Source organism: Plantibacter flavus (genome assembly GCF_900177615.1).
In the GTDB taxonomy this organism is placed as follows: Bacteria; Actinomycetota; Actinomycetes; order Actinomycetales; family Microbacteriaceae; genus Plantibacter; species Plantibacter flavus.
Window position 1 is genome coordinate 1 of the sequence record NZ_FXAP01000008.1, and the last position, 57,671, is coordinate 57,671.

The following is a 57,671-nucleotide window of genomic DNA, read 5'->3' on the forward strand; positions in this document are numbered from 1 at the left end:
ACCCGAACCCCAAGTCACGCGGGCCGTCTCGCGCACCCGCGACGTCCCGACACCGAAGGAAGCGATTCCGACGACACGGAGCGAAGCTGCCCACAACGAGGACCGTCGGCGTGCCACGGTCGCGCAGTCGGCTGAGCCGGGTGAGGTCGTCGCCGAGCGGGGTGATCAGGACGCCGGCGACCCGCTGCTCCTCGAAGAGGTCGAGGTAGGCGCGCTCGCGGTCGATGCTCTCGTCGCTGTTGCCGAGCAGGACCGACCACCCCTCCGCATCGGCTCGGTCCTCGGCGCCGCGGGCGACGTCGGTGAAGAACGGGTTGCCGACGTCGAGCACGACGAGGCCGACACTGCGGCTGCGGCCGGCCCGGAGCTGGCGGGCCGCGTCGTTCCGCACGAAGCCGAGCTCGTCGATCGCCGCGTGGACGCGGTCGACCGTGACGGGCGAGACCTTCTCGGGGCGGTTCAGCACGTTGGAGACGGTCCCGACCGAGACGCCGGCTCTCGCCGCGACGTCCTTCACGCTCGCGCTCACGGCTCCCCTTCGCCTGTCGGACCCGCCGGGCGACGCCGGACGGGCTGGCTCATTGTCGCACGCAGTGACTCGTGGCGCCCGCGCAGTCGGCTGCCCCCACCCATCGCCGTCCCCGACTCAGGAGCTCCTCGGCACGGCGCGCCCGTCCGCCCCCGGCACACCGGGCGACTCCTGAGAACGGGGCGACGGTCAGCCGGGATCAACCGACAGGGCCGACGCGGCGGGCAGGGTGACGACGACCTCGAGACCGTGGCCGGGACGGTTGTGCAGCACGATCGCGCCGCCCGCATTGCGCGCGATGGCGGCGACGATCGCGAGCCCGAGACCGGAACCGTGCCCGGAGGACCGCGTCGCGTCCGATCGGCTGAACCGCTCGAGCGCTCGCGGTTCGAAGGCCGGGTCGAGCCCTCCGGCGTTGTCCGACACCCGCAGCGTGAGCTGCCCGCCGTCGTCGTCGAGCATCACCGACACCCGCCGCGGAGCACCCCCGCGCTCGGTGAACGCCTGCAGCGCGTTCCCTGCGAGGTTGTCGACGACCCGACCGACATCGTCAGCGCGCACGGCGTACACCGCCGCGCCGTCCCCCGGCGCGCTCTCAGCGATCGCACTCACGTACTCGACCTCGATCCCGGCCAGCGCGTCGTCCGAGGCGACCCGGAACCGCGCGCGCTCGACCGCCTCGAGCACGTCGGCCTCCAACCTGGCCGCGCTCGTCCGCTCCTCCGGCGTCGCCGCCTCGATGCGGGACAGCTCGAGCAGCGAGGTGACGAGCGCCGACAGCCGCGTCGCACTGCGCTCCGCCCCCTCGATGTCGGCGAGCAGTTGCTCGCGCGACGAGTCCTCGAGGCGCGCGAGTTCGAGCTGGGTGCGGAGGATCGCGAGCGGCGTCCGGAGCTCGTGACTCGCGTCGGACACGAGTTGCCGTTCGCGGTCCGCCGAGGCCCGCAGCCGCTCGATCAGGTCGTTGAGGGTGATCGCGAGCTGCGCGATCTCGTCGTCCGCACGGCCGACCGGCAGTACCTCGTCCGTCGACCGTTCACTGAGGCTCTGCGCACTCACCCGGAGCCTGGTGACGGGTCGGAGCGACACCGTCGTCAGGATCCACCCGCCGGCCGCCACACCGAGGACGAGGAGCGCGAAGGACCCGACGAGCAGGAGCCGCATCTGGACGAGGACGGTCGTCTCCTCGGCCTCGTCGCGCCCCGCGATGACGTACCAGGTGTCGCCACCGACGGTCACGGGCTGTGACAACAGGATGTACGTGGCGGAACCGGCGTCGACGGTGGTGACCTCCCGCGTCGCGGCGAGCGCCGGGAGTTGCGCGGCGAGCGTCGTCGGCAGACTGAAGACCGGGATGGAGCCGTCGGGGGCGATGACCGCGATGCGGGTGCCGAGGCCGGGTCCCTGGAGCGGGTCGTCGGGTCTCGCCTGCAGCGCGAACACGTACTGCGCGCCGTCGCTGCGGAGCGCCTGGACGGTGCCGTCGCGGACGATGCGCTCCAGCTGGGCGTTGATCGCGAGCCCGGCGAAGAGCGACACGACGACGGCGATGAGCAGAAAGCCCCCGGCGATCCGCGTGCGGATGCCGTGGTGCCGCGTCGACCGGCGACGGTCCGACGACATGCCCTCAGCTCCCTGCGGCGACGAGCGAGAAGCCCACGCCGCGGCTCGTCACGATGCGGACGCCGGCCTCCGCCAGGTCGAGTTTGCGACGGAGGCGGCTGATGTACTGGTCGACGACGTTCGGGTCGATGTTGTCGAAGGTCTCCCAGACCTCCCGCAGCATGGCCGCCCGGGAGACGACGACTCCCGGCTCGGACGCGAGCACCCGGAGGACGTCGAACTCGGTCCCGCTCAGCGGCACGTCGTGGTCGCCGACGCGCGCCCGGTGCCGGTGCAGGTCGAGCGTCAGCCCGCCGACGTCCAAGCGGGGCTGCACGGTGAGCGCGTCCCGCCGCCGGACCGCGCGGATCCGGGCGGCGAGCTCGGCGAAGGCGAACGGCTTGATCATGTAGTCGTCGGCTCCGGCGTCGAGCCCGCGGACCCGGTCGTCCACGGCGTCGCGCGCCGTGAGCAGGATCACCGCGAGCGTCGGGTCGAGGCCTTTGAGCTCGCGGCAGACGGCGAATCCGGAGAGCCCCGGGAGCATGACATCGACGACCGCGACCTGGAAGCCCGCGTCGCCACCGGACGCCGGCGCGATCGCCTGCCGCGCGAGGTCCAGCGCGGTCGGGCCGTCGAACGCCGTCGTCACGTCGTGGCCGTCCGACCCGAGACCGCGGGAGAGGAGGCCAGCCATCTCGCGTTCGTCATCGACGACGAGGATCCGCACGGTCGTCCTCCTTCGCCATCGAGCATCCACAGCCTAGGCGAGCCGACCGGGGCGCCGTTTCTGAAGGTCCTGTCAGGAACGACCGCTTCGCCTTGCCGCCCGCGATCCGACGGCCATACAGTGCAGGTGCTCCCGACCCTGAATCGATTCACATCCCGCCGGGAGCGAGCCCCTCACCGTGGAGGAACGGACCCTCAATGACGATCGACCATCCAGCGCAGCCGACGCGCACCGAGCCCGCCGGGCGCAGCGCCCAGCCGGCGCTCTCCCTCATCGGAGCCGCCAAGACCTTCGGCCCCGTCGTCGCCCTGGCCGACGGCACCATCCAGATCGAGGCCGGCGAGATCCACGCGCTCGTCGGCGAGAACGGCGCCGGGAAGTCCACGCTCGTGAAGATCCTCGCCGGGCTCTACACCCCCGATGCCGGGGACTTCACCCTCGCGGGGAAGCCCGTCGCCTTCCGCGGGGTCGCCGACAGCAAGGCCGCGGGCATCTCCGTGATCTACCAGGAGCCGACCCTGTTCCCCGACCTCACCGTCGCCGAGAACATCTTCATCGGCCGCCAGCCGAAGAACGGCCTGGGACTCATCAGCACGGGCGCCATGCGGAAGGCCGCCCGCGCCCTGTTCGATCGCCTCGGCGTCCAGATCGACCCCGACCGCGTCGCCGAGGGGCTCTCGATCGCCGACCAGCAGATCATCGAGATCGCGAAGGCCATCTCACTCGACGCCAAGGTCCTCATCATGGACGAACCGACCGCCGCGCTCTCCGGCGTCGAGGTCGACCGCCTCTTCCAGGTCGCCCGCTCCCTGCGCGACGCGGGCGCCGGCATCATGTTCATCTCCCACCGCTTCGAGGAGGTCTTCGCGCTGTGCGACCGCATCACGGTCATGCGCGACGGCCGCTACATCGCCACGCACGTCACGAGCGAGACGACGGTCGACGCGATCGTCCGGCAGATGGTCGGTCGCGACATCGCCGCCCTCTTCCCCAAGCAGGACGCGGAGATCGGCGACGCCGTCCTCACCGTCGACGGGCTGTCGCGCGCCGGCGTCTTCTCCGACATCTCGTTCACGGTGCGCTCGGGTGAGATCGTCGCCCTCGCGGGACTCGTCGGCGCCGGGCGCACCGAGGTCGCCCGCGCCGTCTTCGGCATCGACCCCTACGACACCGGACGCGTCACGCTCGACGGCAAGCCGGTCAAGGCCGGCGACCCGCAGGCCGCGATCGACGCCGGCATGGGCTTCGTCCCCGAGGACCGTCGCAAGCAGGGGCTCGTGATGGACCTGTCGGTCGCCCGCAACGCGACCCTCACCCTCCGCCACCGGCTCGCGCGGTTCGGGATCATCTCCGGCCGCCGCGAACGCGAGGCGGCCGAGGAGTGGTCGGCCCGCCTCCAGGTGAAGACCGGCTCCCAGGAGTACGCGGTCTCCACCCTCTCCGGCGGCAACCAGCAGAAGGTCGTCCTCGCGAAGTGGCTCGCCACCGAGCCCACCTTCCTCATCGTCGACGAGCCCACCCGCGGCATCGACGTCGGCACGAAGAGCGAGGTCCACCGCCTCATCTCCGAGCTCGCCGGCCGCGGCATCGCGATCCTCATGATCTCCTCCGAACTGCCCGAGGTCCTCGGCATGGCCGACCGCGTCCTCGTCATGCACGAGGGCCGGATCACCGCCGAGCTCACCCGAGAAGAAGCGACCCCGGAGACCGTGATGCACGCGGCCACCGGTTCCCTGGAAGGCGCACGATGACCGGCACCACCACGAAGCCGGGAGGCGGCGGCCCCGTCACCGTCGCGACCGAGCGCACGACGAACCCGATCGCGTCGATCGTGCGACTCCGGGAGCTCCCGGTCACCGTCGCCCTCGTCGTCCTCGTGCTCGTGACCTACCTCGCGAACCCGCTGTTCCTGTCGGCACAGGGGGTGAAGGATCTCCTCCTCAACGCGACGATCATGATCATCCTCGCCGTCGGTCAGGCGCTCGTCATCATCACCCGCAACGTCGACCTGTCCGTCGGCTCGATCCTGGGGCTCGTCGCCTTCGCGACCGGCACGATGTTCGCGACGATGCCGCAGCTGCCGATCATCGCGGTGTTCGCCATCGCCATGCTGCTCGGTGCGGTGCTCGGCGCGATCAACGGTGCGCTCGTCACGATCGCGAAGGTCCCCGCCCTCGTCATCACCCTGGGCACGCTCTACATCTACCGAGGCCTGAACAACGCGTGGGCCGGTGGCACGCAGTACTTCGCGGACGACCGACCCGACGCGTTCGGGAACCTGTCCGTCGACACCGTCCTCGGCTTCCCGGTCATCACCCTCATCGCGATCCTCGTCGTGGTCGTCGTCGCCGTCTACATGGCCGGCGCCCGCTCCGGCCGCGACCTCTACGCGATCGGGTCGGACCCCGACGCCGCGAAGCTGTTCGGCATCCCGGTCGGCCGTCGCGTCTTCCTCGCCTTCCTGGCGAACGGCCTGCTCGCCGGACTCGCCGGCGTGCTCTACGCCTCGCGCTTCAACTCGGTCGGCGCGACCACCGGGTCGGGCATGGAGCTCGACGTCGTCGCGGCGGCCGTGGTCGGTGGTGTCGCGATCTTCGGCGGCAGCGGCTCGGTCGCCGGTGCCGCGATCGGTGCGATCCTCCTCACCACCATCACGAGCGCCCTCACCGCCCTGCGCGTCGACAAGTTCTGGCAGCAGGCGATCGTGGGCATCCTCATCCTGGCCGCGATCATCATCGACCGCGTCGCCAGCCTCCGTACGGCCAAGAAACTGCGAATGAGCGAGGCACGCGATGTCTGATCTGAAGACCCCGGCAGCCCCGAAGGCTCCGTTCATCAAGGGCTCCGGCCCGCTCGGCACCGACACCACCGGCGTGCTCGTGGCCGAACCGAAGGGCCGCACCGGCGCCTCGCGCATCCTCCTCGGTCGCGACGCGATCATGATCTACGCGCTGCTCGTCGTCGTCATCGGCGCCTGTCTGCTCATCCCGCGGTTCGCCTCCCCCGTCACCGTCGGCTTCCTCCTCCTCGACGTCATCCCGATCCTCCTCATCGCGATGCCGATGACGCTCGTCATCATCACGGGCGAGATCGACCTGTCCGTCGCGAGCACCGCGGGCCTCACGAGCGCCGTCATCGGCGTGTTGTGGGCCGGCGGCGGGATGGACATCGGGGTCGTCCTCCTCATCGGGATACTCGTCGGAGTCGTCGCCGGCGCGTTCAACGGCTTCCTCATCGCGGTGGTCGGACTCCCGTCGCTCGCGGTGACGATCGGCACGCTCGCGCTGTTCCGCGGCCTCGCACTCGTCGTCATCGGCGACAACGCGGTCGCGAACTTCCCGCCCGAGCTCACCGCGTTCTTCACGTCGAAGATCGGCTCGACCGGCATCCCCGTGGTCATGGTCGGGGTCCTCGTCGTCGTGCTCGCCTTCGGGGTCGTCCTGCACCTGACCCCCTTCGGCCGCGGGCTCTACGCGCTCGGGTACAGCACGGAGGCCGCGAGCTTCGTCGGCATCAAGGTCGCCCGCTCGAAGTTCTGGCTCTACGTCGCGACCGGCGGCGTCTCCGCCCTCGCGGGGGTGTTCTGGACGCTCCGCTACTCGAGCGCCCGCAGCGACAACGCCTCCGGGCTCGAGCTCGCCGTCATCGCGGCCGTGCTCCTCGGCGGCGTCTCGATCTTCGGCGGCAAGGGCTCCATCCCGGGCGTCGTCGCGGGTGTGCTGCTCATCGGCACCATCAACTACGCGCTCCGGCTCGGCCGCGTCTCCGACGTCGTCCTCATCATCGTGACCGGGACCCTGCTGATCGCCTCGGTGGTCGGCCCCAGTATCTTCGAATCCGTCAAGCAGTGGAACCACCACCGACGGATCCGACGCAGCCTGCCCCACCCGTGACATGCAGATCCGTCAAGCAGTGGAACCACCACCGACGGATCCGACGCAGCCTGCCCCAGCACTGATCTCCCGATCGGCGCAGCCCTCGGGGTACCCCACGCCACAGCACCAGGCGTATCCAGAAAGGAACAGACAATGCAGTCGATTCGAAACCGCGCAGCAGGCCGTTCGGCCCGTCGCGCAGCGGCCCTCATCGCCGCAGCAGCCTCCCTCGCACTCATCGCGACGGGGTGCGCCACCGGCGACTCCGCGGGGTCAGGTGGTGGCGGCGGCGCCGCGGAGAGCATCACCTTCATCCCCAAGCAGCTCAACAACCCGTACACGGACGTCGTGCTCGGCGGAGGCAAGGACGGCGCGAAGGCTGCCGGCTTCAGCGCCACCGAGGTCGTCGGCCCGCTCGAGGCGAGCGCGTCCAGCCAGGTGTCGTTCATCAACGCCGAGACCCAGGCCGGCACGAACGTCATCGTCATCGCGGCGAACGACCCCGACGCCGTCTGCCCCGCCCTCAAGGAGGCCCGTGACGGCGGCGCGAAGATCGTCGCGTTCGACTCCGACACCAGCAAGGACTGCCGCGACGTCTTCATCTCCCAGGTCGTCGCCAAGGACGTCGCCCTGATCCAGACGAAGCTCATCTCGGAGCAGATCGGTGGCTCGGGCGAGATCGCGATCCTCTCGGCCACGGCCAACGCGACGAACCAGAACGAGTGGATCAAGTACATGGAGGAGGAGCTCGCCTCCAACCCGGACTACAAGGACATCAAGCTCGTCGCCAAGGTCTACGGTGACGACGACGACACGAAGTCGTTCCAGGAGGCCCAGGGTCTGCTCCAGGCGCACCCCAACCTCAAGGGCATCATCTCGCCCACGACGGTCGGCATCGCCGCGACCGCCCGCTACCTCTCCACCTCGGAGTACAAGGGCAAGGTCGCGCTGACCGGCCTCGGCCTCCCGAACGAGATGCGTCCGTTCGTCAAGGACGGCACCGTCACCGCGTTCGCACTGTGGGACCCGGCTCAGCTCGGCTACGTCGCCGCGTTCGCCGGCAAGGCACTCGCCGAGGGCACGATCACCGGCAAGGAGGGCGACACCTTCGAGGCCGGCGACCTCGGTGAGCGCGAGGTCGGCGCCGACGGCACCGTCATCGTCGGCCCGCCGACCACCTTCGACGCGTCGAACATCGACAAGTACGACTTCTAGGAGGCACCCGCACCAACCGAACCACCACTGCCCTAACTCAGGAGCGGCTGGGCGCGTCGCCCCACCGGGGCCCGCGTCACCGCCGACACGCCGACGGCGTCCTGAGTTAGGGCAGTGGGTCGTGACGGGAGTCCATCGTCAGGAGCGTTCATCGTCGGCGTCGGGCTCGTTGCGCTTCATCTCCAACTCGAGCTTGCGGATACGCTCGGCGTCCTCGGCGGCCTGGATCTCGCGCTCGAGGGCGGCAAGCTGCTCCTCCGTGCTACTGACGGCGCGGTCGGGCTGCGACGGCGAGGGCGTCGCGGTCGACGAGGACCCGCGACCCGGGCCCCACGAGCCGGACGTCCGCGACTGCTTCCGGCCCCGGCGTTCGGGGAGCTTGATCCGGCTCGTCGACCAGTCCTTGCCGAGCAGGAACCACAGGGCGACGCCGATGAGCGGGATGAAGACGATGAGCAGCACCCACACGATCTTGGGCAGGTTGCGCACGACGGGCTCGGGCTGCCCCACCACGTCGATGAGCGCGATGATCGTGAGGACGATGAGCAGCAACGACAACACGAACATGTCGTCAATCCTAGGCAGACCACCGGTGGGTTCGGCCAGGATGGTCGGATGAAGACCATCCCCCTGCCCCAGACCGACCTGACCGCGTCCAGCATCGTCCTCGGCCTCATGCGGATCGAAGCCCTCGACGACGAGGCCATCCGCACCCTCTTCCGCACCGCACGGGACGCCGGCGTCACCGTGTTCGACCATGCCGACATCTACGGCTCGGAGCGTCACGGGTGCGAGCGTCGCTTCGGCGACGCCGTCACCCTCACCGCCGCCGAGCGCGAGCAGGTGCTCATCCAGTCGAAGGTCGGCATCCGCAAAGGCTTCTTCGACTTCTCGGAGGAGCACATCCTCCGCACCGTTGACGAGTCGCTCGCCGCCCTCAAGACGGACTACCTCGACCTCCTGCTCCTGCACCGCCCCGACAGCCTCGTCGAGCCGGAAGAGGTCGCGTCGGCGTTCGACGCCCTGCAGGCCGCGGGCAAGGTCCGGAACTTCGGCGTCTCGAACCACACGCCGGCGCAGGTCGAGCTGCTGAAGGGCTCCGTCGAGCAGCCGCTCATCGTCAACCAGGTGCAGCTGAGCATCACCCACGCCCCGATCATCGCGTCGGGCGTCGCCGCGAACATGGCCGGCCTCGACCAGTCGATCGACCGCGACAACGGGATGCTCGACTACAGCCGCCTGACCGGCATGACCCTGCAGGCGTGGTCGCCGTTCCAGGCCGGCTTCTTCACGGGCGTCTTCATCGGCGACCGCGAGCACTACGCGGAGCTGAACGACGTGCTCGACGAGCTCGCTGCCGCACACGGCGTGACGCCGTCCGGCATCGCGACCGCGTGGATCACCCGTCACCCCGCGAACATCCAGGTCGTGCTCGGCACCACCAAGCCGTCGCGCGTCCAGGAAGCTGCCGCAGGTTCCGACGTGACGCTGTCGCGCGAGGAGTGGTACCGCCTCTTCACCGCCGCGGGACACACACTCCCGTAGCGCGAGCGCACCGGGTACCCACCCCGCAGACGCCCTACCTCTCTTCCCCAACTCAGGACACGAGCCGCGTGTCGCGCCTGCTGACCGGCTGACGCGACCGACACGCCGCGGCCGTCCTGAGTTGGGGACGGGTACGCTCGGAGAGGAATCGGAGGGCAGCATGGCGAAGCACGACATCGGGTTCGCCGCCGTCGCCAGACTCGCCGGCGTCTCGAACGCGACCGTCTCCAACACGCTCAACCGCCCCGAGATCGTCGCCCCCGCCACCCGCGAACGCGTGCTCGCCGCGATCGAGGAACTCGACTTCGTCCCCAACCGTGCCGCCGCCACCCTGCGACAGGGCACGAACCGACTCATCGGCCTCGTCATCCCCGACATCGCGAACCCGTTCTACTCGGCGATCGCCCGCGGGGTCACCGAGGCCGCGGCCGAATACGGCTACACGGTCGCGCTCTGCGTGAGCCACGACGACCCGGACCTCGAACTCCGGCACTTCGAGATGCTCGCCGAGCACCGGGCTGCCGGCGCACTCGTCGCTCCGCTGACGGCCGACGCCTCCCGACTGGCCCAGCTGCGACGGGTGGGTAGCCGCCTCGTGCTCATGGACCGCACCGCCCCCGAGGGCACCGGCTGCTCCGTCGCGATCGACGACGTGCACGGCGGGGAGCTGGCGGTCGCCCACCTGCTCGCGACGCGGTACCGAGGAGGCGCCGGCACTCCTCAGGACTCTGGGCACGCCGTGCATGACGTGCCGCGAACGGAGCGGCGTGCCGCGACGCCCGGTCAGGCGATCGTGCTCGTGAACGGCTACCTGGCGATCCCGCAGTGCGCCGATCGACGCGAGGGTGCCCGGAACGCGTTCATCGCGGCCGGTCTCGACCCCGACGACCTCCGCGAGGTCACCGTGGACGAGATGACCGTCGACGCGGGGCGCATCGCAGGTCGTCGGATCGCGGCGCAGACACCGCGTCCGACCGGCGTGTTCTGCACGAACGACCAGCTCGCGCTCGGCGTCATCAGGGGGCTGAACGACGGTGGTCTGGCGGTGCCCGACGAGGTGTCCGTGGTCGGCTACGGCGACCTCGCGCTCGCGGCCGACGGGCGGGTGCCACTCACCACGGTCGAGCAGCCGAAGGACGAACTCGGGCGGGTGGCCGTCGAGATCCTCCTGGCCGAGCTGGGCGCCGATCGCGCAGCGCATGAGCATGTCACCCGGACGCTCGAGCCGCATCTCGTCGTCCGCGAGTCCGCACCGTAACGTACCGCCATCCGGGCATGTGCCCGCGCCCGCGGCACGTCGCGCACGGAGTGCCCCGAGCCCGAAGGCGTGCCCGTGACGCAGAACTCGACACGGAAGGACGGTTGACCTACGGTAGAAACAGTCGCAATTTAATCGATTAAATACTCCCGCACCCCGCACCCACCCAAGGATCGACGATGACCCACACCGCAGCAGCAGCCCACCCGCTCCTCACCCCGAAGGCACGGCGGAAGCCCCGCCTCGGCCTCGTCGCCGGCGGTCTCGGCACCTACTGGCCGCAGTTCCCGGAGCTGCTCCCGCAGCTCCAGGCGTCGGCCAGGTACGTCTCGGAACGCTTCCAGCAGATGGACGCCGAGGTCGTCGACGTGGGCTTCATCTCGGACGCGCAGGAGGGCGACGCCGCGGCGGAACAACTCCGACAGGGCGACTGCGACCTCATCGTCCTGTTCCTCACCACCTACCTCACGTCCTCGATGGTCCTGCCGATCGCCCAGCGCGCGAACACCCCGGTCCTCGTCATCGACCTGCAGCCGACCGAACGGATGGACCACGCGAGCTTCGACACCGGCGCCTGGCTCGCCTACTGCGGGCAGTGCCCGGTGCCCGAGGTCGGCAACGTCTTCCGTCGCGCGGGCATCCCGTTCCGCTCGGTGTCGGGGTGGCTGCGTCAGGAGTCGGCGTGGGACCGCATCTCGCAGTGGATCCGGGCGGCGCACGTCCGCGCAGCCCTCCGTCACGCCCGCCACGGCCTCATGGGCCACGTCTACCCCGGCATGCTCGACGTCTCCACCGACCTCACCCTGCTGCCGACCACCTTCGGTTCGCACGTCGAGGTCGTGGAGTTCGACGACCTCCGTATCCTCGTCGACGAGGTGACCGACGCCGAGGTCGCCGACCGCATGGCCCTCGCCCGGGAGATCTTCACCCTCGACGACACCGTGGTCGAGGACGACTTCGCGTGGGGCGCGAAGGTGTCGGTCGGCCTCGACCGGCTCGTCGACGAGTTCGCACTCGACAGCCTCGCCTACTACCACCGCGGTCGCGACGGTGAGCAGCACGAGCGACTCGGCGCCGGCATGATCCTCGGCGCGTCCCTCCTCACCGCTCGCGGCATCCCCACGACGGGCGAGTACGAGCTGCGGACCACGGTCGCGCAGCTCGCCACCCAGGTCGTCGGCGCCGGTGGGTCGTTCTGCGAGATCCAGGCGCTGGACTTCGAGGACGAGGTCGTCGAGATGGGGCACGACGGACCGGCGCACCTCGCCGTCAGCTCCCGCGACCCGCTGCTGCGCGGCCTCGGGGTCTACCACGGTAAGCGCGGATGGGGCGTGAGCGTCGAGTTCGACGTGCGGCACGGGCCGGTCACGCTGCTGGGGTTGGGGCAGGACCGCGACGGATCGCTCGCCTTCGTCGCGTCGGAGGGCGAGGTCGTCCCCGGCCCGCTGCTCGCGATCGGCAACACGACGAGCCGTGTCGACTTCGGGCGCGACCCGGGTGTCTGGGTGGACGAGTGGAGCGCGACCGGTATCGGGCACCACTGGTCGTTGTCGCTCGGACACCGGGCGGCGGACTACCGGGCTGCGGCGAGCCTGCTGGGGATCGACTTCCGCCAGGTGTGAGGCAGCACCCGTCGGTCCCTGCGCCGGCCTGCCCCTGAGCCGAACCCGTTCCCTGAGCCGGACCCGGTCCCTGCGCCGCACCCGGCCCCTCAGCCCAACCCGGTCCCTGAGCCTGTCGAAGGGCAGCCCCGCCGCGGGCACCCTCACAACAGGAAGCCCCTCGAGGGCACTTCGACAAGCTCAGTGACCGGACGAACCTTGCGTCCGGAACAACCCGGTCCCTGAGCCGCACCCGGTCCCTCAGCCGCACCCGGTCCCTGAGCCTGTCGAAGGGCGCGCACGACCGGACGGATCAGAGCGCGGCGCGAAGACGCTCCACCGCGGGCTCGACCACGGCGATCGGCGCCGACCGCTGCAACCCGTCCAGAGCGACAGCGAGCCGACGGGTGGCGCGATCGACGTCCCCACCGCCCGCACCGAGTTCGCGGATCGGGGCGAGCAGTGCCGCACGTCGCAACCAGGGCTCGTCCTGCATCCAGCGGTCGAGGACGGTCTCGGCTTTCATCCGGGCCGTCCCGTCGAGGCGTTCCAGGAGCGGTCCGATGACGTCGGCGGCCAGCGGGTCGGCGAGCTCGGGCACCCGACCGGCGCGGACGAAACCTTCGATCCTCGTCAGATCGGTGTGCTTGAGCACCGGGACGCTCGACTGCAGGAGGACGATCGCGGCGAGCCGGCGCTCGAAGACCGGCACGGCCCACAGCTCCGAGGCGAGGGCTGCCAGCTCGTCGCGATCCAGTCCGCGGAACTTCCGGAGGGCATCGCGCACCGTGCCGCGCACGGCACCGACCGAGGAGCCGTAGGACCGGAGCCCGTCGCCGAGCCGCTCGGCGACGTCCGCTGCGCGGTAGCCGTCGCCCTCGTATTGGAGCGCCGCGTCGATGAACTCCCCCGCAGCACTCATCCCACCATTGTCCCCTCCCCCGGCGGCACGTGCCCGCTCTCGCGGCACGTGATGCACGGCGTGCCGCGAGAGCGGGCACGTGCCCATGGATGGGTACGGTGGGTGGATGACCATCGTGATCGTGGGACTCGGACAGCTCGGCTCGGACGTCGCCGGGAGGCTCCTGGCCCGTGGTGAGGACGTCGTCGGCGTGAAGCGCACGGCGCCCGAGTCGAACCCCGCCCCCGAGCGAACCTCGGCCCCCGAGTCGGTCGAGGGGAGCTTCACCCTCCAGCTCCGCGACCTCACGACCTCCGCCCCCGATCTCCCTGCAGACACGACGGCGATCGTGGTGGCCCTTGCGCCGCGGGCACGCTCGGTCGAGGCCTACGACGCCCTCTACCGCGACGGTGTCGGGCATCTCTTGAGCGCGGTCGCCGCACTCCCCGACACCCCGCCTCGCATCCTGTTCGTCTCGTCGACCGCGGTGTGGGGCGAGGACGGCGGGGAGACGATCGACGACACCACGCCCGCCGTCCCGACCACCGGCACCGCGCGCGCCCTGCTCGCAGCCGAGGAGGGCGTCCTCGCCGCCGTGCCCGAGGCGAGCGCCATCCGCTTCGGCGGCCTCTACGGCCCGACGGCCACGATGTTCGTCGACCAGGTCCGCGACGGCCGTGTCACCCGGCCCTCCGGCTGGACCAACCGCATCCACCGTGACGACGCCGCTGCCGTGATCGTCCACCTGCTCGACCTGCCGGCGGCATCGCTCCCGCCGGTCGTGGCGGGCATCGACGAGGAACCGGTCCTGCTGTCGACGGTGGCCGACTTCCTCGCCGATCGACTCGGCGTCGCTCCCCCGACGCTCGACGACGCCGGTCGCACCCCGGAAGAACCGCACCGCGGCAAACGCATCACGGCAGCCGCCCTCCGCGACACCGGGTTCACCTACCGCTACCCCACCTACCGAGAGGGCTACTCGGCGCAGCTCCCCTGATCGGACGACCGGAGCGGGTCACGGCTGCTTCGTCACCTCGGCCATCGCCCGTCGACCGGACGGCACGAGCACGGCCACGGCGAGCACCACGAAGGTGAGTACGCCGGCGACGACGAGGAGCAGTTCGACGGACACGACGTCGGCGAGCGGTCCGAACACGATCATCCCGAGCGGCATCGACACCGCCATGACGATGCCGACGAACCCGAACACGCGACCCTGCCGCTCCGGTTGGACGCGCTCCTGCAGGAGGGTCATCGACGTCGTCGAGAAGAACGGCACCGCGACCCCGAGCAGGAACATGAAGCCGAAGAAGACCCAGAGGTTGGTCGAGAGTCCGAGCCCGATGGACAGCACCCCGAACACCACCGAGGATCCGACGATGAGGAGCACGCGGTTCTTGGTGCCGCCCCAGATCGCGATGATCGCTCCGCCGCCGACCATGCCGACGCTGAAGGCGAGTTCGTTCACGGTGAGCATCCAGACCTCGTCGCCGAAGGAGCGGGCGATCATGAGCGGCGTGAGGTAGGACGGCGCGACGATCAGCAGGAACACGATCGCGAAGAGGATGAGCAACCAGCGCACGAAACCGTGGTGCCAGACGTATCGCACGCCCTCGGTGAGGTCCGCGAAGTAGCCGGGGCGCTCGCCCGAGCGCACGAGCGTCCGCACCGGTACGAGCAGCAGCAGCCCGATCCCGATGGCGGCCGTGACGACGTCGACGAAGAAGATCGCGACGAGCGACGCACTCGCGTACAGCGCGCCGGCCGCAGCTGGAGCGACGAGCATCATGGCCGATTGGATGGATCCGTTGATGCCGTTGACCCGCATGAGCTTGTCGGTGGGCGTGATCTGCGGGATGAGCGCGGAGACGGCCGGCATCTGGATGCCCGCGCCGACCGAGCGGATCGCGAGCGTGAGGAAGATGAGCCAGAGGTCGGCGGCGCCGTTGATGAGGAAGATCGCGAGCGCGAGGGTCGTGATGGCGATCGACCCGTCGGCCGCGATGATGAGCAGTTTGCGGTTCATGCGGTCGGCCCACACCCCGCCGAAGATCGACACGATCGCCTGCGGCAGGAACCCCGCGACGGCGGCGAACGCGAGCACGACACCGGACTTCGTCTCGAGCGTGAGGTGCCACATGATCGCGTACTGCACGAGCATCGAGCCGAACAGCGAGACCGTCTGGCCGGACAGGAACACCGCGACGTCGCGACGCCAGCGCGGGCTCTCCGAGTCGACGGTCGTCTCCTCCGAACCGTCGGAACCGTCGATCGTGGGTGCATCGGGTGGCGCGTCATCGGCAGCCATGCAATCCACGCTAGGGACTTCACTCCGGGGTGTCCAGGGGCGATCGTCGCGGACGACTGGCGCGCCCTGAACACCGAACGGTCGATGCACCCTGTCCAGACCTTCAGACATCCGGGCATCCGGTCCGTTGACCCGCGGTCGATCGCCCGGATACGCTGCTTGCGATCCTCTGAATCGATTCAGAATGTCCGTGAACCGAACCGAAAGGTGCGCCTCGATGACGAGTGCCCGACCCCTGCACCGCGTGTGCTTCCAGCTTCAGGTCAAACCCGAGCGCCTCGCGGAGTACCGCGAACGCCATGCGGCAGTCTGGCCCGACATGCTCCGCGCGCTCGCCGACACCGGCTGGCACAACTACTCGCTCTTCGTCCGCGACGACGGCCTCCTCATCGGGTACTTCGAGACGGCGTCCCTCGAAGCCGCCCAGGCCGGCATGGCCGAGACCGAGGTCAACGCCCGCTGGCAGGCCGAGATGGGCGACTTCTTCGTCGACCTCGACCTCCCGCCGGACCAGGGCTTCCTCCAGCTCACCGAGGTGTTCCACCTCGAGGACCAGCTCGCCGCCCTCCCCACCGCCACCGCCGCCGCCGAGCCCGAACCTCTTCCCTAACTCAGGATGCGGTCGGCGCGTCGTCCCCAACGCGGGGAGCACGACGCCCGACACGCCGCACCCGTCCTGAGTTAGGGCAGAACACGCAGCACGAGTAGCGGCGTTGAAACGATTCACGTATGCTGCAACGAGCGCCGTGAACGCGCCTCAGACCACCGGAACACGCACAGAGAAGTGACCATGACCAGTTTCGACACCATCACCCCCCTGCTCGAGAAGCAGGCCATCGAACTCCCCTCCTGGGCGTTCGGCAACTCCGGCACCCGCTTCAAGGTGTTCACGACGCCCGGCACCCCGCGGACGCCGGAGGAGAAGATCGCCGACGCCGCCAAGGTGCACGAGTTCACCGCCCTCGCGCCGAAGGTCGCACTCCACATCCCGTGGGACCTCGTCGACGACTTCAGCGCCCTCCGCCGCTACGCCGAGGACCACGGCGTCGCGCTCGGCACGATCAACTCGAACACCTTCCAAGACGAGGACTACAAGTTCGGCAGCCTGACGCACAGCAACCCGGTGATCCGCCAGAAGGCGATCGACCACCACTTCGCCTGCATCGACGTCATGCACGCGACCGGCTCGCAGGACCTCAAGATCTGGCTCGCCGACGGTAGCAACTACCCGGGCCAGCAGGACATCCGCGGCCGGCAGGACCGCCTGGCCGACTCGCTCCAGCAGATCTACGCCCGCCTCGGCGAGGAGCAGCGACTCGTGCTCGAGTACAAGTTCTTCGAGCCGGCGTTCTATCACACCGACGTCCCCGACTGGGGAACGTCCTACGCCCAGGTCGCGCAGCTCGGCGACCAGGCCCTCGTCTGCCTCGACACCGGCCACCACGCGCCGGGCACCAACATCGAGTTCATCGTCGCCCAGCTCCTGCGCCTCGGGAAGCTCGGCTCGTTCGACTTCAACTCGCGCTTCTACGCCGACGACGACCTCATCGTCGGTGCAGCCGACCCGTTCCAGCTGTTCCGGATCCTCTACGAGGTCGTCCGCGGCGGCGGCCTCGACGACGACTCGCCGGTCGCGTTCATGCTCGACCAGTGCCACAACGTCGAGGACAAGATTCCCGGGCAGATCCGCTCGGTGCTGAACGTGCAGGAGATGACCGCCCGCGCACTGCTCGTCGACCGCGACGCACTGACCACGGCACAGGAGGCCGGTGACGTCCTCGGCGCCAACGGCATCCTCATGGACGCGTTCTACACCGACGTCCGCGGGCCGCTCGCCGCGTGGCGGGAGAGCCGTGGCCTGCCGGCCGACCCGTTCGGCGCCTACCTGGCCTCGGGCTACCAGCAGCGGATCGCCGAGGAGCGCGTCGGCGGGACCCAGGCGAGCTGGGGCGCGTAAGCGGGGAGGCCGAGCCCTTCGACAGTCTCAGGAAGCACCGGCGACCCAGTCACCGAGCCAACCCCGGTCACCGAGCCAGCCCCGGTCACTGAGCTTGTCGAAGTGCACACGAGCAAACCCGCCCTTCCACAGGCTCAGGGACCGGATACCAGTCACCGAACCAGCCCCGCCCACTGAGCCAGCCCCGGTCACTGAGCTTGTCGAAGTGCACACGAGCGAACCCGCCCTTCCACAGGCTCAGGGACCGGATACCAGTCACTGAACCACCCCGCCCACTGAGCCAGCCCCGGTCACCGAGCTTGTCGAAGTGCACACGAGCAAACCCGCCCTTCGACAGGCTCAGGGACCCGATACCAGTCAGTGAGCCCGTCGAAGTGCCGATTACTTCGCGAGGAAGGCGAGCAGCTGCTCGTTGACCTCGCGGTAGTGGGTCCAGAGCATGCCGTGCGGCGCGCCCTCGATCTCGACGTACTCGGCAGAGGGCAGCGCCTTGGCGAACACGCGACCGGTGGAGTCGATCGGCAGGACGCGGTCGCCGGTGCCGTGGACGATGAGCGACGGGACGTCGATCTTCGCGACATCGGCGCGGAAGTCGGTCAGCCAGGTCGGCTGCGCAGCGACCGACGCGTACGGCGACGCGTTGTAGGCGAGCTGCGTGTTCGCACGAAGTGCCTCCTCGCTCAGGCGTGAGCCGAGGTTCTCGTCCGTGTTGAAGAAGTTCTCGAAGAAGCTCGTGAAGAACGCGTAGCGGTCGTCGGTGACGGCGGCGAGGAGGCCGTCGAACACGTCCTGCGGGACGCCCGTGGGGTTGTCGTCGGTCTGGAGCAGGTAGGGCTCGAGCGATCCGAGGAAGACGGCCTTCGCGACGCGCTCCGAACCGTAGGTGCCGAGGTAGCGGCCGACCTCGCCGGTGCCCATCGAGAAGCCGACGAGGACCGCGTCGTGGAGGTCGAGCCCGTCGACGACGGCCTTGAGGTCGGCGGCGAAGGTGTCGTAGTCGTAGCCCTCGGTGGGCTTGGAGGACTTGCCGAAGCCACGGCGGTCGTAGGTGATGACGCGGTAGCCGGCGTCGAGGAGCGCCGCGGTCTGCTTCTCCCACGACGAGCCGTCGAGGGGGTAGCCGTGGATGAGGACGACGGGCTGGCCGCTGCCGTGATCCTCGACGTAGAGCTCCACGGAGGTGCTGTTCTCGGTTCCGACGGTGATGAACGACATGGTTCGATTCCTTTCGTCTTCGGCGTCCGGACTCGTCGCCCGGTTCCACGCCCCGAATCGAGAACGATCGTTCTCTTCGGTGTCCATCAGCATAGGGAACGATCGTTCTCAATGCAAGTACACTGATGGAATGAGCAGCGAACAGACGATGACGATCGCATCGCCGAGCCCGGCGGCCGCACCCGCGACACCGGCCTCAGTGCGCGACATCATCATCGACGCCGCCGACCGCCTGTACTACGCGAAGGGCATCCAGTCCGTCGGCATGGACGAACTGCGCTCGGCGGCCGGCGTGTCGTTGAAGCGCCTGTACTCGGAGTTCCCGAGCAAGGAGGACATCGCCCTCGCGGTCATGGAGCGCCGACACGAGCTCTGGACCACCGGCGTCAGCGCGCTCGTGGACGACGCCGAGACGCCCCGCGACCGGCTCCTCGCGATCTACGACTACCTGGCCGGCTGGTTCAGTGACGACTCGTTCCGCGGCTGCGGCTTCATCAACGCCTTCGGGGAGCTCGGGGGCGTCTCGCCGGCGGTCGCCACCATCACCCGCGAACACAAGGCGTCCTTCCAGGACTACGTCGCCGACCTCGTCGCTGACGCCGGCGCTCCGGCATCGCTCGCTCCCCAGCTCGCGATCCTGGCCGAGGGCGCCCAGACCACCGCCGCCATCACGGGCTCTCCCGAAGCGGCGCTGCACGCTCGTCGTGCCGCCGAGACGCTCATCGACGCCGCCTCCTAGGGATTCGTTCGCCCATCTCCGGGCGAACGGGACGTTATTCGCCCAGAAAGGGGCGACCGGGTGTGGTCAGGCCACACTCTGATATATTTTCTGCTCAGAACTCCCCCGGGTTCCACGCGCCGTCGACGCGTCCCACCTCAATGGAGAGAGAGCATGTCCTCACCAATCGGAACACCTGCACCCAGCGTCGGACCCCCCGGCACCCGACCACCGAAGGCCTTCCTCGGCCTCTCCGGCCCGCTGCTCTGGGGGTACGTCGCGATCGCCTTCTTCATGACCGGCGACGGACTCGAGCAGGCGTTCCTCTCGGACTTCCTCGTGACGAGCGAGGGCTTCAGCACCGACCAGGTGGGCTCGCTCTTCACCGTGTACGGCCTGATCGTCGCGATCGGGGCGTTCGCCTCCGGTGTGCTGGCCGAGTACTTCGGACCGCGGCGCATCATGATCGCCGCCGCCGCGGGGTGGATCGTCTTCCATGCCGGCTTCGTGTACTTCGGCATCATGCAGCACGACTTCGTGATGATGATGGTGATGTACGCCATCCGCGCCGTCGCCTACCCGCTGTTCGTCTTCGGGTTCGTCGTGTGGATCTCCTATGCCGCCCCGCAGGACAAGCTCTCGTCCGCGATGGGCTGGTTCTGGTGCTCATACTCGGTCGGCGTCGGCGTGTTCGGGTCGTATCTGCCGAGCTTCACCATCCCGGCGTTCGGAGCCGTTGAGACGATGTGGGGCGCGATCGCCTTCATCGCCGTGGGCGGCGTGCTCGCGGGTGTTCTCGTGCGCGGCAAGGGACCCGAGACCTCCGAGCCCCGCACCCTCCGGGGCCTCGGCGCGACGCTCGTGACCACGCTCAGACTCCCGTTCCGGAACGTCCAGCTCGCCTACGGCATGCTGCAGCGCGTCATCAACCAGATCTCGCTCTACGGGTTCATCGTCATGCTGCCGATCGTCTTCGTCCGCGACATCGGCTTCGAGCAGGGCACCTGGTTGCAGCTGTGGGGGCTCGTGTACATCGTGACGGTGTTCACGAACCTCCTCTGGGGCATCCTCGGCGACCGCATCGGCTGGATCCGCACCGTCCGATGGTTCGGGAGCCTCGGCACGTTCGCGTCCACGCTCCTGCTCTACTTCATCCCGCTCGTCGTCGGGCCGAACCCCTGGCTCACGGGGATCGCCGTCGTCATGTTCGGGTCGCGGTCGCGGCCTATGTCCCACTGTCGGCGCTCATGCCGGCGCTCGAGCCGAACCATCGCGGCGGCGCGGTCGCACTCCTCAACCTGTCGGCCGGACTCTCGCAGTTCGTCGGGTCGCTGCTCGTCACCCTGCTCTGGACATCCTTCGGCACGACGGCGACCGTCATCGCGCTCGCCTGCACGTACCTCGTCGGGTTCGCGGTGACGTTCCTGATGCGGGTCGACCAGGACGCCCTGGCGAAGGCGGAGACGACGCGGAGCATCCCGACGGTGCCCCAGCGCTGAGTCCGAACGGCCCAGCATGACAGCGGCCCGGAGCGCATCCCAGCGATGCGCTCCGGGCCGTCGTCGTCATCGCCCGTCAGATGAGCGTGTACCCGCCGTCGATCCGGAAGCTCTGCCCGACGACGTAGGAGGAGCGCTCTCCCGCGAGGTAGACGACGAGGTCGCCGAGCTCGTCCGGCTCACCCATCCGGCCGGCCGGGATCCGCGACACCCAGTCCTCGGCCATGTCCGGGTTGGCGGCGACGAAGTCACGCGTCATGTCGCTCGCGAAGTAGCCCGGCGCGATGGCGTTGACCCGGATCCCCAGCGGCAGCCACTCGATCGCGAGACTGCTCGTGAGCATGGAGACGGCGGCCTTCGAGGCGTTGTACGCGGCCTGCGTCTGCGGCACGTTCACGGCGAAGGCGGACATCGAGGACACGTTGACGATGCTCGCGAGGTGACCAGCGTCGCGACGGTCGGCGACGAAGCGTCGCGCGAACTGCCGGGAGACGAGGAAGGTCCCGGTGACGTTCACCCGGAAGAGCCGGTCCCAATCGGCCACCTCGGTGTCGATCGCGCGGGCGCCGTGCGTCATCCCTGCGCTGTTGACGAGGATGTCGGGCGTCCCGAGGACCTCCGCGGCGCGATCGAGCGCGGCATTCACTGACGCCTCGTCGGTGACGTCGAGCGGGAGCCCGATCACCGCGGGCGAGACCTGCGCATCAAGGGCCGACGCGGCGTCGGCCACCGTCTCCAAGCGGTCGAGGAGGGCGACCTTGGCGCCTGCTTCGGCGAGCGCCGTGGCCATCGCGAGCCCGAGCCCGCGGGCGCCTCCGGTGATGATCGCCGTGCGACCGGCGAGGACTGGATCGTGTGTGGTTTCCATGGCGCCAGTCTAGAAGTTCCAGATGCTCATATATCTTCTCTTATTCGTAACTCAGGACGCTCGCGGCGCGCCGCGCACGCCACGCCGCCTCGCGTGACCGACGCGCCGGAGGGCTCCTGAGTTGGGAACTGTTCGGCACCCTCCCCTGCTGTGACATCCTGTTGAGACGGACACGAACGGACACGTCCGACACCGATGGACAGGGGGCGGCATGGCCACGACCGGAACGCTCGGCGCCGAGGAACGACGGACCCGCCTGACGGCGATCCTCGAACGCGACGGCAGCATCCGCCTCGACGACGCGGCTGCCGAGCTCGACGTGTCCTCGATGACCGTCCGACGCGACCTCGCCGACCTCGAGCAGCTCGGCCTGGTGCGGCGCGTCCGGGGCGGGGCGATCCCGACCCTGCGACCGAGGACCTTCACCGAGCGGTCCGCGACGGGCGTCCGCGAGAAGGGTGCCATCGTCGAGAAGCTCCGGTCGCTCATCCCGACGGACGGCGCGATCGCGATCGACGCCTCGAGCACGGCCGGTGGCATCAGTCGGCTGCTCAGCGAGTCGACCCTCACGGTGGCGACCAACTCCTATCCGAACTTCCTCCTCGCCGGCGCGAACCGCGAGGTCACCGCGATCCTCGTCGGTGGCCAGGCCGAGTCGCGCACCGACAGCTTCATCGGCCCCATCGCCTGCCAGGCGGCGTCATCGGTGCTCTACCGGCGCTTCTTCCTGTCGGCCGCCGCCATCGACCCGACCGTCGGCAGCTCGGAGGTCACCCTCGAGGAGGCGCAGGTCAAGCAGGCGTTCGCCCGCGCGTCAGACGAGACGATCCTCGTCGCCGCGTCCTCGAAGCTGGGGCAGCGCGCGATGGCGGTCGGCTTCGCCCTCGCGGACGTCGACCTCCTCGTCACGGAACTCGACCCCGCCGATCCCACGCTCGACGCCTACCGCGACGCCGTCGAACTCCTGTAGCCCCTCGACAGGCTCGGGGGCGGGGTCGCGTGCCCTTGGTCCCTAACTCAGGAAGCCAGCGGCGTGCCGCACGCAACACGCCGCCGCCGGGCGCAGACACGCCGGAGCGCTCCTGAGTTAGGGACACCGCACTCGATCGCGTCTTGTGGGTTCTGTCGCTTCGTGTAACACTTAACACGATTGAACACCGGGCACGGACGTGCCCCGACGAAGGAGTGCGAATGTCCGTGAACCCCACCGCTGCTGAGCTCATCGCCCGCAGCAACCGCCTCGGGAGCGACCCGAAGAACACCAACTACGCCGGCGGCAACACCTCGGCCAAGGGCACCGAGATCGACCCAGTCACGGGCGAGCCGGTCGAGCTCCTCTGGGTCAAGGGCTCCGGCGGCGACCTCGGCACGCTGAAGCCCGAGGGCCTCGCGGTCCTCCGCCTCGACCGCATGCGCGCCCTGCAGGACGTCTACCCCGGCCTCGACCGCGAGGACGAGATGGTCGCCGCCTTCGACTACACCCTGCACGGCAAGGGTGGCGCGGCCCCGTCGATCGACACCGCCATGCACGGCCTCGTCGACGCGGCCCACGTCGACCACCTGCACCCCGACTCCGGCATCGCCATCGCGACCGCCGCCGACGGCCCCGAACTCACTGCGAAGATCTTCGGCGACAAGGTCGTGTGGGTCCCGTGGCGTCGCCCCGGCTTCCAGCTCGGCCTCGACATCGCCGCCATCAAGGCCGACAACCCGCAAGCGATCGGCACCATCCTCGGCGGGCACGGCATCACCGCCTGGGGCGACACCTCCGAGGAGGCCGAGGCGAACTCCCTCTGGATCATCGACACCGCGGCCACCTACATCGAGGCGAACTCCCGCCCCGAGCCATTCGGTCCGGCGCTCGACGGCTACGCACCCCTCCCCGAGGCCGAGCGTCGCGCGAAGGCAGCAGCCCTCGCCCCGACCATCCGCGGGCTCGCCTCCGCCGACCGCCCCGTCGTCGGCCACTTCACCGACAGCCCCGAGGTCCTCGACTTCCTCGCCTCGGCGGAGCACCCGCGCCTCACCGCGCTGGGCACGAGCTGCCCCGACCACTTCCTCCGCACCAAGGTGAAGCCGCTCACGGTCGACCTGCCCGCCACGGCGAGCGCCGAGGACGTCATCGAGCGCCTCGGCACCCTGCACGAGGCGTACCGCGAGGACTACCAGGCCTACTACGACCGCCACGCCACGGCCGACAGCCCGGCGATCCGCGGCGCCGACCCGCTCATCGTCCTCGTCCCCGGCGTCGGCATGTTCAGCTTCGGCAAGGACAAGCAGACCGCCCGCGTCGCCGGCGAGTTCTACGTCAACGCCATCAACGTCATGCGCGGGGCCGAGGGGCTCTCCACGTACGCGCCGATCGACGAGGCGGAGAAGTTCGCGATCGAGTACTGGGCACTCGAGGAGGCGAAGCTGCAGCGTCAGCCTGCGCCGAAGCCACTCGCGACCCGCATCGCGCTCGTCACCGGTGCCGCATCCGGGATCGGCAAGGCCATCGCCACGCGTCTCGTCGCAGAGGGCGCGGTCGTCGCGATCGCCGACCTCTCGCTGGAGAAGGCACAGGCGGCGGCGTCCGAGCTCGGCACCACGGATGTCGCGATCGGCATCGCCGCCGACGTCTCGAACGAGGCCGCCGTCCAGGCCGCGATCGACGAGACGGTCCTCGCCTTCGGCGGGCTCGACCTCGTCGTCAACAACGCGGGCCTTTCGCTGTCGAAGTCGCTCCTCGAGACCACCGAGGCCGACTGGGACCTCCAGCACAACGTCATGGCGAAGGGCTCGTTCCTCGTCTCGAAGGCCGCCGCACGTGTGCTCATCGACCAGAAGCTCGGCGGCGACATCGTCTACATCTCGTCGAAGAACTCCGTGTTCGCGGGCCCGAACAACATCGCCTACTCCGCGACGAAGGCCGACCAGGCCCACCAGGTCCGCCTCCTCGCTGCGGAGCTCGGCGAGTACGGTGTGAAGGTGAACGGCATCAACCCCGACGGCGTGGTCCGCGGCTCCGGCATCTTCGCCTCGGGCTGGGGTGCGAACCGCGCGAAGACGTACGGCATCGACGAGCAGGACCTCGGCAAGTTCTACGCACAGCGCACCATCCTCAAGCGCGAGGTCGTCCCCGAGAACGTCGCGAACGCGGTCTTCGCGATCTGCACGAGCGACTTCAGCCACACGACCGGACTGCACATCCCCGTCGACGCGGGCGTGGCCGCGGCCTTCCTGCGATGAGCGCGGCAGGCCGGAGCGGCACCGTCGCAGCGGTCGACCTCGGGGCCACGAGCGGGCGGGTCATGCTCGGCCACGTCGGCCCCGGCGAGCTGCGCCTCGTACCGGTCGCACGGTTCCCGAACACGCCCGTCCGCACGCCGGACGGCCTGCACTGGAACATCCTGGAGTTGTACCGCTCGATCATCGCCGGGCTGTCGGGCGCAGCGAAGCAGGAGCCGCACCTCGCGAGCATCGGCATCGACTCGTGGGCGGTCGACTACGGCCTCCTCCGGCAGGGGCGCCTCCTCGGCGCACCGTTCCACTACCGCGACGAACGGACGGCGGCAGGTGTCGAGGCGGTCCACGCAACGGTGCCCTTCGCCGACCTCTACCGCGTGAACGGCCTGCAGTTCCTGCCGTTCAACACCGTCTACCAGCTCGCGACCGAGCGCGACGCCGGCATGCTCGACGTCGCCGACACCGCGCTCCTGGTGCCCGACCTCATCGCGCACTGGCTGACCGGCGCCCGTGTCGCCGAGGCCACCAACGCGTCGACCACCGGCCTCGTCCGCGCCGGCGAACCGACCAGGTGGGACGCCGGACTCCTCACCCGACTCGGCATCCCGGCGGCCGTCCTCCCGCCCATCGTCCAGCCGGGCGATCGCATCGGGACGCTCCTCGAAGCGGTCGCCGCCGAGGTCGGCCTGTCCGCGTCCACGCCTGTCACCGCCATCGGTTCGCACGACACGGCCTCAGCGGTCGCCGCCGTCCCGATGACGACCCCGGATGCCGCCTACATCTCGTGCGGCACCTGGGGGCTCGTCGGGGTCGAGCTCGAACGACCGGTCCTCACCGAGGAGAGTCGAGCGGCGAACTTCACGAACGAGGGCGGCGTCGACGGACGCACCCGCTTCCTGCACAACGTGATGGGACTCTGGCTCCTGAGCGAGTCGGTGCGCACCTGGGAGCGCGGCGGCGAGACGATCGACCTGCCCGGGCTCATCGCCCAGGCCGCCGCGGTCGACGTACCCGTCTCGGTGTTCGATGCGAACGACCCCCGGTTCCTCGCCCCCGGTGACCTGCCGGCGCGCATCGCCGAGTTCCTCATCGAGCACGGGCGGGCGGTGCCGCAGTCCCGTGCCGAGTTCGTCCGGTGCATCATCGAGAGCCTGGCGCAGGCGTTCGCGGATGCGGTCCACACGGCCTCCGAGCTGTCCGGGGTCCAGGTGCGCGCGATCCACGTCGTCGGCGGCGGATCCCAGAACACGCTCCTGTGCCAGTTGACGTCCGACCGCGCGGGGATCCCCGTCGTCGCCGGCCCGGTCGAGGCGACGGCGCTGGGGAACGTCCTGGTGCAGGCCAGGGCGGTGGGGATCATCGACGGCGACCTCGAGACAATGCGCGCCCTCGTCGCCCGTTCCTTCGAGCCGACCCGCTACGAGCCGCGCAAGCCTGCCGGCTCCACGACCGTCAGCCGGTAGCGTCGCAGCATGACCGCTTCTCCACTCATCGTCAGCCTGCCCGCCGACCTGCGCGAGGAGGTGCTGTCGCAGGGCCCCCTCCCCGAGGGCGTCGAGTTCGTCGAGTGGGATCTGCGCACCGAACCGCCGGTCGAGCACATCGACCTCGTCGTGCCCGTGTACCTCGGCTCGAACAAGCCGCTCGCGAACGTCGCCGCGGTGACGCCGGAGCTCGTCCAGGTGCAGTCGATCGGCTACGACGGCCTCGCGGACCTCCTCCCGGCCGGCATCACCCTCGCCAACGCGGCGACCGTGCACGAGGCTTCGACGGCGGAGCTCACAGTGGGGCTCATCCTCGCCTCGCAGCGGGGCATCCCGGACTTCGTGCGCGCCGAGCGGACTGGCGAGTGGCTGCAGAGCCAGCGCCCGAGCCTCGCCGACCGCCGCGTGCTCCTCATCGGGTACGGCGGGGTCGGTGCGGCCATCGAGGAGCGGCTCCTCCCGTTCGAGGTCGAGCTCACCCGGGTGGCGTCGAGCGCGCGGGAGGACGAGCGGGGGCCGATCCACGGCATCGACGAACTGCCCGGACTCCTGCCACACGCGGAGATCGTCATCGTCGTCGTGCCGCTCACCGACGGCACCCGCGGCTTGATCGGAGACGACTTCCTGGCGGCATTGCCTGACGACGCCCTCGTCGTGAACGTCGCCCGTGGTCCCGTCGCCGACACCGACGCCCTCGTGGAGCACGCGACGAGTGGTCGCATCCGCCTCGCACTCGACGTGACCGACCCTGAACCACTGCCAGCCGATCACCCGCTCTGGTCCCTGCCGAACGTGCTCGTCTCCCCGCACATCGGGGGCGCGACGAGCGCGATGCTGCCGCGGATGGCGCGTCTCCTGCGTCGACAGATCGAACACCTGTTGGCCGACGAGGAGCCGGAGAACATCGTCCTCCGCACCTGAGACGGGCGTCGAGGTCCGTCGATTTCCCTTCGCAGAAAAATCTGCGGAGAGGGCTCGCGTTGAATCGGTTCAAGAGGTAGGGTTTGTGGTCTGACCACACCGTAGTGTCGAAGGAGGATCGATGAACGCACCAGCGACGACCGCGCCGACAGTGCCCCCGGCGACGCAGCCCGCCACCGCAGCGACGGAGCCCCGCGCCTGGGAGGTCGTGCTCGCCCGCATCGAGTCGGACCTCCTCAGCGGTGTCCTCACCCCCGGCGACCGCCTGCCCGGCGAACGACAGCTCGCGATCGACCTCGGCGTCGGTCGGTCCAGTGTCCGCGAGGCGATCCGCGTCTTGGAGGTCCTCGGACTCATCCGCACCCACACGGGATCCGGCCCCACCGCCGGCGCGATCATCGTCGCCACACCGTCGGGTGGCATGGCCACCCTCATGCGGCTCCAGGTCGCGGCGCAGGGCTTCGCCGTCCAGGACGTGGTCGACACCAGGCTCGTGATCGAGACCGCGGTCGTCCACAGTCTCGCGTCGCGTGCCGAAGCGGCCGTCCCGGATCTCGCGCACCCCGAGTCCCTGCTCGACGCGATGGACCAGCCCACCCTCACGGAGGCCGAGTTCCTCGCTCTCGACGCGCAGTTCCACCTGTCGCTCGCTGAGGCGGAGGGCAATCAGGTCCTCGTCGCCACGATGTCAGGCCTCCGCGACTCCATCGAGCGGTACGTCCTGGCCGGTGTCCCACAATTGGCGTCGTGGTCAGCCACCGCCGACCGCCTGCGCGCGGAGCACCGGGGCATCGTGGAGGCGATCCGCCACGCCGACGCCGAGCTGGCCCGCCAGTCCGTCCGCTCCCACATCACCAACTACTACCAGGCTCGCGAACTGTCAGAAGACGACAGTCCGCACCCCTCGACACCCACCTCAAGCGACAGTTCGCGGAAAGAAGAGACAGACCATGGTTGAACGTCGGATCCCCAAGCCCCACGACCTGCTCCCCCTCATGCAGTTCAAGAAGCCGGAGTTCAACGCTCGCCGGCGACGCCTGGCGGCCGCCACCACCATCAGCGACCTGCGCACGATCGCGAAGAAGGTCACGCCGACGGCGCCCTTCGACTACACCGACGGCGCCGCCGAGGGCGAGATCTCGCTGGCGCGGGCACGGCAGGCGTTTCAGGACATCGAGTTCCACCCGTCCGTCCTGAAGAATGTCGCGAACGTCGACACCGGCTGGGACGTCCTCGGCGAGCGCGTCGCGTTCCCCTTCGGCATCGCTCCCACCGGCTTCACCCGCATGATGCAGACCGAGGGCGAGCGCGCTGGAGCCTCCGCCGCAGCGGCCGCGGGCATCCCCTTCACCCTGTCGACCATGGGCACGACCTCGATCGAGGATGTCAAGGCGGCCGCGCCCGGTGGCCGCAACTGGTTCCAGCTCTACATGTGGAGTGAGCGCGAGCGGTCGATGGCGCTCGTCGACCGCGCGGCCGCGGCCGGCTACGACACCCTCGTGGTGACGGTCGACACCCCCGTCGGCGGCGCCCGCCTGCGCGACGTCCGCAACGGCATGACGATCCCGCCGTCGCTCACCCCGAAGACCATCGTCGACGCGCTCCCCCGCCCGGCGTGGTGGATCAACTTCCTCACCACGGAGCCGTTGGCCTTCGCGAGCCTCGACCGCTGGTCGGGAACCGTCGCGGCGCTCATCGACACGATGTTCGACCCGACCGTCGGTCCGGACGAGGTCAAGTACATCCGCGAGCAGTGGAAGGGCAAGCTCATCGTCAAGGGCGTCCAGTCGGTCGCCGACGCGAAGCTCGCCGTCGACCTCGGTGCGGACGCCGTCCAGCTCTCCAACCACGGCGGCCGCCAGCTCGACCGCGCGCCGATCCCGTTCCACCTCCTACCGAGCGTCGTGCGCGAGGTGGGTAAGGACGCCGAGGTGCACCTCGACACCGGCATCATGAACGGCGCCGACATCGTGGCGTCCGTCGCGCTGGGTGCGCGCTTCACCTTCATCGGCCGCGCGTACCTGTACGGACTCATGGCCGGTGGGCGCGAGGGTGTCGACCGCGCGATCCAGATCCTCTCGGGCGAGATCGTGCGCACGATGAAGCTCCTGGGTGTCGCGTCGCTCGAGGAACTCCAGCCGCACCACGTGACCCAGCTGTCGCGGTTCACGACGCTACAGCCGCTGCCGGAACAGTCGTCGCTCAGCGCACGTCGCCCGTCGACTGCGAAGCCCGCGGCGTCACCGGCTCGGAAGGCTCCTGCCCGGAAGCCTGCGGCCGCGAAGGGCTAGCCGCCTGGTCGGTCGATCGGCCCCGGTTGCCGAGCGTGTCGAAGGATCTCCGTCGACACGCTCAGTGACCGGGGCTTTCGTCGCGCTCGCAACCGTGGTCACTGTTCCGACCGGCCCACCTGCTGCGGGGCCCTGTGTGTGATATGACGGCGGGGCCGTCCCCCGCTTTCGCGTGAGACGGCCCCGCCGTCGTTGTCTTTCGGACCGACTGGCCCTGCCCGGCTTCCGGGCAGGGCCATCGTCTCAGTCCGTCACGTCTGCAGCGACCTCTTCACGCTGCCGACGGCGCACCATGAGGCCGAGGCCCAGTGCGATCCCGAGCAGAGCCAGTGCCGCTGCGCCTCCGAGGAACGCGCCCTCGGCTCCGGTCTTCGCGAGTGAGCCGTCTGACGACCCGCCCGGAACGACCGGCTCGGGCGTGTTCGGGTCGGGCGTCACCGGCACGACGATGCCGACGTACCAGGACTCGGCGGATGCGGAGACGAGCGACCGAGGCTGGGCGCCCCCGTCGATCGGCGCGGAGCCGTCCTCCGCGGTGACCGTGACGACCCGGTGGTGCGCACCCAGCTCGGCGAGCTCATCGAGTTCGACCGTGGTGGATTCGCCGGGTGCGAGGGCACCCTCGATCGGCGCGGTCGTCGCGTTCTCCTGACCATCATCCAGAACGATGTCCGTGAGCGTGCGCGGACCGGTGTTCGTCACGACGTACGTCCACGTGACGCCCTCAGCGGCCAGGATCTCCGGCCCAGGTGCCTCATCGACGACTTCGCCGTTCAGCAGCACCTCGATGCTGACCTCGCCGACGGTGGGCAGCAGCACTTCGGCCACGTCCGCGTCGGTGACGCGCGATCCGTCTGCGGCGTGTGCCCCTGATGCTGACACGTCTTGCGAGACGGAGCCCGCGTCGATGTCCGCCTGCGTGATCGTCGTGTCGAACGTGCTGACCTCGATGGCCCGGGGAGCCAGTGACTCCCAGGTGCCGATCGTCTGCTCGTCGTCGTGGATCTCGACGTTCCGCAGCGTCGGCAGGCCGGCGTTCTCGACCGTGACGGTCCAGTCCACCATCGCACCGACCGCGACCTCGTCACGGACACTACCCACGATCGACACCTTCACCGCAGCACCCGTGACCAGATCGATCGTGACCGAGTCACCGGCCTCGACCGTGACACCGGCGAGGTCGACACCGGACGCGATCGCGTCCGTGGTCAAGGAACCACGATCGATGTCAGCCTGCGTGAGCGTGTAGGCGACTGTCGCAACAGCGGACTCACCGGGCTGCAGCGTCCCGGGCTCACCCGGCCACACCACCTCCGGCTCACCGATGCCCGCGAACCGGTCGCGGACCTGCACCTCCGTCAGCGCCGTGCCGGTACTCGTGTTCGTGGCCGTGAGCTCGAACTCGACGACCGAACCGACCACCAGATCACCGTCAGGCAGGATCGCCCGCTCATCGAGCGTGATCGCGGACGCGATCACACCCTGGTACCAGCTGACATCATCAGCACGCACCGGACCAACCGGCCGATCACCAGCCTCCACACCGGAGACCTCAGCCCGCACCGTCTGCTGGTCGAACACCGCATCAGACGACACCGTGAACTCCCGGCTCTCGCCCGGAGCAAGCGACTCGATGACCGCCAGCTCAGACCCGAACGAATCCGAGACAGCCAGATCCGCAAGCGTCCGGAGACCCGTGTTGGTCACCACATACGTCCACTCGATCGACTCACCCACCGTCACCTCAGGACCAGGAGCCGCCGAGACATCCTGCCCATCAACCAACACCTCGATCGACACAGCGCCAGCAACATCGAGCAGAACCTCAGCCGCATCACGATCCGTCACCGACGAACCATCAGCAGCATGGAACCCCTCGACATCCACCGAACGGACAACCAGACCAGCATCGATGTCCGCCTGCGTCAACGCCGACTCGAACGTGCTGACCTCGATCACACCAGGAGCCAACGACTCCCACGCACCGACCGACAGCCCATCCACACTCGCCTCGACGTTCCGCAGCGTCGGCAGGCCGGCGTTCTCGACCGTGACGGTCCAGTCCACCATCGCACCGACCGCGGCCTCGTCACGGACACTACCCACGATCGACACCTTCACCGCAGCACCCGTGACCAGATCCACCGTGACGTTGTCGTCGTCACTCGACGCACTTCCGAGCACGTCCGTCCCGACGACGGTCGCGTGGTTCGACAGCTCACCGCGGTCGATGTCAGCCTGCGTCAGCGTGTAATCGGCGGTCGCCCGCACGGTCGCTCCCTCAGCCAACTCACCGGGCTCTGCCGGCCACTCGAAGGTGAGGTCGCCGAGGCCCTGCAGGTCGTCGACCAGCGCTACCTCGGTGAGGACACCCTGACCGCTGTTCGTAGCGGTGAAGGAGTACTCGATGACCGAGCCGACCTCGAGATCGCCCGCTGGCAGCTGCGCACTCTTGTCGAGCTCGATGGCCGAGTCGACCGTCTGGTATCCGAACACGATGTCGTCGCGCTGGCCGTCGATCGGGACCGTGAACGGACCGGCGACGTCATCGCGACGATCCTGCCACCCTGCGGTCTGCAGGTGCGACGGGGGAAGCGTCGCGGGGTCGACGACCACCTCGTACTCCTGGGTGGAGACGAGTCCGTCGAGCGAGAACGAGCCGTCCGGCCCGGTCTCCGCCTGCTGCACGGACGAACCACCGAGCGGTCTGATGTCGACCCGCACATCAGGCAGGCCGGGCTCGCCGTCCTGCTGCACTCCGTCGCCGTTCCGGTCGTCGAAGACGATGCCACCGACGGTCGAGCTGACGACCGCGGAGGTCTGGTTCGGTGTCCGGAGACGGACCGAGTTCGATCCGAAGTAGGCGTCGGCGCTGTTCTGATAAACGTCGCCTGCAGCCTGCCCCTCGACGGAGAGGTCGAGACGGAGACCGCCGGCAGCAGCCGACTTGAACGAGTCGTACACGACCCGAACCGCGGTGGCCGATGACAGGTCGGTGTCCTCGGTGAGGTCGATCCACTCGACCTCGTCGCCGGGAGCTTCTCCGATGAGGCGCGGGTCTTCAGTCGTGACCTGGACGATGGCCGGGTCGGTTCCCAGCAGGCGGAGACCGTCGAGCACGGCGGTTCCCGAGAAGCTGGATCCGCGGTCGTCGCCGTTGAACGGCAGGACGTCGAGGAACACCACGTTGCCGTCGTAGTTGCTCTTCGTGAAGTTGTACCAGTAGGTCGTGAAGTCGATGGCCTGGTCGGTGGATTCGATCCGCGGCTTGCCCGCGGCGCCACTCAGGGAGAGTGTGTCCACTTGGAGGACGTTGACCCGGGCTGACGCCGACACCGCTTTGTCGCCGATGCCGGTCACGGTGCTGAGCGTGCTCAGCGTGCCGTTCGTGCCGCCGGTCCAGCCGTTCGGCTTGACCGGGCGCTGGAACGAGACGGTCCCGCCGAGGAGGGCCGGCTTCAGCGACACGTAGGACGAGTCGAGCTGGATCGGCACCGTGCTCTCGAGCGTGATGATGGCGGGAGCCACGTCGTCCTTGGTGCCGGGAAGCCCGTCAGGGCCATGATCGGCGTCGCGGATGCTTACCACGCGCCAGGCCGGATCGAGGCGGGAGAGGTCGAACGCCGTGATCGCTGAATCCACCTGGAGCTCGGTGCGGACCCCTTCGAAGACGATCGGTTCGGCATCGAGTCGGGCCCCCGCCGGACGGGCGACGGACGTGTGCGCCGTGTGGTCGATCGTGTTGCCGCCGACGACCGTCAGAGCGCTCTTCGACAGGCCGGCGTTCAGCGTGTAGAGCTCGACACAGGTGCTCGATCGCTGCCGACGCTCGCCGGTCTCATCCGCCCTCCACACGTGGTTGATCGTGATGCAGGACCCGACCGGTGCACGGGCCTCCAATGGGACGCGGGCGTAGAGCTTGAAATCCGCGATGCGTCCGAGGGTGTTCTTCTGCCAACTCTCCCCGAGGTACTGCACGCGCACCCCGGTGATCGAGGTGGCACCGCCGGCCTCCTGCGGGGTGTCGACCCAGAGGTTGCTCTCGGGGTTCTGCTGGTCGGTGCCGTTGGTGTACTGCACCGAGAACTGGTCGGCGGGCTGCTGCCTGATCGTCCCGTCGCGGAGGACACCGAACGCCACCGCGTCGGTGTCGAGCACGAACTGCGCCTCCGCCGGATTCCAGAACTGGTGGGTGACCAGGTTCGTCAGCCCCTGGCTCCTGGTCTGTCCGGCTTCCGACCTGGTCGCCGGGGTGACGACGCCCTCGGAGTACAGTTCAGCCGTCGGCGACACCAGGGTGTTACTGACGTTCGTCCACCGCCCCGAGTTGAGCGCGGGATAGGTCGGCGTCCCGACGATGTAGCGAGCGGCGGCGATACCCGCGGTCGGCGCAACGATGGTCCAGTTCCCGTCTTCGTCGTCCCGCAGGTTCTGGGTCAGTTGAGCGGAGGCCTGTCCGCCGATGGCGCCGATGATGGTCGAGCCACCGTTGGTGGTCCAGTCGGGGCCGGTCAGCGTGTAGGGGATGACGATGGCGTCGGCGGCCTTCTCGGGCACGTCGCCCTTCGGGTACCAGAGGTTCGGTCGGATGGACACCCGCGTCGTCGCCGTATCGCTGATCGGCAGGGAGGTGATACGCAGGGTGATCTCGTTGCCCGAGACCGAGACGATCTGGGCGTGGTCGCTCTCGAGCGAGACGCCGCCGGCGGTCGGGCCTTCATACGCGAGGGTGACGTCGATGGGCAGGTCGATCTCCATCGGACGACGCTGCCCGACCGTGAGGAGCGACGCCAGCTGCACGCCGATGGACAGCGGGATGGCTTCCTCGGGACCACTGCCGAAGTCGTACTGGCCGAGGGCCAGCGACTGGCCGCTGGTCGGCGTCAGATCGGCTCGGTACTCTCCGATGGTCGTGAGCGATCCGCCCGCGGCGTCTCTGCTGCCTGTGACGTCCTCGTACGTGACCACCGCGTCGTAGACCGAGCCGGGTGCCCCGGAGTACCCCGTCATCATGGCCGTGAGGCCGTCGATCGTCACGAGTGAACCCGAAGGGATCGACATCGTCGCGCGAACCGTGCGTCCGTCGTCTTCGAGGACGTAGCGAGAGGTGAACATCGGCGACGAGTTGTTCAGCTTGATGAGCGACGATTCGTCCCAGATCCAACCTTCGGGGAGGGTCTGCGAGGCGATGCCGTCGGTGAGCCCGTCGCTGCCGACAGACCAGGCGAACACGGCTGACGAACCGGTCGCGATGATGCCGTTGTCGGCCGCGGGGTCGAGCGTGCCGGCGATGCCGTCGTCGGTGATGGAGAGTTTGAACTCGGTGAACGAGCCGACGGCCTGAGTCCCGGTCGTTGCTGCTGCGGGTGCCGCCAGAACACCGCCGAGCGCCGTGGTGATGGCCAAGGTACCGGCCAGGATCCGGAGGCGGGAGCGCCAACGTGAGGGTTTCATGGGGATTCCTTCGAGGGGAGGGCGGCGGCCGGAAGGCCACACGGGTGAGGAGGTCTGAGGGAGCCGGTTCATTTGGCCGGGGCCAGGGTGTTGCCGGGGAACGGGTCGGCGGCGAGGTCGGGGCCGTCGAGCCAGGTGATGTCGTTCCGGGTGCCGCTGACGTCGATCCGCTCGACGAAGTCGACGTCGATCCTGTTGTCGTCGCCGACGACAACGAGTGACGTCGCCGAGTCCGCATCCACCGTGACGGCGTGGGCAGTGATGGTCACCGCCCCGCAATCGCCGATGAGCCGGAGGTTCGCGCCGTCGGAGCTGATGTTGACGTCGCGTCCGGTGCACTGGGTGACGGCGGGCTCGGTCACCCGTTCGATCGGCGCTGCGGTACAGGCGGTGAGCGCGACGGCGAGCACGAGGACGCTCGTCGCGATGGATGCACGGTTCATGAGGACTCTCCGGTCGGATTCCGAATTTCTGATTCTACACGTGGAATACTAAGCTAAACCTGACTGATATACAACAGGTGTATTCGAGCGCCCAGACGACGCCGTGAACGACGGAACGCGCGGCCCGTCATGGGCCGCGCGTTCCGTCTCCGCTGAGCGTCAGCGTGTCACCGGGTCAGCGGTCTCCTCGGACGCGTCGCGGCGCGCGGGTGACGACCGTCGCCATCGAGCCGAGTCCCAGCGCGAACAGGACGGCGGCAAGCGCGAGCGGTCCGGCATCGACTCCCGTTCGCGCCAGCGCGCCGCCGGCGGACGGCGGGTCGGACGGCGTCGAGGGCGGGACGACCGTCACCGGTGCCGGTGTGACCGTCCAGACGAAGCCGGAGGTCGCGACCAGTGCACCGGCGGCCGCCGAGACGGTCACGGTGAAGCGGCCGACGGTCGTCGGGGTACCACTCATCACACCCGTCGATGCGTCCAGACCGACGCCGTCCGGCAGCCCCGCAGCGGAATAGGTGACGGGCGAGCCGTCCGAGGTCGTCGCCTCCGCCGTCACCGAGACGCCGTCCCCGACCGCGTCACTCCGATCTCCGAGCGGTTCGAGCGTGATCGTCGGTGCCGGCGGATCGACGGTCAGTGTGGCCGCTGCGGTCGGGGTCGACCCGGCGGAATTCGCGAACACCGCGCGATACCGATCACCGGACTGGGCCAGCGATGCCGCCGTGACGGTGAGCGACGACTCGGCCTCGCCTGCGAGGGCGGTCCACGTTGCACCACCGTCTGTGCTCACCTGCCAGACCACGGTCGTCGCTTCGATGCTCGACGCCTGGGCTTCGAAGGTGGCGTCCTCACCCACCATGACTCGCTGATCGACCGGATCGGACACGATGGTGGGCGCGGTGGCCACCGGTTCGATGACCGTCAGATCGTTGCTCCTGATGCTGGTCACGAAGGTCCGATGCCGGGTCGGGTCGGTCGCGATCTGGAACGCCCCGACAGCAGGCACGTCCTGCATTCGAGCGCCGGTGGCGGGATCGACGACCACGACCGTGCCGCCGCTCAGCTGCGGAGAGGTGACGAACGCCGACTCCAGTGCGCGGTCGGCCGCGGTGAAGTACGTGTTCGTGACGTCGATGGTGCCGGAGACTGCGCCCGTCGCCGTGTCGTGGATGCTCGCGGCCGGACCGAGCTGCGCGGTCACGAAGGCGCTGGACTCGTCCGAGGAGAGGAGGACGCTCTGCGGGACGCGGTTCGTCGTCCAGGTCGTGCGCAGGGTTCCGTCGGCGGTGTCGAACAGGAGCACCTGCTGCCTGCTCGAAGCGACGGCGTAAGCCGTGCCTCCCGCGGCGTCGAGGGTGATCCCCTGCGTCCCGTTCACGGCCGGCCAGGTCGTGGCGGGGACCGGCGCCGCCGGATCCGAAGCGTCGAGCACGGAGATGTAGTCGGAAGCGGAGTTCACCACGTAGATCTGCCCCGTCGTCGGATTGACGGTGACTCCCGTCGGCGAGTTCCCGACGGGAATGCTCGCCACCACCGAGGCTGCGACGGGATCGATGACGGCGAGGGATCCCTGTGTGAGGTTGCCGGTGTACTGCGAGACGTAGACGTAGCCGCTCTCCTCGTCGACAGCGATGTTCGACGGCGCATCGGGGACGGGTATCGTCGACACCCTCCGCAGGGTGTCGGCGTCGTACACCCAGACCACGTCGGACGTCCGGCCGGACACGTATACGCGACCGCGGACCGGATCGACCGCGACCCCGTAGGGCCGAGCGTCGAGCGACAGGACGCGTGTCGCCCGATACGCCGGTGCAGCCGCGGACGCAGCTTGCGGTGCGCCGATCACCACCATCATCACCGCGACCGCGACCGCGAACGCGAACGCCGCGGCGACGCCCTTCCGAACCTTCGACGAACGCCCCACCATTGCTCCAGCCACCGCCCCCAACCGAGATCGTCGGGGAGTTCGAACGGAACCGGCCGATGCCGCACGCCGGGATCCGGCCTGCGACGACTGCCCGACAGTTGTTGGCGAGAATAGCGATCTCGGGACCCGATCGACAGCCCTTCGCGGAAATCGACCAACAACGGCTTCGCGAGCCGCATCCGCACGCTCGCGCCGGCGCGCCGTTCTCCCCGGGTTGTCCCCGATGTCCTCCGCCGCTCCTTCGGGAACGATGGAACCGTCCCGACGGTCGCAGCACCTGCGCCGTCGGGCCGGTGTTCGACGATCTGGAGGCGACGGTGGCACAGCTCCTCGTGATCGGTGGGAGCGGCCGCACCGGGCGACTCATCATCGGCGAGGCTCTTCGCCGCGGCCACTCGGTCACAGCCCTCGTCCGCGACCCCGCAGCCGTCGTCCCCGGCGACCGACTGACGGTCGTCCAGGGTTCTCCTCTGCGGAGTGAGGACGTCGAGGAGGCCATGCGTGGCGCGCAGGCCGTGATCATCGCCCTCAGTAACATCGGCTCGTCCGACTGGCCGTGGGCGCGCCAGGTGAGCCCTCCCGACCTCATCTCGAACGCCGTGCGGGTCGTGACGGATGCGATGCGCTCGCGTGGCCTGCGTCGAATCGTCCTCCTCTCCGCGCTCGGCGCCGGCGAGTCGGTCCGGAGCGTCCCCGCCGGCCTGCGGTGGGCGACGCACTTCCTCCGACTCGGCACCGTCTACGCCGATCACGAGCAGGCGGACGCGTTCCTCCGCCGCTCGGAACTCGACTGGACCATCGTGCACCCGACCGTGCTCTCGGCCAGCGACGCGCGACGCCCGGTCGTGTCCTCACCACCGGGGAGCTGGCCGAGCTCGCTTCGCATCCCTCGCTGCGACGTCGCCGCGTTCCTCGTGGACGCGGTCGACGACGAGGACCTCATCGGGTCGGCCCCGGTCATCTCCTCGGGTCCGCGCCGCAGCTGACGGCGCGCCCGCGGGTGGGCGAGTGCGCGCGACCTGGCACAGCTGTGGACAACGTCGGCGACGCTCGATCGCCTTGTGATATATCTGTTGACATCATGTCCGAATTCTCCATCGATTGCGACGCCGTCGACCATTTCGCGAAGACCCTCTCGTTGAGTGCGCTCGCCATCACCGCCCCGTCTCTGGCCGACACGTCGGACTGCGCGTCGAGCCTGGTGAGTGCCGAGGTCGAGGAGTTGGCGGGCTGGTTCACCGCCCGCTGCGCACAGGTGTGCGAGGGCCTGCAGGACGCGGCTTTCGGCGCATCCGCGGCGTCAGCGGAGAAGCGCCGCGCGGATTACGAGGCGACGACGCAGTTCAGCAACCGCCACGCCGCCTTCCGGATCTGACGGCGACGATCGATGACTGATTGGACCTGGGAAGAGCCCGGAGAGGGCGAGCTGGACGGGCTCGCGCAGGTGGCTGCCGCGTTCCGCCAGCACGCCGGTGACGCCTGGGAACTCCTGGTGACGGTCTCCGGTGTCCGCTCCACGAGGCAGACCGTCTGGACCGGCGAGGCCGCCGTCGCGTGGGATGCGGCCGTCACCCCGACCACCGCCGAACTCACCGAGCTGTCGACCTGCGCAGCCCCGATGGCCGATGCGATCGACGGTTACGTCGCGGCGGTGCTGGACATCCAGTACTCCCAGCAGCTGTACCTGAACCTGCGGACGACCGCCCGGGCACGTGCCGCCGAACTCGGTCTCCGGTGCAGGCCGACCATGGATGGCAGGGCCGCGATCGTGGAGGCCGTCGACCCCACGCGCGTGCAGACCAAGGCCGAGTTGGCGGAGATGGACGAGATCCAGGGCACCATCAACACAGCGTTGCGGGGCCTCCACGAGCTTGCCGAGGATCGTCGAGCGGCGGAGGCCACCTGCGTCGCGAGTCTGGATGCGGCACTGCCGGGTGGCTGGGGCGCTGAGCGTGCTGCGTTCGGCGCCGTGGGCATCACCGACTTCGGGAAGATGACGGCGGCGAACGCGGCGAAGGCGATGGAACGGTTCGTGCGGGACGCCCTCGCGGAAGGCGGCGCGTTGACCGCCGAAGACCTCGCGAACCTCAGCCTGCTGCTCACGAAGTACGCCGCACAGCCGGAGGTGCTCTCCTCGTTCATCGACCGCCTCGGTGGCGACGGGCTCGTCGACCTCATCGACGCGGTCGGGGCTGCTGACTGCCCGGGCTCGCTGCCGCTCGCGCGGCAACTCCGTGACGCCCTGCGCACAGCGTCGAGCGATTGGGAACCGTGGCAGGCTCGATCGTTCGCGGACGCGATGTTCGAGGACTCGTTCCCGGGCAATGGACGGCCGCTCTCGATCTCGTTCCTGTTCGACGGTCCGCCGTACCCCGGGCGGGAGCTGAGCCTCGCGGCGTCCGCGCAGGTCGATGCGTGGGAGCGGGAGAACGGGGAACCGTTCCTGGAAGACCCGGCGACCGAGCAGTCCTGGGCCGGGCGGACATCGCCCGGCGGGCTCCTCCTCATCGAGGCCGACCACGCCGACGACCCGGAGGGGCTCGCCGCTGCCCACGATGCGGCGGGTCGTATCCTCGAGGCCCTCGGCGCGTACCCCGAGCACGCGAGCCGGTTCCTCACTGAGGACAGGCTCGGCCCCGGCCGCATCGAGTACTGGTTCCATCAACGAGACTGGTCCGTCTACGACGGGTTCGAGGGGCCGTCGGCGCTCCTCGCCGGCACGCAGCAGGTGCCCGGCGGGCCCGGGCAGCCGAGTGTGCCGCCAGACGACACGGCGCTCACGGGAGCCGCGGAACTCATGACGCAGCTCATGAACGCGCTCGGCGAGAACTCCTCGCTCGACTCCGGGGCGGTCAACAGCAACGCCTCGCTCTCCCTCGCCGAGGCGGTCGCACTCAACTTCGCGGCGATCTGGGATTCGCCGAATGACGAGGAGGTTCAACAGCTGTTGGGCTCAGGGAGCAGCACGGAACGAGCGTTGGCGTTCTCAGCTAAAAGCGTGCCGTGCCCCTTGATCACCCTCGACGCCCTCCAGACCGTCCTCGGCGCAGCCGGTTCACGCGGAACCGGCGCCTCGGCGCTCAGCGGAACGATGGAGGCGTACCGGGCGGCGCTCGTCCAAGCCGCGGCGAACAGCGGCGAGTCCGTCGACCAGCAGATCACCGGTGTCGCCGGCCGGCTCGCCGAGGCCCAGGCGATGATCGATGGCAGCATCAACGCCGCCGCGATCGCCGAGGCTGCAGGAAGCGATGAGGCGACACGCACGTCGATCAACCAGGTCCTGACCGCGATCGCCGTCGCGGCATCGCCCTGGACCTTCGGCACCTCCATCCCCGCGGTGGCCACCACCACGGCGGTCGTCACGGGCCTCGCCCAGGCTGCCGAGGCCGGTGCAGGCGCGCTCCTCGCGACCGATGCCGCGAGTGCCGCGGCGGCCATGCACGACGACCAGCAGGCGCAGTACCTCGCGGCCATGCGCCTCATCGGGGAGACGGCCGCCACCCTGCTCGGACTCGACAGCCCCCGTCCGGCCCAGGGCGACACCTCGGACGAGGCCTATCAGGAAGCGGTATCGGCATGGTTCGCGAGCATCAACGATCAAGCGGTGAACAACCCGGACCCGGCGCAGCGCATGTCCGACAGCTCCGACCTCGACGACATCCTGGAGGACTACGTCACCGAGCGCTGGGGAGCCGGCGGATGACCGGCACCAGCAACACGCCCCGCCTCCGCGCTCCCTCGCGCACCGCCCGCGCCGTGACGCTCGTCCTCGCGGGGCTCGGCCTCACCGGCGCACTGACGGGCTGCACCGACACGCAGCCGACCGTCATACCGACCCCTGAAATCGTCTGGCAAGACGGCATCACGCCCACGTCGCCACTCGAAGCCGAGCACCTCGTCAACGTCGCCCGCGAAGCCGACATCGGCAAAGCGATGGCCTCCAACTCAGGCGACTTCACCATCGCCCAACTCACTGACAACTGGGACCACGACTACGTCGAACACATTTCGCGCAGCTACGCCGGCCAGGGCAAGCATCCAATCGTCTACCCGGGTCCTGAACCGTGGACACCGACGCGGATCATCGAGGAGGATACAGCGCACGCCGTCGTCGAAGTCTGTGCGATCACTCCTGGATACGGCCGGGTCAAGGGAACCGTCAACCCAGGCGGACAGTACAACCGTGGACGAGCATCTCTCCTCCGGCTCGAACTCGTACGCGTCGATGGTCAGTGGAAACGCACGATCGACGGCGAATACAGTGGCGGGGACTTCGGCCCCTGCGACGGGTCGAGCATCCCCGTCGGCTACTTCCGCCCTGCTCCAGAACTCCCCGACACACCCGTCGATGCACCCCTACCCACCCCCACCGACGACGAACCCGTTCATCGCTGAACCGATCGGGACCGATGCGCAACCTCGCGCCGCATGACCACGATGGGCTGGTCGCGGGCCTCGAGATGAACCGCGGCTGCTTTCGATGACGACGCCAGGTCTGCAGGCGTCCCACCAGGAGGCGGCGATCCCGTGATCAGGAAGGAGCGGGGCTCAGCGCTCGACGACGGACCCGGACGCGGTGGCTGCTGCCGGGTGACGCCCGATGATGCGGTCCGTCAGTTCGCAGACGCCCCACCAGGTGACGCGGAGCATCGCTTCGACGACGATACCGCTCGTCATCTTGGAGGCCCCGAGCGTCCGCTCGGTGAAGGTGATCGGTACTTCGACGATCCGCAGACCGGCGCGGTTCGCGTGCCAGAGCATGTCGACCTGGAAGCCGTAGCCGTGGCTGTGGACCTCGTCGAGCTGCAGCCGGCGCAGTGCGTCAGCGCTGAACACCCGGTAGCCACCGGTCACGTCGCGGGCGGGGAGCCGGAGCGCGAACCGGGCGTAGGCACTGCCGACCCGTGAGATGGCCTCGCGATGCTTGGGCCAGTTGACGACGGTGCCGCCCGGGACCCATCGCGACCCGAGGACGACGTCCGCCTCCGCGGTGGCCGCGAGGAGGGCCGGCAACTGCTCGGGGGCATGGGATCCGTCGGCGTCCATCTCGACCACGTTGCCGAATCCGCGCCCGAGCGCCCAGGCGAAGCCGGCCTTGTAGGCGGCGCCGAGCCCTTCCTTGCCGGTGCGATGCAGCACGTGCACCGCGTCGTCCTCCGCGGCGAGGCGATCGGCGATCGCTCCGGTGCCATCGGGTGAGTTGTCGTCGACCACCAGCACCTCGACGGATGGTGCGGCGCCACGGACGCGCGCGACGATCCTCTCCAGGTTCTCGCGTTCGTTGTAGGTGGGAATGATGACCACCGTGGAATCCATGTGCCGTCCTCGTGTCTGCTCAGCCAGCGTAGCGCGCTGAACAGGACCGTATCGGCGGCCTCCGACCGGACGGCGGGACGCTCAGGAAACGGTCGGCGAACGTCCGGCTGGGGGTCAGTTGTTGCTGGCGAAGTGCGCCGGGATGAAGATGGCGAGCGCGATCATGAGGATGCCACCCATGAACCAGACGGCCTGCAGGACGTCCGTGCGGAACGCCTCGCCGAACGCCCACATGCCGCCGGCGAACAGGGCGAAGGCGATCACGACCCAGAACCCCGTCGCATCGCTCAGGGTGCCGGAGCGCCCTGCGTCGGCGCGTTCGTGGTCACGTCGTTCTCCGGCGTCCATGGGTGCCCTTCCTCAGGTTCAAGCGGTCAGTGCAGGTATACGCCGCCCCACCGGCACCCGCAACCCCTCGACACCGGCCCCGGCCCCTGAGACCGCACCGCTCCGGTCCGGTCCCTGAGAGGACACCCGACCCCTGAACCACGACCCGGCCCCTGAACCACGACCCGGTCCCTGAACCACCACCCGCTCCCTGAGCTTGTCGAAGGGTTACCCGCGCAGCTCGAGCGTGCAGCATTTCACGCCGCCACCGCCGAGGAGCAGCTCGGACAGGTCGACGCCGATCGGCGTGTAGCCGCGCTCGCGCAGTTGACGCTCGAACCCGACAGCCCGGGCGGCGATGACGACCTCGCGGCCGTTCGAGATCGAGTTGAGGCCCAGGACGGCTGCGTCCTCGGTGCTCACGTGGATCGCGTCGGGGTAGCGCTGCTCGAGGGTGCGGTTGCTCGCCTCGTCGAACGCGGTCGGCAGGTAGGCGATGTTCGCGGGCGAGCCGTCGGCAGGGGCCACCGGGTCGAGCACGGCGATCGCGGTGTCGAGGTGGTAGAAGCTCGGGTTCACGAGGTTGAGGGTCACGACCTCGCGGTCGAAGATCCGACGGACCTCGTCGTGGCTGCGGGGATCGGTTCGGAAGCCGGTCCCGGCGAGGATGGTGTCGCCGACGAGCATGATGTCGCCCTCGCCCTCGTTCACGAATTCGGGGCGCTCGACGCGGAAGCCGTTCGCCTCGAACCAGTCCATGTAGGCCGGACCCTCGGGGATGCGCTCCTCGTAGGTGAACTTCGCCCCGTAAGCGATGCCGTCGAGTGTGAAGCCGCCGTTCGCCGCGAACACCATGTCCGGCAGTCCGTCGAGCGGGTCGATGAGGTCGATCCGGTGACCGAGATCGAGGTAGGCCTGGTGCAGCTGCTCCCACTGCGACACCGCGAGCGAGGTGTCGGTCGGGTCGTCCGGGTTCATCCACGGGTTGATCCGGTAGCTGACGGTGAAGCGGTCCGGCCGGCACATGAGGTACCGGCGACGGTTCGCGACTCGGGTGCCGGTCGCGGCGTCCTGCGTGGTGGGGGTGGGGTGGTTGAGCGTCGACGACACGTCGGCCTCCAAACGAGCGAGGGTCGGCGGACGAGGTCCAGGGGCCCGAGGGCACGCCACGTTCATCATGGCATGCGATTCGCAGCGTTTTCACGGAGTTTGGCGCAGGAATGCTGCGAAGTGGCAGCTTTTGGCGCAATGATTGCGCTTACACTGAGTCCCATGGACAACCTCGACCGCGGCATCATCGACCTGCTCCGACAGAACTCACGCGCCGGCTACGGCGACATCGGCACGGTCGTGGGCTTGTCGGCCTCAGCGGTGAAGCGACGCGTCGACCGCCTCGTCGCCGACGGGGTCATCCAGTCGTTCACGATCCAGGTCGACCCCACGGTCGACGGCATGCAGACAGAAGCCTACGTCGAACTCTTCTGCCGCGGCACCGTGTCCCCGAACGAGCTGTTGCGGATCCTGTCGGGCGTCCCGGAGGTCGTCGACGCCGGAACCGTCACCGGGAGCGCCGACGCCATCGTGCACATGCGGGCCAGGAACATCCCTGCCCTCGAGGACGCCCTGGAGAAGGTGCGGATCGCCCCCAACGTCGACCACACCCGCAGCGCGATCGTCCTCACCCGTCTCATCCACCGCCACATCGACTGACCCCTCCCCTGCCCGCGAACTGTCACCAACGCACAGTGCGGCTCGTCCGAAGTCGCCATTCGTGACCGTTCGCGGGCAGGATGGGCGGATGGAGTGGACGATTCAGGCGGGGACCAGTGTGTTCGAGCAGCTGCGGACGCAGGTGGTCGAGGCCGTCCGCGACGGACGGCTGGCGACCGGGACGAAGCTCCCGACGGTGCGCGGGCTGGCCGACGAGCTGGGGATCGCACCGAACACCGTCGCGAAGGCGTACCGGCTCCTCGAGACCGACGGGGTCATCGAGACCCGGGGACGCGCGGGGACGTTCGTGTCAGCGCACGGCGACGCGATCGACCGGCAGGCGCAGCTGGCAGCGGCGGCGTACGCGGACCGCATCCGGGACCTCGGCGTGCCCGCGGACGATGCCCTCGCGCTTGTGGAAGCTGCGCTCCGCGGCTGACGGCCGCGCCCTTCGACAAGCTCAGGGACCGGGAAGGGGACTCAGGGACCGGGAAGGGGACTCAGGGACCGGGAAGGGACTCAGGGACCGGGAAGGGGACTCAGGGACCGGGGCAGGGACTCAGGGACAGAGGAGACCGACTCAGATGACGCTCTGGGACCACGGATCGGGGTTGCCGAACCGGTGCGCCGTGATCGAGATCGCCTGTTCGCGGAGGAACGGCAGCAGCTCCACCCGTCCCGCCTGCGTGACCGGTCCGCCCCAGATCGCGATCTCGGGGTCGCCGCCGAGCGCCTCTGCGAGTCGCTTCGCAAGCGGCTCACCCTCTGAGGCCTCCGCTCCGGGTTCCGCCTCGGCGACCGTCTCCGGACGCGGACCGACGATCCGCACCCGGGTCGACACCGGCGGCTCATGGCCCAGCTCGCCCGTGTCGATCGACCCGCGGGCCGCCATCCGGGTCAGCCACTGCTCGTCGGTCTCGAGGGAGACGGGGATGCTCAGCTCCGACAGCCAGTCGCGGACTTCGCGCGGCAGCCGCCCGCCGAGACTGACGGTGAAGCGCGACCGCGACCGCACCGCGGCGATGAGGACCCGCAGCGCATCGCCGAGGTCTGCCCCCGACGCGACCCGCACCGCGACCGGAACCGGCCGGTAGCGCAGGAGGTTCCGTTCCACGCCGAGCTGCGAGACGTCCTTCACCTCGCCGAACTCGTTCCCCCACGCGATCGCGTCGCTGAGCGCCGACCGTCGCAGCACGTCGAAGGCTTCGTAGGTGAGCGACGGCTGGGCCGCCTCGATGAGCTTCACGATGCGGGTGTCGAGCCCGCGGAGGTGCAGGCTGCGGCTCGCCGACCCCGGGTCCGGCCGCCACTCGCCGAGCCCGAACAGGTAGTTGGGGCCGCCGGCCTTCGTGCCGGTCCCGACCGACGAGCGCTTCCACCCGCCGAAGGGCTGGCGCTGCACGATCGCACCGGTGATGCCCCGGTTGACGTACAGGTTGCCCGCCTCGACGGTGTCGAGCCATTCCCCGAGATCGACGGGATCGAGGGTGTGCAGGCCCGCGGTCAGTCCGTAGGGGGTCGCGTTCTGCAGGGCGATCGCCTCGGTGAGGTTCGCGGCCTGCATGACACCGAGGACCGGTCCGAAGTACTCGGCCACGTGGAAGGGCGAGCCCGGCTGGACACCGGTGCGGACCCCCGGCGACCAGAGGCGCTCGCTCGGCCGGCCGAAGTTGACCGACGAGTCGTCGAGCAGCTTCGGCTCGACGAGCCACTTCTCGCCGAGGCGCAGCTCCGTCAGCCCTGCGAGGAGCTTCTCACCCGCCGGCTCGACGATCGGCCCCATCTGCGTCCGCGCATCGGACGGCCAGCCGACCCGGAGCGAGCGGACGGCGTCCTCGAGCTGCCGCAGGAAGCGGTCGGATCGTGCCACCGAGCCGACGAGGATCACGAGCGACGCGGCCGAGCACTTCTGCCCGGCGTGCCCGAAGGCGCTCTTCACGATGTCGGCGACGGCGAGGTCGAGATCGGCGCTCGGCGTGACGATGATCGCGTTCTTCCCGCTCGTCTCCGCCAGCAGCGGCAGGTCGGCACGCCACCCACGGAAGAGCTGCGCCGTTTCGAAGGAGCCGGTCAGGATCACGCGGTCGACGGCCGGGTGGGAGACGAGCCGACGACCGAGGTCACCCTCCGCCACGTCGGCGAGCACGAGGAGGTCGCGCGGCACCCCGGCGTCCCAGAGCGCCTCGACGACCACGGCGGCGCACCGCTTGGCCTGTGGCGCGGGCTTGATGATCACACCGCTGCCGGCGGCGAGGGCCGCGAGGACGCCTCCGGCCGGGATGGCGACGGGGAAGTTCCACGGAGGCGTCACGACGGTGAGCGCGGAGGGGACGAAGCTCGCGCCGTGCACGCTCTCGAGCAGGGGCGCGTTGGCCGCGTAGTAGTGCGCGAAGTCGACGGCCTCGCTCACCTCGGGATCGGCCTCGGCGATCGTCTTGCCGGTCTCGCTCGCCATGACCTCGATGAGGTCGGCACGGCGGGAGGCAAGGACCCGAGCTGCAGCGTGCAGGACGGCGGCCCGTTCGGCGGCGGGGCGGGCTCCCCATCGTTCACCGGCGGCGTGGACCATCGTGATCGTGCGTTCGAGGACGCGCGGGTCGTCGATGGCCGCGGCCGCGACGGCTGCGCCACCGAGGGTCGACTGCGGGACGCGCGCCAGGATCGACGCTCCCCACGCGCGGTTCGCCGCGAGTGAGGGGTCGGTGTCGGCGGTGTTCTCGAAGCCCGGGGCGCCGTCGACGACACCACCGCGCTCCGAACGGGAGAAGACCGCCGTCTCGACGTACGCGGAGGACGGGTCGGCATGGAAACGGTCCTGACCGCCGCTCGATCCGCGTTCCAGCCCGAGGACCTGCTGCGTGAGTCCGGCGTCCGGCGCCTGCGCGGGATCACGGAAGCGCTCGTCCCCGTCGTTGTCAGGCAGCGGCGTTTCCGGGGCCTCCGCGGCGCGGTCCTGCGTCCGGTTCGGGGGCGGCACCTGCCCGGCGGTCTCTCCGAGGGCGTCGACCGAAGCGAGGAACCGACGTCGCTCGCGCGCGAACAGGGTCGGCTTCTCGGCGAGCTCGAACACCGCCGACATGAAGTTCTCCTCGCTGGCGTTCTCCTCCAGACGGCGGACGAGGTAGGAGATCGCGACGTCGAACTCCTTCGGGTTCACGACGGGCGTGTACAGCAGCACCGTCCCGACGTCCCGCTTGATGGCCTCGACCTGCCCGGTCGCCATCCCCAGCAGCATCTCGAAGTCCACACGCTCACGCACACCGCGGTCACCCGCGAGGAGCCACGCGTAGGCGATGTCGAAGAGGTTGTGCCCGGCGACCCCGACCCGCACGACGTCCGTGTGCGCCGGCGTGAGCGCCCAGTCGAGCACACGCTTGTAGTTGGTGTCGGTCTCGCGCTTCGATCCCGTCGTCGCGAGCGGCCAGCCGTGGATCGCCGCATCGACCCGCTCCATCGCGAGGTTCGCGCCCTTCACGAGCCGCACCTTGATGGGCGCGCCACCGGCTGCCACGCGCTGCTTCGACCAGGCGGTGAGCTGCATCATCGCCTCGAGGGCGTCGGGGAGGTAGGCCTGGATGACGATGCCGGCCTGGTACTGCAGCAACTGCGGCTGGTCGAGGAGCCGGGTGAAGACCGCGATGGTGAGGTCGAGGTCGCGGTACTCCTCCATGTCGAGGTTGATGAAGGTGCCGGTCGCGAGCCCCTCCTCGTAGAGCGGCACGAGGCGACGGACGATGCGGTCGACGACCTGCTCGAACGACCACATCGAGAGCTGGCTGGCGATCGACGAGACCTTGATGGACACGTAGTCGACGTCGGGGCGCTGCAGGAGCTCGCGGGTGCCGGCGAGCCGTTTGGCCGCCTCACCCTCGCCGAGGACGGCCTCCCCGAGGAGGTTCAGGTTGAGTCGGGACCCGTCGGCGCGCAGCTTCGCGATGGCGTTGCCGAGCTCACGAGGACGGCTGTCGACGATGAGGTGGCCGACCATGCCCCGAAGGACGCGGCGTGCGGCGGGGACGACGACCCAGGGCAGGACCGGACCCACCAGACCGCCCGTGCGGACGGCGGCCTGCTCGTACCAGGGCAGGAACCGCGGTGTCCGGCCGGCGAGGGCGGCGAGGGCGTTCCCGGCGACGAGCGGGTCCTCCGGGCGCATGACGCCGTCGACGAAGCCGACGGTGAATTCGAGACCGTGGGGATCGCGCAGCACCCCGGCGAGCCGCTCGGCAGCGGGATCGGTCGGAGCTTCCGCCCCTTCGTCGACCCATTTCGACGCGAGGGCGATCGCACGATCCGCGAGTCCGACCGGTTCGGTGGGACCCTCGTTCGCAACGTTCGCCATGCTGCTCAGCCTATGCTCCGATCCGCCGATCCCAGTTGAGGCTCGCGAGTAGACGCCTGGCGGCTGGGCGCCCCGGTCGCCGCCCTTCGACAAGCTCAGGGACCGGTGGGCCACGTCATTGATCACCCTCCCCGATCGCCGAGCACCCTCCCCGGTCACTGAGCACCCCACCCCCGGTCACTGAGCACCCCACCCCCGGTCACTGAGCCTGTCGAAGTGCGCCTGCGAATAGGGTGTGGTCATGCATTCCGTCGAGCAGTACGACGCCGTCATCGTCGGCGGCGGGCACAACGGCCTCACCGCCGCCGCCTACCTCGCACGCGCGGGCAAGCGCGTCCTCCTCCTCGAGCGCCTCGACCATACGGGTGGAGCAGCCGTCTCGGAACGCCCGTTCCCCGGCGTGGACGCACGCCTGTCCCGGTACTCGTACCTCGTCAGCCTGCTGCCCCAGCGGATCATCGACGACCTCGGGCTCGACGTCCGGCTCGTCCGCCGCCGCTTCTCGTCGTACACGCCCGACCCCGCGAACCCGGGCACGGGGCTCCTGATCGACAACCGCGACGACGACGCCACGGTCGCGTCGTTCGCGTCGATCGGGCATCAGGAGGACGCCGCGGGTGTCGCCGAACTGCACCGTCGGATCGGCCACCTGGCCTCGGTGCTCTGGCCGACGGTGCTCGAGCCGCTCCGCAGCCGTTCCGATGCGCGTGACGCGGCGATCGCCGCCGCCGCGGACCTCGGGGTGCCGGCAGCGGAGGTCGCGTCGATCTGGTCGGCGGTGTTCGATGAGCCGATCGGCCGTGCCATCGAGGACGCCGCGCGGTCCGACCTCGTCCGCGGTGTCGTCTTCACGGATGCGCTCATCGGCACCTTCGCGCGCGCCGACGACCCGACCTTGCAGCAGAACATCTGCTTCCTCTACCACCTGATCGGCGGCGGGACGGGCGACTGGGATGTCCCGGTCGGCGGCATGGGCGCGGTCACGGACGCACTGCGCCGAGCCGCCGAGGAGGCCGGTGCCGAGATCCGGACGCTCGCCGAGGTGACGTCCATCCAACCGGAGCACGGGCTCGTCGCCTACGTGGACCTCGCCGCGGAGGCGGAGCTCGAGGCGACCGAACCGGTGTCGACGCTGGATCGGTTCCGGCCTCGCCCCGGGGTCGTCGTCCGCGGCGAGTGGATCCTGTCGGGAGCGGCCCCGGCGGTGCTGGAGCGCCTCCTCGACCCGGCGGCGGAGCAACGGGCGGCCGCGGCCGCATTCGCCGCGTGGTCGGCAGCGCGGGGAACGCCGGTGCAGTGGAACGTTGCCGACGCGATCCTCCGCGCGGCGCCAGCGCCGGAGGACGGTGTCCCGCATCCCGAGGGCGCCCAGGTGAAGGTGAACCTGCTGCTGCGGAGACTCCCCGAGCTCCTCGACCCCGCCGTCGATCCGGCGGCGGCCTTCGGCGGCACCTTCCACATCAACGAGGGCTGGGCGCAGCTGCAGCACGCCTATCTCGAGGCGGAGGCCGGCCGGATCCCCGACCCGTTACCGTGCGAGATCTACTGCCACACGCTGAGCGACCCGAGCATCCTCTCGCCGGAGCTGCAGGCTTCGGGGGCGCAGACGCTCACCGTGTTCGGACTCCACGTGCCGCATCGGCTCGCGGTCGCTGCGGACGCGGTCCCGGGCGGCCACGACGCTTTCCGTGACGCCCTCCAGGCTGCTGTGCTGCGATCGTTGGACTCGGTGATCGCGGAGCCCATCGAGGACCTCCTGCTGCTCGACGCTGAGGGGCGACCCTGCGTCGAGACGCGGACGACGCTCGACCTCGAGCGCTCCCTCGCGATGCCGGGCGGGAACATCTTCCACGGCCCGCTGTCGTGGCCGTTCCTCGAGGACGAAGCCCCACAGACGACGGCGGCCGAACGGTGGGGTGTCGCCACGGCTCACCCACGGGTCCTGCTCTGCGGCGCCGGGGCTCGACGCGGTGGCGCAGTCAGCGGACTCGGTGGGCACAACGCCGCGATGGCCGTCCTGGACGCCTGACCCGCACGCCGCAGAACGCGCTGCCGCACTCAGTGGTGGCGGTGGTCCTGGATGGTGATCTTCGGGCCACGGCGCGGCTTGTGGATGCCGCTCCGGCCGATGAGCCGCAGCACCCGCTGCCGGTGACCCGCCCAGGGTGCGAGCAGCTCGAGCATGGCGTCGTCGTCCACGGGAGACCCGGTGAGCGCCTGCCCGACGGAGGCCGCGAGGTGGTAGTCGCCGACACTCACCGCGTCGGGGTCACCGTGCGCTCGGAGCGTCACCTCGGCGGCCGTCCACACGCCGATGCCGGGCAGGCTCTGCAGGCGACGCGATGCGTCGTCGGGGTGCTCGTCGAGCGTCCGCTCGATCGCGGAGGCGAGTCGTGACGACCGCACGACCGTCTCGGAGCGTTGCGGTCCGACACCCGCGGTGTGCCACTCCCAGCTCGGGATCATCCGCCAGATCTCGGCGGACGGCGCCACGACCATGCCCTCAGGGGCCGGCCCGGGCGCGGGGTCGCCATGTCGGCGCACGAGCAGCCGCCACGCACGCCACGCTTCCATCGCAGTCACCTTCTGCTCGAGGATCGACGGCACGAGCATCTCGAACACGAGCCGGTTCCGACTCAACCGGAGCCCCGGGTTCCGCCGGGCTACCTCGGTGAGCAGCGGGCTCCCACTCACGTCGAGTTCCGACCAGTCGTCGTCCCGACCGAGGAGCTCCGGTACGCCGGCGATCATCCACTCGGCGCCCGGACCCCACGCGGCCGCCTCGACCTCACCGTCTCGGACCGTCGAGACGTACAAGGTCACGCCGCCGTGTGGGGTGCGAGCCGTCAGCCAGACCCCGCCAGGCGTGCGGCGGTAGCAGGGGCCGTCGCCTCCCCTGGCGATGAGGCGCAGGGTGCTGTGGACGTCGAGTGGACCCCTCGGACGGTAGACCGTCCGCAGGGGTTCCACCGTGGCGGGCGCCGGTGCGATCGGACACCCGACCGCCTCCACCGATGACGGCGAGGGAGTGGCGATCGATGCGGAGGCGGGCATGCTGGTCACCCTACGTGGTGACCACCGACATCCGCCGAGACCGACGCCGGTCGGGGCTCGCGAGGAGCCCTCGACCGTCGTCGGCTCGCGCAGGTGTCTAGCGCACAAGACGGAAGTCGTAGCCGGCTTGATCCACGAACGCATCGTTCACGCGTTGCTCCACGCGGCCGCCCTGGTACCGGCCCGGCAGGTAGTCGCTGCTCCACTGGACGGTCCAATCGCCGGAGCTGTTCGCCGTCCCCGTCCCGAGGCGCGTACCCCAGAGACCGATGATCTCGATCTCGGCGAACGGTGTCGCCCTCCCCGTGAAGACCGGACGCGTGCCGGTGAGGGTGTCACCGATCTTCGGTGACGTCACCGTCAGCGGCGAGGCGACCGTGAAGTCGTAGGCGACGCGATGCGTCTCGATACCGCCGACGACCTGCCGGACGCTTCCTCCGGCATATCGCGCCGGCAACAGCGACTTGTTCCAGGTGATGGACCAGCTCCCGCTCGCCGCGACGGCGTCGGTCGTGCCCACGAGATCACCCCAGGCACTCCAGATCTCGAGCCTCGCGCCAGGCTGGGCCTTCCCGCTGAACACGGGGACGGACGACGCGACCACGCCGCCGGTCGAGGGCGCCTGGACGACGAGTGGCGCGACTGCAGCTGCGGCACGAACGGTGAAGTCATAGGGCACGCGCGACTGCTCCGCCCCGTCGATCTCCTGGCGAACCGACCCGCCGCTGTAACGCCCAGGGATGAGCGTCTTGTTCAGCGTCGCCGTCCAGAGGTGGTCCTCGCCGACCGTCGCCGATCCGATCTCCGTGCCCCAGGCGCCGATCACCCTGATCATCGCGCCGGGCTCACCGCGACCGGAGAACACCGGCACCGGCGTCTCGACGACCTCGCCGATGGCGGGTGAGCCGAGGGTGACGTCCTCGATCGGCCCCGGCTCGGGAGCCGGCTCGCGGTAGGTGAAGCGGAGCGGAGCAGTGGTCCGCTGTCCGTCGAACACCTGCGTGGCGGTCGCGGTGTAGGCCCGCTGCTCGAGCGTCCGCAGCGACCGTTGGTTCCAGGCGCCGGTTTCGTCCACCTCGACCTCGACGAGGATCGCGCCCGTGAGATCGTCGACGACGGTCACTGTGGCACCGGGCTCCCCGAGACCGGAGAACACCGGCCGTGGGACGTCGATCGTCGCGTCGAGCGCAGGGGCCTCCACCGTCACCGCGGTGACGGCACGGTAGGTGACCGACCAGTTCGCCGTCGACTCGTCGGACAGCTGACGGATCGTCCCCGACTGCGCACCGGCAGCGAGATCGCGCGTTGGAACCGCGGTCCACCCACCGTCTGAGCGGACGGCCGTCGTCCCGAGTAGGAGGCCCGCGCGGTCGAGGATCTCGATCGTCGCGTCGGGTGTGCCGCGTCCGCCGAACTCGGGCCGTGGGTCGCGCACGATCGCTCCGGGCGCCGGGGTCTCCAGCGAGACCGGCTCCGCCACCGGGACTGGGTCGACACCTTCAGGCAGCACTCGGTCGGCGTCCGTGGCGACCCCGAGGCCACCGACGGCCAGGCGACCGTCGAACTGGCGCAGGAAACCACCGGCACCGCTGTTGGAGACGAGCCCGAACCCACCCACGCGGCCGTTCTCGAAGGCCTCCCAGGCCCACTGCTGCGCGGTGGATCCGTTGCAGACGGCCGGGTAGACGTACTTGTAGGCCTGCGACGGATCAGGCTGGAGGCATCGCGTGACGCCCCCGGCCGCAGTCGTGATCGGCCCTGAGGCATCGGCTGACGGGAAGGTCCAGCGTTCAGCGGTTGCCAACGCCTCGCGGAGGGTGGTGTGCGTCGTCGTGCGGACCGGGTTCAGCAGGTCCGTCGCAGTGCCGACCGCGAAGTACGATCCGGAACCGGACGGGAACGCCTGGCCGACGAATCGACCCTGCACCGCGGCCGCGGTGGGCTGGTGACCTGCTGGTGTCGCTGTGGCGGACACGGCCGGACCGCTGAGCAGACTCGCCGTGATGCCGACCAGGCTCAGGACGGAGACGGGGATGGAGAGCTTCATAGGCGTGAGGCGACCTTTCGCAAGGGCACGCGCGGGTCGGCTCAGACGAGGCGACCGGGCGTACCGGTGAGCGTTCGAGACGAACTCGGTCAGCCTACAAGTATTCCAGTTGCTTAATCCAGTATGTCGACCGGCTGATTCCGGTCACCAGTCGCTGGGTGCCGGCGCCTTCGTGGGCGGGAGCGCGACGTCGCGAGCCCACTGCGCCTGCCACGCCGGCAGGTCGGCCGGCGGTGGCCCGGTGAGCTCGAGGAGCTCCGCCAGTGGAACCACCCCACCCGCTCGCTTCAGGAAGCGTCCACGGACGAGTGCTTGCGTGTAGATCTCGCCGTCGACGACGACCCGGTGCTCGATGAACACCCCTTTGTCGTCGTGGCCGGTCACGCGGGTCTCGACGGTGAAGCGCTGCCAGGGCTGCAGGGACTTGCGGAAGGTGATGCTCTCGCTGGACACCACGGGATACCAGCCGAGACGCTTGAACCGATCCCAGAGTCCGTTCCGGATGAGGAGGTCGAACCGGCCGAGGTCGAAGATCGACAGGTACACGCCGTTGTTCATGTGACCGAGCACGTCGAGGTCGGTGGGCAGGACGCGGAGCCCGATCCGACCGACGTCCCAGACACCCGGGCGTTCACCGCGGCGGGCTCGACGGCGGGACTGCAACAGCACTGCGATGGTGCGGAAGATGAGGTGCACGGATGCGACCGTATCCCGCCGATGCAGGGTCGTGCAGCCCCGTTGTCATGACTCGACAACGCTCGGGTCGCGGGACACCCGGTCATCTGTGGCGTCCGACACACGCGGCCGTATCCCGCAGGCTCACTCAGCAGCGACGGTGTTGCCCTCCCCGGCGTCGGTGACGACCGGCGTCGAAGACGTCGCGGCCTTGTTGCCGTTGGCCCCCTCGACGAACACGATGGTGTCGACGGTCGCGACGTTCACGAGCGTGATGGAGCTGTTGAACGTGAGGTTCACGACCGCTCCCGTCACCGTGACGACACTGTTCGAGGCCTCCACGACCACGTCGGCGCAGTCGCCGTCGATGGTCACGTTCGAGCTGTCGTCGACGATGGTCGCCGTACCGTCGACGCACTCGCCGGAGACGTCGGGGATCGCGTACTCCGATCCGGCGGCATCGTCGGCCGGCGTAGACGACGCCGAGGGAGCGCTGCCCTTCGGTGACGGGTCCGAGCCGGTGCACCCGGCGAGGGCGACGACGGCGAGGCTTGCGACGGCGATGGTGGTGAGCTGCTTGTTGCGCATGGGACTCCTTCAGGATGCGGGCCGGGGCGGTGACGGGAGGACGACGCGAGGATCAGTGGGCGAGCGTGAAGTCGTACCCGGTCGATCCGATGACCTTTCCCCCGACCGCCTCCGTCACCGTGCCGCCGAAGTAGCGGGCCGGCTGATAGTCGTGCCGCCAGGTGATGGTCCAGTCGCCGGTCCGTGCATCGGCGGTCGTGGAACCGAGGTCGGTGCCCCATGCACCCGTGATCTGCACCCGCGCGCCCGGGTTCGCCGTACCGGTGAACACCGGCCGCGTGCCCGTGATCGTGTCGCCGATCTTGGGCGACGTCACGACGAGCCGCGGCTGCACGATCGTGAAATCGTAGACGAAGGCGTGCGTCGGCACTCCGTTCACGAACTGCTTCACGGTGCCACCGGCGTACCGGCTCGGGAGCAGGCTCTTGTTCCACGTGATCGACCAGTCGCCGCTCGCGTCGACCCGCTCCACCGCGCCGAGGACATCGCCCCACGCGCCACGGATCTCGACGCGCGACCCCGGCTCGCCGGTCCCACGGAACACTGGGGTCGTCTCAGTGATCGTCTCGCCGCGCCTCGGCGACTCGACCACCAGGGGGGCGATCGGCTCGTCCGGTGCTCGGACGATGTTCGCCGTGAAGTCGGCGATCGTGACGCGGGAGGAACCGTAGGTGACCTTGCCGCCGGTCGCCTCGCCGATGGGAGCATCGTCGTTCGCCCGCAGCGTGAACCTCAGCGTGGTCGTGCCGACCGGCAAGGTGCCCCCGATGCCCAAGCCGTCGAGCGTGAAGGCCGGGTTGTCGACCGCGGTGATCCGCGTGTTCGCCGGGTGGTAGACGTCGATACGCTGGCCACCGGCATCGGCGTTGAAGGTCGCCTCCACCTCCACGGACTGACCGGGGGTGAGCGTCGGTGTGGGGATCGAGGCGCCGGGCGCGAGCGGCGCGGGCACCGTGAAGTCGAAACGCACCTGGACATCCGAACCGGTCCCGCTCTGGGTCGCGGTTCCCGTGTAGCGGCCTGGCGCGAGCTGGATCGACGGGACCGACCACGATGTCGAGTCCGCAGGCACACTGGTGCTGGCGAGTTCGACCTGCGCATCCGTGCGGATCGAGACGGAAGTCCCCGACTGGCCGACCCCGCTGAACGTCGGTGTCGGGGTGTCGACCGTGGCGCCGATCGCCGGGGTACGGAGTTCGAACGGCGCGATCGGCGCCAGCTGCGACTCCACGACGACATCGGCGAGCGCGTTCATCGTGAGCTCGACGAAGGCGTCGGAGTCGGCCCCGCCCAACGAGTACGCGCTCGACACCGGGTACAGCGCGTAGCCGGAGACCCACTTGTTCGAGACGTACCGCCACTCGAAGGCCTGCGACGGCGAGCCCGTGCACGTCCGCGCTGCGACGAGCGCCCGGTGGGCGTCGCCCGTGGGCGCCAGACAGAGCGATGAGGACGTCCCCGTGCCGGTGATCGGCCCGGCCGCACCGACGGCAGGGAGGGAGTACGTTCCCGCGAGCGACGCGGCTCCGCCCACCGAGGACGAGTACAGCCGCTGGACGTTGCGACCCGACTCCGGCGAGGAGAGCCCGACGTACGCCGAGGATCCGCTGGACCGGTTCTGCAGGACGAGCTTGCCGATGACCCTCGAGGTGCCTGCCGACGGGGCCACGGCGCCCGGCGCACCGGGGACATCCCCGGTGCCGAACGCGTCACCGGGTCCGTCGTCGTGCTCCTGCGGGTCCGCGATGGACCCGACGGACGGAGCCGCGGACGCCGGGGCAGGGAGTCCCACCGCGGTGAGGAGGATGGTCGCAGCGGCCAGGGCCGAGACCGTGGATCGTAGGAGCAGGGAGCGCGGAGCGCGGATCAGAGCAGTCACGAGGATCGAGGCTACTCATCTGGAATATCGCCGTGGGGTCTACCGCCGAATCTGTGGAGAACTCGCCCTTCAGTCGGTCGGCACGTGCCGCTCGTCGGGCCCGACGTACTCGGACAGCGGACGGATGAGCGCGTTCGACGCCAGCTGCTCGGCGATGTGCGCCG

General features: G+C 69.6%; 46 protein-coding genes (1 of these 46 running past the window's edge). 25 read left to right on the forward strand and 21 right to left on the reverse strand.

All coding sequences use genetic code 11. From position 1 onward, the window contains the following. The 3 genes from B9Y95_RS19095 to B9Y95_RS19105 all read right to left on the reverse strand — a co-directional run. On the reverse strand, positions 1 to 529 hold a 529-nt coding region (locus tag B9Y95_RS19095), incomplete at its 3' end, for a LacI family DNA-binding transcriptional regulator (RefSeq protein ID WP_143736594.1). Between the two features lie 189 nt (positions 530 to 718). Next, positions 719 to 2,152, reverse strand: a complete 1,434-nt coding sequence (locus tag B9Y95_RS19100) for a sensor histidine kinase (RefSeq protein ID WP_085514248.1) — start codon at positions 2,150 to 2,152, stop codon at positions 719 to 721. A 4-nt stretch (positions 2,153 to 2,156) separates the two neighbouring features. Then, complete coding sequence (locus tag B9Y95_RS19105; protein WP_085514249.1) at positions 2,157 to 2,861, reverse strand: response regulator transcription factor; 705 nt, start codon at positions 2,859 to 2,861, stop codon at positions 2,157 to 2,159. A 197-nt stretch (positions 2,862 to 3,058) separates the two neighbouring features. Between B9Y95_RS19105 and B9Y95_RS19110 the strand changes: the two genes are divergently transcribed. The 4 genes from B9Y95_RS19110 to rhaS all read left to right on the forward strand — a co-directional run bounded on the left by B9Y95_RS19110 (position 3,059) and on the right by rhaS (position 7,951). Next, positions 3,059 to 4,612 carry a sugar ABC transporter ATP-binding protein gene (locus B9Y95_RS19110; protein WP_085514250.1) on the forward strand — a complete coding sequence of 518 codons (1,554 nt, stop codon included), beginning with the start codon at positions 3,059 to 3,061 and terminating at the stop codon, positions 4,610 to 4,612. Further along, on the forward strand, positions 4,609 to 5,661 hold the full coding sequence (locus tag B9Y95_RS19115) for an ABC transporter permease (protein ID WP_085514251.1): 1,053 nt from the start codon (positions 4,609 to 4,611) through the stop codon (positions 5,659 to 5,661). Before B9Y95_RS19110 ends, B9Y95_RS19115 begins: the two co-directional genes overlap by 4 nt. Continuing rightward, positions 5,654 to 6,754: an ABC transporter permease gene (locus B9Y95_RS19120; RefSeq protein ID WP_085514252.1), complete on the forward strand. Its 1,101-nt coding sequence runs from the start codon at positions 5,654 to 5,656 to the stop codon at positions 6,752 to 6,754. Before B9Y95_RS19115 ends, B9Y95_RS19120 begins: the two co-directional genes overlap by 8 nt. 135 nt (positions 6,755 to 6,889) lie before the next feature. Next, positions 6,890 to 7,951, forward strand: coding sequence for a rhamnose ABC transporter substrate-binding protein (gene rhaS, locus B9Y95_RS19125; RefSeq protein ID WP_085514253.1), 1,062 nt, complete (start codon positions 6,890 to 6,892; stop codon positions 7,949 to 7,951). A 138-nt stretch (positions 7,952 to 8,089) separates the two neighbouring features. On the opposite strand, the gene B9Y95_RS19130 is transcribed toward rhaS, so the two are convergent. Further along, positions 8,090 to 8,518 (reverse strand): PLD nuclease N-terminal domain-containing protein, encoded by a 429-nt coding sequence (locus B9Y95_RS19130; RefSeq protein WP_085514254.1) that lies wholly within the window; start codon positions 8,516 to 8,518, stop codon positions 8,090 to 8,092. Positions 8,519 to 8,566: 48 nt separating this feature from the next. On the opposite strand from B9Y95_RS19130, the gene B9Y95_RS19135 reads away from it, so the two are divergent. The 3 genes from B9Y95_RS19135 (at position 8,567) to B9Y95_RS19145 (ending at position 12,376) form a co-directional block, all read left to right on the forward strand. Further along, positions 8,567 to 9,496, forward strand: coding sequence for an aldo/keto reductase (locus B9Y95_RS19135; protein WP_085514255.1), 930 nt, complete (start codon positions 8,567 to 8,569; stop codon positions 9,494 to 9,496). A 160-nt stretch (positions 9,497 to 9,656) separates the two neighbouring features. Beyond that, positions 9,657 to 10,754 (forward strand): LacI family DNA-binding transcriptional regulator, encoded by a 1,098-nt coding sequence (locus B9Y95_RS19140; RefSeq protein WP_085514256.1) that lies wholly within the window; start codon positions 9,657 to 9,659, stop codon positions 10,752 to 10,754. Positions 10,755 to 10,933: 179 nt separating this feature from the next. Next, positions 10,934 to 12,376 (forward strand): L-fucose/L-arabinose isomerase family protein, encoded by a 1,443-nt coding sequence (locus tag B9Y95_RS19145; RefSeq protein WP_085514257.1) that lies wholly within the window; start codon positions 10,934 to 10,936, stop codon positions 12,374 to 12,376. 292 nt (positions 12,377 to 12,668) lie between these two features. Here B9Y95_RS19145 and B9Y95_RS19150 read toward each other — a convergent pair whose 3' ends face one another. Further along, a complete protein-coding gene (locus tag B9Y95_RS19150) occupies positions 12,669 to 13,277 on the reverse strand; it encodes a DNA alkylation repair protein (RefSeq protein ID WP_085514258.1) in 609 nt (202 codons plus the stop codon). Between the two features lie 106 nt (positions 13,278 to 13,383). Here B9Y95_RS19150 and B9Y95_RS19155 point away from each other — a divergent pair, with 106 nt between their 5' ends. After that, positions 13,384 to 14,253 carry an NAD-dependent epimerase/dehydratase family protein gene (locus B9Y95_RS19155; protein ID WP_159453467.1) on the forward strand — a complete coding sequence of 290 codons (870 nt, stop codon included), beginning with the start codon at positions 13,384 to 13,386 and terminating at the stop codon, positions 14,251 to 14,253. 18 nt (positions 14,254 to 14,271) lie between these two features. On the opposite strand, the gene B9Y95_RS19160 is transcribed toward B9Y95_RS19155, so the two are convergent. Then, positions 14,272 to 15,564: an MFS transporter gene (locus B9Y95_RS19160; RefSeq protein ID WP_085514260.1), complete on the reverse strand. Its 1,293-nt coding sequence runs from the start codon at positions 15,562 to 15,564 to the stop codon at positions 14,272 to 14,274. Between the two features lie 217 nt (positions 15,565 to 15,781). On the opposite strand from B9Y95_RS19160, the gene B9Y95_RS19165 reads away from it, so the two are divergent. Together B9Y95_RS19165 and rhaI are read left to right on the forward strand one after the other, a co-directional pair. After that, positions 15,782 to 16,174 carry an L-rhamnose mutarotase gene (locus tag B9Y95_RS19165; RefSeq protein WP_170169549.1) on the forward strand — a complete coding sequence of 131 codons (393 nt, stop codon included), beginning with the start codon at positions 15,782 to 15,784 and terminating at the stop codon, positions 16,172 to 16,174. Positions 16,175 to 16,354: 180 nt separating this feature from the next. Further along, complete coding sequence (rhaI, locus tag B9Y95_RS19170; RefSeq protein ID WP_200811447.1) at positions 16,355 to 17,521, forward strand: L-rhamnose isomerase; 1,167 nt, start codon at positions 16,355 to 16,357, stop codon at positions 17,519 to 17,521. A 381-nt stretch (positions 17,522 to 17,902) separates the two neighbouring features. Here the strand turns inward: rhaI and B9Y95_RS19175 are convergent, their stop codons facing one another. Continuing rightward, complete coding sequence (locus tag B9Y95_RS19175; RefSeq protein ID WP_064294873.1) at positions 17,903 to 18,736, reverse strand: alpha/beta fold hydrolase; 834 nt, start codon at positions 18,734 to 18,736, stop codon at positions 17,903 to 17,905. Between the two features lie 148 nt (positions 18,737 to 18,884). On the opposite strand from B9Y95_RS19175, the gene B9Y95_RS19180 reads away from it, so the two are divergent. Continuing rightward, positions 18,885 to 19,475, forward strand: coding sequence for a TetR/AcrR family transcriptional regulator (locus tag B9Y95_RS19180; RefSeq protein ID WP_085514351.1), 591 nt, complete (start codon positions 18,885 to 18,887; stop codon positions 19,473 to 19,475). Positions 19,476 to 19,628: 153 nt separating this feature from the next. Then, entirely contained in the window at positions 19,629 to 20,873 is a 1,245-nt protein-coding gene (locus tag B9Y95_RS19185; RefSeq protein ID WP_200811448.1) for an RbtT/DalT/CsbX family MFS transporter, read from the forward strand. A gap of 156 nt (positions 20,874 to 21,029) precedes the next feature. Here the strand turns inward: B9Y95_RS19185 and B9Y95_RS19190 are convergent, their stop codons facing one another. Further along, the gene (locus B9Y95_RS19190; protein WP_085514262.1) at positions 21,030 to 21,821 is read right to left on the reverse strand and encodes an SDR family NAD(P)-dependent oxidoreductase; all 792 of its coding nucleotides are present in this window, start codon (positions 21,819 to 21,821) and stop codon (positions 21,030 to 21,032) included. Positions 21,822 to 22,032: 211 nt separating this feature from the next. Here B9Y95_RS19190 and B9Y95_RS19195 point away from each other — a divergent pair, with 211 nt between their 5' ends. From B9Y95_RS19195 to B9Y95_RS19220, 6 genes are all read left to right on the forward strand, one after another. Further along, positions 22,033 to 22,791: a DeoR/GlpR family DNA-binding transcription regulator gene (locus tag B9Y95_RS19195; RefSeq protein ID WP_085514263.1), complete on the forward strand. Its 759-nt coding sequence runs from the start codon at positions 22,033 to 22,035 to the stop codon at positions 22,789 to 22,791. 221 nt (positions 22,792 to 23,012) lie between these two features. Continuing rightward, the gene (locus B9Y95_RS19200; RefSeq protein ID WP_085514264.1) at positions 23,013 to 25,052 is read left to right on the forward strand and encodes a bifunctional rhamnulose-1-phosphate aldolase/short-chain dehydrogenase; all 2,040 of its coding nucleotides are present in this window, start codon (positions 23,013 to 23,015) and stop codon (positions 25,050 to 25,052) included. Further along, the gene (locus B9Y95_RS19205; protein WP_085514265.1) at positions 25,049 to 26,512 is read left to right on the forward strand and encodes a rhamnulokinase; all 1,464 of its coding nucleotides are present in this window, start codon (positions 25,049 to 25,051) and stop codon (positions 26,510 to 26,512) included. The genes B9Y95_RS19200 and B9Y95_RS19205 overlap by 4 nt, the downstream gene beginning before the upstream one ends. A 9-nt stretch (positions 26,513 to 26,521) precedes the next feature. Beyond that, positions 26,522 to 27,454: a 2-hydroxyacid dehydrogenase gene (locus B9Y95_RS19210; RefSeq protein ID WP_085514266.1), complete on the forward strand. Its 933-nt coding sequence runs from the start codon at positions 26,522 to 26,524 to the stop codon at positions 27,452 to 27,454. 121 nt (positions 27,455 to 27,575) lie between these two features. Continuing rightward, on the forward strand, positions 27,576 to 28,412 hold the full coding sequence (locus B9Y95_RS19215) for a FadR/GntR family transcriptional regulator (protein WP_085514267.1): 837 nt from the start codon (positions 27,576 to 27,578) through the stop codon (positions 28,410 to 28,412). Continuing rightward, a complete protein-coding gene (locus B9Y95_RS19220; RefSeq protein ID WP_085514268.1) occupies positions 28,405 to 29,745 on the forward strand; it encodes an alpha-hydroxy acid oxidase in 1,341 nt (446 codons plus the stop codon). The genes B9Y95_RS19215 and B9Y95_RS19220 overlap by 8 nt, the downstream gene beginning before the upstream one ends. Before the next feature lie 243 nt (positions 29,746 to 29,988). Here B9Y95_RS19220 and B9Y95_RS19225 read toward each other — a convergent pair whose 3' ends face one another. From B9Y95_RS19225 to B9Y95_RS19235, 3 genes are all read right to left on the reverse strand, one after another. Continuing rightward, entirely contained in the window at positions 29,989 to 35,199 is a 5,211-nt protein-coding gene (locus tag B9Y95_RS19225; protein ID WP_159453468.1) for a DUF7507 domain-containing protein, read from the reverse strand. Between the two features lie 68 nt (positions 35,200 to 35,267). Then, positions 35,268 to 35,642 carry a DUF3060 domain-containing protein gene (locus B9Y95_RS19230; protein WP_085514270.1) on the reverse strand — a complete coding sequence of 125 codons (375 nt, stop codon included), beginning with the start codon at positions 35,640 to 35,642 and terminating at the stop codon, positions 35,268 to 35,270. A gap of 175 nt (positions 35,643 to 35,817) precedes the next feature. Then, entirely contained in the window at positions 35,818 to 37,581 is a 1,764-nt protein-coding gene (locus B9Y95_RS19235) for a putative Ig domain-containing protein (RefSeq protein ID WP_143736596.1), read from the reverse strand. Positions 37,582 to 37,886: 305 nt separating this feature from the next. Here B9Y95_RS19235 and B9Y95_RS19240 point away from each other — a divergent pair, with 305 nt between their 5' ends. The 4 genes from B9Y95_RS19240 to B9Y95_RS19255 all read left to right on the forward strand — a co-directional run bounded on the left by B9Y95_RS19240 (position 37,887) and on the right by B9Y95_RS19255 (position 41,964). Next, complete coding sequence (locus B9Y95_RS19240; protein WP_159453469.1) at positions 37,887 to 38,555, forward strand: NAD(P)-dependent oxidoreductase; 669 nt, start codon at positions 37,887 to 37,889, stop codon at positions 38,553 to 38,555. 95 nt (positions 38,556 to 38,650) lie between these two features. After that, entirely contained in the window at positions 38,651 to 38,944 is a 294-nt protein-coding gene (locus tag B9Y95_RS19245; RefSeq protein ID WP_085514273.1) for a hypothetical protein, read from the forward strand. A 12-nt stretch (positions 38,945 to 38,956) separates the two neighbouring features. Continuing rightward, a complete protein-coding gene (locus tag B9Y95_RS19250) occupies positions 38,957 to 41,272 on the forward strand; it encodes a hypothetical protein (RefSeq protein ID WP_085514274.1) in 2,316 nt (771 codons plus the stop codon). Beyond that, a complete protein-coding gene (locus tag B9Y95_RS19255; protein WP_085514275.1) occupies positions 41,269 to 41,964 on the forward strand; it encodes a hypothetical protein in 696 nt (231 codons plus the stop codon). Before B9Y95_RS19250 ends, B9Y95_RS19255 begins: the two co-directional genes overlap by 4 nt. A 153-nt stretch (positions 41,965 to 42,117) precedes the next feature. On the opposite strand, the gene B9Y95_RS19260 is transcribed toward B9Y95_RS19255, so the two are convergent. The 3 genes from B9Y95_RS19260 to ddaH form a co-directional block, all read right to left on the reverse strand. Then, entirely contained in the window at positions 42,118 to 42,885 is a 768-nt protein-coding gene (locus tag B9Y95_RS19260) for a polyprenol monophosphomannose synthase (protein ID WP_085514276.1), read from the reverse strand. Between the two features lie 114 nt (positions 42,886 to 42,999). Then, a complete protein-coding gene (locus tag B9Y95_RS19265; protein ID WP_064294883.1) occupies positions 43,000 to 43,233 on the reverse strand; it encodes a hypothetical protein in 234 nt (77 codons plus the stop codon). 207 nt (positions 43,234 to 43,440) lie between these two features. Next, positions 43,441 to 44,322 carry a dimethylargininase gene (gene ddaH / locus B9Y95_RS19270; protein ID WP_342353397.1) on the reverse strand — a complete coding sequence of 294 codons (882 nt, stop codon included), beginning with the start codon at positions 44,320 to 44,322 and terminating at the stop codon, positions 43,441 to 43,443. A 162-nt stretch (positions 44,323 to 44,484) separates the two neighbouring features. Between ddaH and B9Y95_RS19275 the strand changes: the two genes are divergently transcribed. Beyond that, a complete protein-coding gene (locus B9Y95_RS19275; RefSeq protein ID WP_079706386.1) occupies positions 44,485 to 44,922 on the forward strand; it encodes an Lrp/AsnC family transcriptional regulator in 438 nt (145 codons plus the stop codon). 88 nt (positions 44,923 to 45,010) lie between these two features. After that, positions 45,011 to 45,361 (forward strand): GntR family transcriptional regulator, encoded by a 351-nt coding sequence (locus B9Y95_RS19280; RefSeq protein ID WP_085514277.1) that lies wholly within the window; start codon positions 45,011 to 45,013, stop codon positions 45,359 to 45,361. A 141-nt stretch (positions 45,362 to 45,502) separates the two neighbouring features. On the opposite strand, the gene B9Y95_RS19285 is transcribed toward B9Y95_RS19280, so the two are convergent. Beyond that, positions 45,503 to 49,264 (reverse strand): proline dehydrogenase family protein, encoded by a 3,762-nt coding sequence (locus B9Y95_RS19285; protein WP_085514278.1) that lies wholly within the window; start codon positions 49,262 to 49,264, stop codon positions 45,503 to 45,505. Positions 49,265 to 49,505: 241 nt separating this feature from the next. Between B9Y95_RS19285 and B9Y95_RS19290 the strand changes: the two genes are divergently transcribed. After that, positions 49,506 to 51,293, forward strand: coding sequence for a phytoene desaturase family protein (locus B9Y95_RS19290; protein WP_085514353.1), 1,788 nt, complete (start codon positions 49,506 to 49,508; stop codon positions 51,291 to 51,293). 29 nt (positions 51,294 to 51,322) lie between these two features. Here the strand turns inward: B9Y95_RS19290 and B9Y95_RS19295 are convergent, their stop codons facing one another. The 6 genes from B9Y95_RS19295 to B9Y95_RS19320 form a co-directional block, all read right to left on the reverse strand. Continuing rightward, complete coding sequence (locus tag B9Y95_RS19295) at positions 51,323 to 52,318, reverse strand: DNA-3-methyladenine glycosylase family protein (protein WP_234994179.1); 996 nt, start codon at positions 52,316 to 52,318, stop codon at positions 51,323 to 51,325. Between the two features lie 97 nt (positions 52,319 to 52,415). Next, a complete protein-coding gene (locus B9Y95_RS19300) occupies positions 52,416 to 54,365 on the reverse strand; it encodes a hypothetical protein (protein WP_085514279.1) in 1,950 nt (649 codons plus the stop codon). Between the two features lie 144 nt (positions 54,366 to 54,509). Continuing rightward, a complete protein-coding gene (locus B9Y95_RS19305; protein ID WP_085514280.1) occupies positions 54,510 to 55,061 on the reverse strand; it encodes an acyl-CoA thioesterase in 552 nt (183 codons plus the stop codon). A 123-nt stretch (positions 55,062 to 55,184) separates the two neighbouring features. Then, positions 55,185 to 55,628, reverse strand: coding sequence for a hypothetical protein (locus B9Y95_RS19310; RefSeq protein ID WP_085514281.1), 444 nt, complete (start codon positions 55,626 to 55,628; stop codon positions 55,185 to 55,187). A gap of 52 nt (positions 55,629 to 55,680) precedes the next feature. Next, on the reverse strand, positions 55,681 to 57,507 hold the full coding sequence (locus tag B9Y95_RS19315) for a hypothetical protein (RefSeq protein ID WP_085514282.1): 1,827 nt from the start codon (positions 57,505 to 57,507) through the stop codon (positions 55,681 to 55,683). Between the two features lie 69 nt (positions 57,508 to 57,576). Beyond that, positions 57,577 to 57,671, reverse strand: the 3' end of a protein-coding gene (locus B9Y95_RS19320) for a bifunctional 2-methylcitrate synthase/citrate synthase (protein ID WP_085514283.1). Its footprint extends 1,030 nt past the window's final position; only the last 95 of its 1,125 coding nucleotides appear in the window; its start codon lies beyond the right edge, outside the window; the stop codon is at positions 57,577 to 57,579.

Coding starts and splice junctions, on each gene's coding strand:
- B9Y95_RS19100 (WP_085514248.1), bottom strand. CDS start 2,152: ATGTCGTCGGACCGTCGCCGGTCGACGCGGCACCACGGCATCCGCACG.
- B9Y95_RS19110 (WP_085514250.1), top strand. CDS start 3,059: ATGACGATCGACCATCCAGCGCAGCCGACGCGCACCGAGCCCGCCGGG.
- B9Y95_RS19115 (WP_085514251.1), top strand. CDS start 4,609: ATGACCGGCACCACCACGAAGCCGGGAGGCGGCGGCCCCGTCACCGTC.
- B9Y95_RS19120 (WP_085514252.1), top strand. CDS start 5,654: ATGTCTGATCTGAAGACCCCGGCAGCCCCGAAGGCTCCGTTCATCAAG.
- rhaS (WP_085514253.1), top strand. CDS start 6,890: ATGCAGTCGATTCGAAACCGCGCAGCAGGCCGTTCGGCCCGTCGCGCA.
- B9Y95_RS19130 (WP_085514254.1), bottom strand. CDS start 8,518: ATGTTCGTGTTGTCGTTGCTGCTCATCGTCCTCACGATCATCGCGCTC.
- B9Y95_RS19135 (WP_085514255.1), top strand. CDS start 8,567: ATGAAGACCATCCCCCTGCCCCAGACCGACCTGACCGCGTCCAGCATC.
- B9Y95_RS19140 (WP_085514256.1), top strand. CDS start 9,657: ATGGCGAAGCACGACATCGGGTTCGCCGCCGTCGCCAGACTCGCCGGC.
- B9Y95_RS19145 (WP_085514257.1), top strand. CDS start 10,934: ATGACCCACACCGCAGCAGCAGCCCACCCGCTCCTCACCCCGAAGGCA.
- B9Y95_RS19150 (WP_085514258.1), bottom strand. CDS start 13,277: ATGAGTGCTGCGGGGGAGTTCATCGACGCGGCGCTCCAATACGAGGGC.
- B9Y95_RS19155 (WP_159453467.1), top strand. CDS start 13,384: ATGACCATCGTGATCGTGGGACTCGGACAGCTCGGCTCGGACGTCGCC.
- B9Y95_RS19160 (WP_085514260.1), bottom strand. CDS start 15,564: ATGGCTGCCGATGACGCGCCACCCGATGCACCCACGATCGACGGTTCC.
- B9Y95_RS19165 (WP_170169549.1), top strand. CDS start 15,782: ATGACGAGTGCCCGACCCCTGCACCGCGTGTGCTTCCAGCTTCAGGTC.
- rhaI (WP_200811447.1), top strand. CDS start 16,355: ATGACCAGTTTCGACACCATCACCCCCCTGCTCGAGAAGCAGGCCATC.
- B9Y95_RS19175 (WP_064294873.1), bottom strand. CDS start 18,736: ATGTCGTTCATCACCGTCGGAACCGAGAACAGCACCTCCGTGGAGCTC.
- B9Y95_RS19180 (WP_085514351.1), top strand. CDS start 18,885: ATGACGATCGCATCGCCGAGCCCGGCGGCCGCACCCGCGACACCGGCC.
- B9Y95_RS19185 (WP_200811448.1), top strand. CDS start 19,629: ATGTCCTCACCAATCGGAACACCTGCACCCAGCGTCGGACCCCCCGGC.
- B9Y95_RS19190 (WP_085514262.1), bottom strand. CDS start 21,821: ATGGAAACCACACACGATCCAGTCCTCGCCGGTCGCACGGCGATCATC.
- B9Y95_RS19195 (WP_085514263.1), top strand. CDS start 22,033: ATGGCCACGACCGGAACGCTCGGCGCCGAGGAACGACGGACCCGCCTG.
- B9Y95_RS19200 (WP_085514264.1), top strand. CDS start 23,013: ATGTCCGTGAACCCCACCGCTGCTGAGCTCATCGCCCGCAGCAACCGC.
- B9Y95_RS19205 (WP_085514265.1), top strand. CDS start 25,049: ATGAGCGCGGCAGGCCGGAGCGGCACCGTCGCAGCGGTCGACCTCGGG.
- B9Y95_RS19210 (WP_085514266.1), top strand. CDS start 26,522: ATGACCGCTTCTCCACTCATCGTCAGCCTGCCCGCCGACCTGCGCGAG.
- B9Y95_RS19215 (WP_085514267.1), top strand. CDS start 27,576: ATGAACGCACCAGCGACGACCGCGCCGACAGTGCCCCCGGCGACGCAG.
- B9Y95_RS19220 (WP_085514268.1), top strand. CDS start 28,405: ATGGTTGAACGTCGGATCCCCAAGCCCCACGACCTGCTCCCCCTCATG.
- B9Y95_RS19225 (WP_159453468.1), bottom strand. CDS start 35,199: ATGAAACCCTCACGTTGGCGCTCCCGCCTCCGGATCCTGGCCGGTACC.
- B9Y95_RS19230 (WP_085514270.1), bottom strand. CDS start 35,642: ATGAACCGTGCATCCATCGCGACGAGCGTCCTCGTGCTCGCCGTCGCG.
- B9Y95_RS19245 (WP_085514273.1), top strand. CDS start 38,651: ATGTCCGAATTCTCCATCGATTGCGACGCCGTCGACCATTTCGCGAAG.
- B9Y95_RS19250 (WP_085514274.1), top strand. CDS start 38,957: ATGACTGATTGGACCTGGGAAGAGCCCGGAGAGGGCGAGCTGGACGGG.
- B9Y95_RS19255 (WP_085514275.1), top strand. CDS start 41,269: ATGACCGGCACCAGCAACACGCCCCGCCTCCGCGCTCCCTCGCGCACC.
- B9Y95_RS19260 (WP_085514276.1), bottom strand. CDS start 42,885: ATGGATTCCACGGTGGTCATCATTCCCACCTACAACGAACGCGAGAAC.
- B9Y95_RS19265 (WP_064294883.1), bottom strand. CDS start 43,233: ATGGACGCCGGAGAACGACGTGACCACGAACGCGCCGACGCAGGGCGC.
- B9Y95_RS19275 (WP_079706386.1), top strand. CDS start 44,485: ATGGACAACCTCGACCGCGGCATCATCGACCTGCTCCGACAGAACTCA.
- B9Y95_RS19280 (WP_085514277.1), top strand. CDS start 45,011: ATGGAGTGGACGATTCAGGCGGGGACCAGTGTGTTCGAGCAGCTGCGG.
- B9Y95_RS19285 (WP_085514278.1), bottom strand. CDS start 49,264: ATGGCGAACGTTGCGAACGAGGGTCCCACCGAACCGGTCGGACTCGCG.
- B9Y95_RS19290 (WP_085514353.1), top strand. CDS start 49,506: ATGCATTCCGTCGAGCAGTACGACGCCGTCATCGTCGGCGGCGGGCAC.
- B9Y95_RS19295 (WP_234994179.1), bottom strand. CDS start 52,318: ATGCCCGCCTCCGCATCGATCGCCACTCCCTCGCCGTCATCGGTGGAG.
- B9Y95_RS19300 (WP_085514279.1), bottom strand. CDS start 54,365: ATGAAGCTCTCCATCCCCGTCTCCGTCCTGAGCCTGGTCGGCATCACG.
- B9Y95_RS19310 (WP_085514281.1), bottom strand. CDS start 55,628: ATGCGCAACAAGCAGCTCACCACCATCGCCGTCGCAAGCCTCGCCGTC.